44 protein-coding genes (1 of these 44 running past the window's edge) are annotated in these 49,921 nt (G+C 55.5%); 27 read left to right on the top strand and 17 right to left on the bottom strand.

The window, feature by feature from the left end:
- Positions 1–111: 111 nt before the first annotated feature.
- On the bottom strand, positions 112–870 hold the full coding sequence (locus JT718_RS08585) for a DNA repair ATPase (RefSeq protein WP_205501817.1): 759 nt from the start codon (positions 868–870) through the stop codon (positions 112–114).
- A gap of 144 nt (positions 871–1,014) precedes the next feature.
- Here JT718_RS08585 and JT718_RS08580 point away from each other — a divergent pair, with 144 nt between their 5' ends.
- The 3 genes from JT718_RS08580 to JT718_RS08570 all read left to right on the top strand — a co-directional run bounded on the left by JT718_RS08580 (position 1,015) and on the right by JT718_RS08570 (position 3,139).
- Positions 1,015–1,422, top strand: a complete 408-nt coding sequence (locus JT718_RS08580) for a 6-pyruvoyl trahydropterin synthase family protein (protein ID WP_205501816.1) — start codon at positions 1,015–1,017, stop codon at positions 1,420–1,422.
- A complete protein-coding gene (gene folE / locus JT718_RS08575; protein WP_205501815.1) occupies positions 1,415–2,080 on the top strand; it encodes a GTP cyclohydrolase I FolE in 666 nt (221 codons plus the stop codon). The genes JT718_RS08580 and folE overlap by 8 nt, the downstream gene beginning before the upstream one ends.
- 144 nt (positions 2,081–2,224) lie before the next feature.
- Positions 2,225–3,139 carry a TIGR01777 family oxidoreductase gene (locus JT718_RS08570; protein ID WP_205501814.1) on the top strand — a complete coding sequence of 305 codons (915 nt, stop codon included), beginning with the start codon at positions 2,225–2,227 and terminating at the stop codon, positions 3,137–3,139.
- A gap of 137 nt (positions 3,140–3,276) precedes the next feature.
- On the opposite strand, the gene JT718_RS08565 is transcribed toward JT718_RS08570, so the two are convergent.
- The 3 genes from JT718_RS08565 to JT718_RS08555 form a co-directional block, all read right to left on the bottom strand.
- On the bottom strand, positions 3,277–7,461 hold the full coding sequence (locus JT718_RS08565) for a T9SS type A sorting domain-containing protein (protein ID WP_205501813.1): 4,185 nt from the start codon (positions 7,459–7,461) through the stop codon (positions 3,277–3,279).
- 1,275 nt (positions 7,462–8,736) lie between these two features.
- Positions 8,737–11,061 carry a penicillin-binding protein 1A gene (locus JT718_RS08560; RefSeq protein ID WP_205501812.1) on the bottom strand — a complete coding sequence of 775 codons (2,325 nt, stop codon included), beginning with the start codon at positions 11,059–11,061 and terminating at the stop codon, positions 8,737–8,739.
- Between the two features lie 461 nt (positions 11,062–11,522).
- Positions 11,523–12,470 (bottom strand): N-acetylmuramoyl-L-alanine amidase, encoded by a 948-nt coding sequence (locus JT718_RS08555; RefSeq protein WP_205501811.1) that lies wholly within the window; start codon positions 12,468–12,470, stop codon positions 11,523–11,525.
- A 278-nt stretch (positions 12,471–12,748) separates the two neighbouring features.
- On the opposite strand from JT718_RS08555, the gene JT718_RS08550 reads away from it, so the two are divergent.
- The 4 genes from JT718_RS08550 to JT718_RS08535 all read left to right on the top strand — a co-directional run bounded on the left by JT718_RS08550 (position 12,749) and on the right by JT718_RS08535 (position 16,127).
- Positions 12,749–13,357 carry a DJ-1/PfpI family protein gene (locus tag JT718_RS08550; RefSeq protein ID WP_205501810.1) on the top strand — a complete coding sequence of 203 codons (609 nt, stop codon included), beginning with the start codon at positions 12,749–12,751 and terminating at the stop codon, positions 13,355–13,357.
- Positions 13,358–13,660: 303 nt separating this feature from the next.
- Positions 13,661–14,260 (top strand): hypothetical protein, encoded by a 600-nt coding sequence (locus JT718_RS08545; protein WP_205501809.1) that lies wholly within the window; start codon positions 13,661–13,663, stop codon positions 14,258–14,260.
- An 80-nt stretch (positions 14,261–14,340) separates the two neighbouring features.
- Positions 14,341–14,865 carry a nuclear transport factor 2 family protein gene (locus tag JT718_RS08540; protein ID WP_205501808.1) on the top strand — a complete coding sequence of 175 codons (525 nt, stop codon included), beginning with the start codon at positions 14,341–14,343 and terminating at the stop codon, positions 14,863–14,865.
- A gap of 176 nt (positions 14,866–15,041) precedes the next feature.
- Positions 15,042–16,127 (top strand): mechanosensitive ion channel family protein, encoded by a 1,086-nt coding sequence (locus JT718_RS08535; RefSeq protein WP_205501807.1) that lies wholly within the window; start codon positions 15,042–15,044, stop codon positions 16,125–16,127.
- Between the two features lie 109 nt (positions 16,128–16,236).
- On the opposite strand, the gene JT718_RS08530 is transcribed toward JT718_RS08535, so the two are convergent.
- Entirely contained in the window at positions 16,237–16,446 is a 210-nt protein-coding gene (locus JT718_RS08530) for an alkylphosphonate utilization protein (RefSeq protein ID WP_205501806.1), read from the bottom strand.
- A 158-nt stretch (positions 16,447–16,604) separates the two neighbouring features.
- Between JT718_RS08530 and JT718_RS08525 the strand changes: the two genes are divergently transcribed.
- Positions 16,605–17,255 (top strand): porin family protein, encoded by a 651-nt coding sequence (locus tag JT718_RS08525; RefSeq protein ID WP_205501805.1) that lies wholly within the window; start codon positions 16,605–16,607, stop codon positions 17,253–17,255.
- Positions 17,256–17,423: 168 nt separating this feature from the next.
- Here the strand turns inward: JT718_RS08525 and JT718_RS08520 are convergent, their stop codons facing one another.
- From JT718_RS08520 to pnuC, 5 genes are all read right to left on the bottom strand, one after another.
- The gene (locus JT718_RS08520; RefSeq protein WP_205501804.1) at positions 17,424–18,305 is read right to left on the bottom strand and encodes an aldose 1-epimerase family protein; all 882 of its coding nucleotides are present in this window, start codon (positions 18,303–18,305) and stop codon (positions 17,424–17,426) included.
- A 15-nt stretch (positions 18,306–18,320) separates the two neighbouring features.
- Positions 18,321–18,836, bottom strand: coding sequence for an AAA family ATPase (locus tag JT718_RS08515; RefSeq protein ID WP_205501803.1), 516 nt, complete (start codon positions 18,834–18,836; stop codon positions 18,321–18,323).
- Between the two features lie 99 nt (positions 18,837–18,935).
- The gene (locus JT718_RS08510) at positions 18,936–19,688 is read right to left on the bottom strand and encodes a DUF2490 domain-containing protein (RefSeq protein ID WP_205501802.1); all 753 of its coding nucleotides are present in this window, start codon (positions 19,686–19,688) and stop codon (positions 18,936–18,938) included.
- A 243-nt stretch (positions 19,689–19,931) separates the two neighbouring features.
- Entirely contained in the window at positions 19,932–20,732 is an 801-nt protein-coding gene (locus JT718_RS08505) for a phosphatase PAP2 family protein (protein WP_205501801.1), read from the bottom strand.
- Between the two features lie 359 nt (positions 20,733–21,091).
- The gene (gene pnuC, locus JT718_RS08500; protein WP_205501800.1) at positions 21,092–21,703 is read right to left on the bottom strand and encodes a nicotinamide riboside transporter PnuC; all 612 of its coding nucleotides are present in this window, start codon (positions 21,701–21,703) and stop codon (positions 21,092–21,094) included.
- Between the two features lie 155 nt (positions 21,704–21,858).
- On the opposite strand from pnuC, the gene JT718_RS08495 reads away from it, so the two are divergent.
- The 9 genes from JT718_RS08495 (at position 21,859) to JT718_RS08455 (ending at position 33,745) form a co-directional block, all read left to right on the top strand.
- On the top strand, positions 21,859–22,179 hold the full coding sequence (locus JT718_RS08495) for a rhodanese-like domain-containing protein (RefSeq protein ID WP_205501799.1): 321 nt from the start codon (positions 21,859–21,861) through the stop codon (positions 22,177–22,179).
- Positions 22,180–23,136: 957 nt separating this feature from the next.
- Positions 23,137–24,606 carry an IMP dehydrogenase gene (gene guaB / locus JT718_RS08490; protein WP_205501798.1) on the top strand — a complete coding sequence of 490 codons (1,470 nt, stop codon included), beginning with the start codon at positions 23,137–23,139 and terminating at the stop codon, positions 24,604–24,606.
- Between the two features lie 648 nt (positions 24,607–25,254).
- The gene (locus JT718_RS08485) at positions 25,255–27,321 is read left to right on the top strand and encodes a PP2C family protein-serine/threonine phosphatase (RefSeq protein WP_205501797.1); all 2,067 of its coding nucleotides are present in this window, start codon (positions 25,255–25,257) and stop codon (positions 27,319–27,321) included.
- Between the two features lie 20 nt (positions 27,322–27,341).
- Entirely contained in the window at positions 27,342–27,680 is a 339-nt protein-coding gene (locus JT718_RS08480; RefSeq protein ID WP_062544051.1) for an STAS domain-containing protein, read from the top strand.
- The gene (locus tag JT718_RS08475) at positions 27,673–28,083 is read left to right on the top strand and encodes an ATP-binding protein (RefSeq protein WP_205501796.1); all 411 of its coding nucleotides are present in this window, start codon (positions 27,673–27,675) and stop codon (positions 28,081–28,083) included. Before JT718_RS08480 ends, JT718_RS08475 begins: the two co-directional genes overlap by 8 nt.
- 214 nt (positions 28,084–28,297) lie before the next feature.
- The gene (locus tag JT718_RS08470) at positions 28,298–30,580 is read left to right on the top strand and encodes a peptidylprolyl isomerase (RefSeq protein WP_205501795.1); all 2,283 of its coding nucleotides are present in this window, start codon (positions 28,298–28,300) and stop codon (positions 30,578–30,580) included.
- Positions 30,581–30,692: 112 nt separating this feature from the next.
- On the top strand, positions 30,693–32,045 hold the full coding sequence (locus JT718_RS08465) for a peptidylprolyl isomerase (protein ID WP_205501794.1): 1,353 nt from the start codon (positions 30,693–30,695) through the stop codon (positions 32,043–32,045).
- Positions 32,046–32,056: 11 nt separating this feature from the next.
- Positions 32,057–33,022, top strand: a complete 966-nt coding sequence (locus JT718_RS08460; RefSeq protein WP_205501793.1) for an AAA family ATPase — start codon at positions 32,057–32,059, stop codon at positions 33,020–33,022.
- A 294-nt stretch (positions 33,023–33,316) separates the two neighbouring features.
- Positions 33,317–33,745, top strand: a complete 429-nt coding sequence (locus tag JT718_RS08455; RefSeq protein WP_205501792.1) for a hypothetical protein — start codon at positions 33,317–33,319, stop codon at positions 33,743–33,745.
- Positions 33,746–33,850: 105 nt separating this feature from the next.
- Here the strand turns inward: JT718_RS08455 and JT718_RS08450 are convergent, their stop codons facing one another.
- The gene (locus JT718_RS08450) at positions 33,851–34,228 is read right to left on the bottom strand and encodes a hypothetical protein (protein WP_205501791.1); all 378 of its coding nucleotides are present in this window, start codon (positions 34,226–34,228) and stop codon (positions 33,851–33,853) included.
- A gap of 12 nt (positions 34,229–34,240) precedes the next feature.
- Entirely contained in the window at positions 34,241–35,128 is an 888-nt protein-coding gene (locus JT718_RS08445) for a TIGR02587 family membrane protein (RefSeq protein ID WP_205501790.1), read from the bottom strand.
- Between the two features lie 205 nt (positions 35,129–35,333).
- Between JT718_RS08445 and JT718_RS08440 the strand changes: the two genes are divergently transcribed.
- Entirely contained in the window at positions 35,334–35,927 is a 594-nt protein-coding gene (locus JT718_RS08440; RefSeq protein ID WP_205501789.1) for a GNAT family N-acetyltransferase, read from the top strand.
- A gap of 46 nt (positions 35,928–35,973) precedes the next feature.
- Here JT718_RS08440 and JT718_RS08435 read toward each other — a convergent pair whose 3' ends face one another.
- Entirely contained in the window at positions 35,974–37,143 is a 1,170-nt protein-coding gene (locus JT718_RS08435; RefSeq protein WP_240337004.1) for a lipid A deacylase, read from the bottom strand.
- Positions 37,144–37,705: 562 nt separating this feature from the next.
- Between JT718_RS08435 and recA the strand changes: the two genes are divergently transcribed.
- From recA to tsf, 9 genes are all read left to right on the top strand, one after another.
- Entirely contained in the window at positions 37,706–38,740 is a 1,035-nt protein-coding gene (recA, locus tag JT718_RS08430; protein WP_205501788.1) for a recombinase RecA, read from the top strand.
- Positions 38,741–38,893: 153 nt separating this feature from the next.
- Complete coding sequence (locus tag JT718_RS08425) at positions 38,894–39,703, top strand: DUF3108 domain-containing protein (RefSeq protein ID WP_205501787.1); 810 nt, start codon at positions 38,894–38,896, stop codon at positions 39,701–39,703.
- 300 nt (positions 39,704–40,003) lie between these two features.
- Complete coding sequence (locus JT718_RS08420; protein WP_205501786.1) at positions 40,004–40,693, top strand: response regulator transcription factor; 690 nt, start codon at positions 40,004–40,006, stop codon at positions 40,691–40,693.
- A gap of 19 nt (positions 40,694–40,712) precedes the next feature.
- Positions 40,713–41,777, top strand: a complete 1,065-nt coding sequence (locus tag JT718_RS08415; RefSeq protein WP_240337003.1) for a sensor histidine kinase — start codon at positions 40,713–40,715, stop codon at positions 41,775–41,777.
- A 170-nt stretch (positions 41,778–41,947) separates the two neighbouring features.
- Positions 41,948–42,661, top strand: coding sequence for an RluA family pseudouridine synthase (locus JT718_RS08410; RefSeq protein ID WP_205501785.1), 714 nt, complete (start codon positions 41,948–41,950; stop codon positions 42,659–42,661).
- Between the two features lie 640 nt (positions 42,662–43,301).
- A complete protein-coding gene (gene rplM / locus JT718_RS08405; RefSeq protein ID WP_205501784.1) occupies positions 43,302–43,751 on the top strand; it encodes a 50S ribosomal protein L13 in 450 nt (149 codons plus the stop codon).
- Positions 43,752–43,764: 13 nt separating this feature from the next.
- Positions 43,765–44,151 (top strand): 30S ribosomal protein S9, encoded by a 387-nt coding sequence (gene rpsI, locus JT718_RS08400; RefSeq protein ID WP_205501783.1) that lies wholly within the window; start codon positions 43,765–43,767, stop codon positions 44,149–44,151.
- A gap of 24 nt (positions 44,152–44,175) precedes the next feature.
- Entirely contained in the window at positions 44,176–44,937 is a 762-nt protein-coding gene (gene rpsB, locus JT718_RS08395; RefSeq protein ID WP_205501782.1) for a 30S ribosomal protein S2, read from the top strand.
- A 151-nt stretch (positions 44,938–45,088) separates the two neighbouring features.
- Entirely contained in the window at positions 45,089–45,922 is an 834-nt protein-coding gene (gene tsf / locus JT718_RS08390) for a translation elongation factor Ts (protein WP_205501781.1), read from the top strand.
- A gap of 252 nt (positions 45,923–46,174) precedes the next feature.
- On the opposite strand, the gene JT718_RS08385 is transcribed toward tsf, so the two are convergent.
- The 4 genes from JT718_RS08385 to JT718_RS08370 all read right to left on the bottom strand — a co-directional run.
- Positions 46,175–46,330, bottom strand: coding sequence for a hypothetical protein (locus JT718_RS08385; protein WP_205501780.1), 156 nt, complete (start codon positions 46,328–46,330; stop codon positions 46,175–46,177).
- 731 nt (positions 46,331–47,061) lie between these two features.
- The gene (locus JT718_RS08380; protein ID WP_205501779.1) at positions 47,062–48,408 is read right to left on the bottom strand and encodes an NAD(P)/FAD-dependent oxidoreductase; all 1,347 of its coding nucleotides are present in this window, start codon (positions 48,406–48,408) and stop codon (positions 47,062–47,064) included.
- Positions 48,409–48,570: 162 nt separating this feature from the next.
- The gene (locus tag JT718_RS08375; RefSeq protein WP_205501778.1) at positions 48,571–48,849 is read right to left on the bottom strand and encodes an Rdx family protein; all 279 of its coding nucleotides are present in this window, start codon (positions 48,847–48,849) and stop codon (positions 48,571–48,573) included.
- A gap of 230 nt (positions 48,850–49,079) precedes the next feature.
- Positions 49,080–49,921, bottom strand: the 3' portion of a protein-coding gene (locus JT718_RS08370; protein ID WP_205501777.1) for a LacI family DNA-binding transcriptional regulator. It continues 229 nt past the right edge of the window; 842 of the gene's 1,071 nt are visible here — the last part of the coding sequence; its start codon lies off the right edge, out of view — the gene reads right to left on this strand; the stop codon is at positions 49,080–49,082.

Raw genomic sequence — 49,921 nt, 5'->3', positions numbered from 1 at the left:
CCCCACCAATCGGTTTTTTTTTTTTTTTTTTGTTTCAACCCTCCAATCTGGGGGGGGGGCCCCCCCCCCCCCCCCCCCCCCCCCCGCCGCGCTTATTCTGGGTAGCCGCGCTTAGTCTATCTTGTCCAGCTTGGCCTTTACGATTTCCACGGCGCGCTGCATGTTCTCAACCTCAGCCTTGGCGGCCTCCTGCTGCTTGAGGTTGTTCTCCACCTCTTTCTTGAGTGACTCAAGCTCTCTGGCGTTCTCGGCCAGGGCAGCCTCTATCTCCTGCTTTTTCTGCTGGTTGCGTACAATGCGGCTCTGGATCTCGTTGGCCTGGCGCACCACCTGGTCGGCGGCGGCCTGGCTGTTCAGCACCACTTTCTCGGCGTCTGCCACCTGCTGCGCGATGTCTTGTTTGTAGAGGTTTCGGGCAAACTGCTGCAAAAACGCCTCGCCGCGGGTCCACTCCCTGGGGGTTTCCTTCTGGCTCAGGTACGCGTTGCCCATGTCCAGTGACCACCACAGCAGGGTTCCCTCTGGGGTGCCCACTACTTTGGAGACAATGCGCAGCGGGTTGGCGCTGATGGTGTCCAGCTGGCCTTTCTCCACGGTGTAAATTCCTTTGGTGGCCTGCGCCTTGGGCGTGGGCAGCAATGAGGGTCCTTTCACCGTGCCGCCGGTCTTTTCCCTTAGGTACGCACTCCAGGCCTTCTCCACCCCTTTGTGGTCCAATTGGATCATGATCCGCTGGCCTTTGCGGGTAATGCCGTTGATCTCCTGCTCGGTCTCCTCCACCTTAGAGCGCTGGGCCCAGCCGGTAAGGGCCATTCCCCAGAACAAGAGCAGCAAAACCATTGCGCCAAGGTGCGTACGCGTACTTTTCATGTAATCTACTTCTCGGTAAAAATCTAAAAAACGCCCCAGAAACAGGGGGTGCAGAAGTTTCTGCCCCGCAAATTTAAACCAACCGGCCCTAGTATAAAAACCGCAAATGAAAACTAAATTGCCCCACCACCTGTTCAAAGCTGTATGAACGTTACCGTCTGCCGAAAAGAAAATTTCAATGCCGCGCATCGGCTCCACAACCCCGCCTGGACCAATGAGCAGAACCAGAAGGTGTTTGGGCTGTGCAACAACCCAAATTACCACGGCCATAACTATGACCTGGTGGTGAAGCTTACCGGCCCCGTTGACGCAGACACCGGCTACGTCTATGACATGAAAAAGCTGAGCCTTCTGATAAAAGCCGAAATTTTAGATAAATTTGACCACAAAAACCTGAACCTGGACACGGAGGAGTTCCAACACCTGAACCCCACCGCCGAGAATATCGCCGTTGTGATCTGGCAGCGTTTACGCCCCCACCTCCCAGAAAGCTACTCGTTATCTGTCACTTTATTTGAAACCGAACGAAACTTTGTTGAATACCATGGATAGAAGGGACTGGCAAGAGGAAGATCCCGAGGAAGGACATATGGCTGGTTCTTTAGAGACGCCCCTTCGCGCCGATGCGTTTGATCTTACCGATGAGCAGAAAATAAACGGCATTGAGCACCACTTCCGGGAAATCATGCTCCTGCTGGGTCTGGACCTGGAAGACGATAGCCTGAAAGGCACCCCGCGCCGGGTGGCCAAGATGTACGTGAAGGAGATCTTTGACGGCCTCAACCCCGAGAACCGCCCCCATGCCCGTCTGTTTGAGAACCGCTACGGCTACCGCCAGATGCTGGTAGAGCGCGACATTACCCTTTACTCCAGCTGTGAGCACCACTTTGTGCCCATCATCGGCAAGGCCCACGTGGCCTACATTCCAGAAGAGCACGTGATTGGCCTGTCTAAGCTGAACCGCATTGTGCAGTACTACGGCCGGCGCCCGCAGGTGCAGGAGCGGCTCACCCGCCAGATTGCCCAGGAGCTGCGCGACGTGCTCAAGACCGAGAACGTGGCCGTGTACATTGAGGCCGACCACCTGTGCGTGATGAGCCGCGGCGTGAACGACGTGAGCAGCAGCACCATCACGTCTGAGTACTCTGGCTTGTTTGAGCAGGAAGCCTACCGGCTAGAGTTTCTGCAGGCCATTAGGCACAACAAGTAGCAGGGCAGAGCTACCGGTAGAGATGAATTTTTCAGGCGTACGCTGTGTTTCCTTTTTCGCTGGTTTTATAAGCAAGTAGCACCCTACCCAAATCTATACGCCGCCGTATAAGCAGGTTTGGGCGTAGACCGTAGAGAACGCAACATGTCAGAAAAGATATTGATCGCCGGGGGCACCGGCCTAGTGGGCACACGTTTATCAGAAATGTTGATTGACAGTGGTTACGAGGTAGCCCACCTGAGCCGTACCCCCGACAAATACGCCCGCTACAAGACCTTTAAGTGGGATGTGCCCAAGGGAGCCATTGACGAGAACGCCATCCGCTATGCCGACTACATCATCAACCTGGCCGGCGCCAGCGTGGCCGGCGAGAAATGGTCTGCTCCCCGCAAGAAAGAAATCCTGAACAGCCGCATCCAGTCCACCAACCTGATCTGTGAGTACCTGGAGAAGACACCCCACCACGTAAAGGGCTTCATTGGCTCCTCGGCGGTGGGCATCTACGGCAACTCGGGGGAGCGGCTCATGATGGAGGAAAGCAGCTACGGCTCAGACTTCCTGGCCGAGGTGTGCAAGCAGTGGGAACAGGCCTCGTGGCAGATCCATAACCTGGGCATCAGGACCGTCATCTTCCGGATTGGTATTGTGCTGAGCAACAAAGGCGGCGCTTTGCCCCAGATTGCTAAACCCGTGAAAATGCTGGCGGGCGCCCCGCTGGGGTCTGGCAAGCAGTTCATGTCCTGGATCCACATTGACGACTTGTGCCGGCTGCTCATCAAAGCCATTGAAGACCGGCAGATGCAGGGCGTGTACAATGCCGTGGCCCCCAACCCGGCCACCAATGAGGAGTTGACCCGCACCCTGGCCAAGGTCATGCACAAGCCCATGGTGTTCCCCAACGTTCCGGCGCTGGGCCTGAAGTTAGTTCTGGGCGAACTGAGCGAAGTAGTGCTGGGCGGTTCCCGCGTGAGCGCCACCAAGGTGCTGCAAACCGGCTTTACCTTTGAGTACAACCACTTGCAGGAGGCCCTGGAATCGCTCTATGACAAGAACAGTTGATTAAATCAGGCATACCTTAAAACAAGAAAGCCCTCCTGGTCTGTACCGGGAGGGCTTCTTCGTTTATGATGGGTCTTAGCGCCTGGCTTAGCTTCCCCTGCTGAAAGACGCAGGCAGGGGAAGCAGTTATGCCGGGCTTAGTTCATTAAAATAATCTTCTGAGTGAGCACTTTCTTGCCGGTGGTTAAACGGGCAATGTACACGCCGTTGGGCAGGCCTCCTGCGTTCAGAGATACCGTTTGCGGCACCCCGCCTTCGGCCTTGCCCACAAACAGGTGTTTCACCAGTTTGCCCTGCGAATCATAGATGTCCACTACCACTTCCCCGGCTTCGGCGAGGGAGAACTCTACGGTAGCGTTCTGGCTGAAGGGGTTAGGGTACACCTTCAGTTTGGTTTCGGCCAGGGTAGGCACCACCGCGCTACTGCTGCTGGTAGAAAGCATGGCCATCGGACCGGTTGCCACCACAAAGATGGGGGTCTCGGTGAGGGTGAGGGCAAGTTTGCCGTTGTTGGTCTTCACCTTGCGTACGTCCATTACTTCGCTGCCAATGCGCAGGGAGTACACGTGCGCTGAGTCGGTGCCCAAGGCCAGGGTATAGTCTACCCGGCGGTCTTTGTCATCTGGCACCCAGCCCACGTACATGGTGGTGCCGTTAGGGTCGCGGTACTTGTCTACGCGTGGGTCTTTGCTGAGGCGCTCCACCGGAACAAAGTCCCCGAAGTGGGCACCCACCTGGGCCATGTAGTCGGCGGCGGGTCTGCGTGCCAGGGTTACCCGGTCTACGTGCCCGCTGGTGGCGTATTGGGTGGTGTTGGTGATAGAGCCAGATACATCATCGTACAACTGGTAGAAGTACAGACCAGACAAACCGGCCATGGCGTAGTCCAGGGAGCTTCTCAGGATCCAATCGCCCTGCACCATGAACTTGTCTTTGCTCCCGATCACTTTGGTGCCCTGGGTCTTGCTGTTCCAGTCGTAACCGGTCTCGGTGATGATGATGGGCAGCTCACCCACAAACTCCTTGTTGATCTGGTGGAAGTTGTTGATGTTGTTAGGCGCCAGCGACAGTTCCGGGGCCACCCCTACTCTGCCACCGTCGGCAAACTGCTCCCCGTCAAAGTTGTTGTTGTAGGCGTGGTAGTTGATCTCATCAAAGCAAAGGTTCACTTTCCCGTTGGGCAGGTAGCCTCTGTTTTTCTTGCACCAGTCTACAATGCCCTGGTAGAAGGCGGTTTTAGTGGAGGCAATACCCCCGCTCACCACAATCATGTTAGGGTCTGCCTGCTTCACGCCCACGCCCGGACCAAGGGTTCCCATGTGTCCGTCATAGAAGGCGCTCAGGTAGGCGGCATACTCGTCGCTGCTCTGGTTGCCCTGGCGGCCTTTCCAGTGGCGGTCTGGCTCGTTGTTAGCCTCAATTTTCTTGATCAGGTCCAAGCCTATTTTGGCCTGGCTGCCTACCGCTTTCACCAGTGCCGGATTCACGCTGGTATTGGAACCGTAGCGGGCGGCAAACTGGAACGCCAACCGGGCAATCTGCACGTATGATTCTGGCTTGAGCTTATCGGCGTTGTACTGCTCGTTGAAGTAGTTGGTGCCGTTGGCGGTTACCGTGGTGTAGCTGCTCTTGTACGGCATGGGCGCGTTCTCAGAAGACCTGATAGCTGATGGGTAGGTGCTCAGCATCCAGCCGGGCATGTTCTTGATACACACCAGCACTTCCTTGCCTTTGGCCTTGTGGCGGGCATAGATGTCATCCAGGCGCCAGTTTCCTTTCATGGTAGGCTGGAAGGCGTACTCTCCCTCGCGGTTGGTTTCCAGGATCTGCCAGTCTACGTAGTCGCGCACCACGTGGTAGGGCTCAATGGCGGCAATCTTCTGCTTCAGTCTTTCTGGGTCGGTGCTGGCGTTGTCTGAAGGATAGGTGTTGATCCCCAGCATCCGCTTCAGCGGATACGCCGGCTTGGTAAAGGTAGGCGGCGTGTAAGGCTTGTATTTGCCGTACAGCTTGATCTCATCGGGCAGCGTCACGCCCCTTCTCTTCCGGATGATCATGGCGCTTACTTTGATTGGGGTGGTCAGCGGGTGCTCTATCCAGGCCAGGTACTTGCTTCCGTTGTACTCAGGACCTGCAATCTCGCGGCCTGTACCGCTTTCAATGAAGAAAGTTTTTACCTCGTACCCGGCTGGCAGGGTTCCTTTGCCATCGTAGAAGCTGATTTTCTGCAGTTCCACCTCCATCTTGTCCGGGAAGTTCAGCACGATGTCTGATACCGGCAGGATCTCAGAGGTACCCATGTTCACGGTTTCCTGGATGATGCCATCAAACAGGCCGGCAATGTTCTGGTTGCTTTTGTCTTTGTGGTATCCCCAGTACGGTTTGTACGGGATCTCACCGGTGACAAACGTACCCGGAGTGGGCGCTGGCGCGGGGGCACTGCTGGCTACCACCAGGGCTCTGGTCACGCTGGCGGCGGCGGCAAAGCCGTTCCCGGCAGGCTGCGCCGCGGTGATATTGGCGGTTCCGGCTCCCACAAGGGTCACCTTCCATCCGCCGGTGGCTTTAACTACCGTGGCAACCGCCGGGTTGGAGGAAGTAAGGGTAATAGGCGTAACGGTATTGGTGCTGGTAGCCTGTACCAGGAAAGCGGCATCGCCCACTTTCTTAGACGGCAACGCAGCAAACGTGATCACCGCCGGAGAAGCCACTGCCGTGGCGGCGCCTACTACCAGGGCCCGGGTTACGCTGGGAGCAGCGCTGTACCCGTTTCCGGCCGGCTGGGCCGCGGTAATGTTGGCAGTGCCGGCCCCCACGATGGTGGCTTTCCAGCCCTCGGTGGTCTTGGCCACGGTGGCTACGGCGGTGTTAGATGAGGTAAACGTGATGGGCGTTACTGTGTTGGTGCTGGTAGCCTGCAGCAGGAAGGCAGCATCGCCTACCTTTTTAGAAGGAAGCGCCGCAAAGGTAATCGTTGCGGGCTTGGTGGTGCTGGCAGTAGCGGCACTTACCACCAGCGACCGGACAATGTTGATGGCTGCCATGTAGCCGTTGCCCGCTGGTTGGTACGCCGTAATGTTGGCGGTACCCGCGCCCACAATAGTGGCTTTCCAGCCCTCGGTAGTCTTCGCGACGGTAGCCACCGCCAGGTTAGAAGACTTGAAACTGATAGGAGTAACGGTGTTGGTACTGGTGGCCTGCAGCAGGAAAGCGGCGTTTCCTACCTGTTTTGGCGGAAGTGAGGCAAAAGTGATCACCGAGCGCACGGAGGAAATCACCAGCGTTCTGGTTACGCTGGGCGCCGCCGCGTACCCGTTGCCCGCTGCCTGTTGGGCGGTAATGTTCACTGAGCCGGCTTTCAGGATGGTGATTTTCCAGCCGGTGGTGGTTTTGGTCACCGACGCTACCCCCGCATTGGACGACTTGAACGTGATAGGTGTGACGGTGTTGGTGCTGGTGGCCGAGATGGAGAAAGGAGCATCGCCCATTTTCTTGAGCGGAAGTCCATTGAATGTAATCACCGCCGGTTTGGCGGTAGTGGAGGTGGTGGTGGAAACCATTAGGGCTCGGGTCACGCTGGTGGCGGCAGAGAAGCCATTCCCCGCCGGTTGCGAAGCCGTGATGTTGGCGGTGCCTGCTCCTACAATGGTGGCTTTCCAGCCCTCGGTAGTCTTGGCCACGGTGGCTACTGCCGGGTTGGATGAGGTGAAGGTGATGGGCGTAACGGTGTTGGTGCTGGTAGCCTTGAGCAGGAAGGCAGGGTCGCCGATGCGCTTGACGAGAAGCGAGGCAAAGGTAATGACCGCCGGGGTGGTAGCCGGCGTGATGGTATTGTTCAGGTCAGCGTCTGGGTTGCCGTACACCTTTACTTTCTGCGGAATGTTGTTCCAGATCTTGTGCACGATGATGGCATCTGCCGTGACCGGCGTACTCAAGGTGATGTTTACCCAATTTTTGTACGATGAGCCGGTAAACTTCCCTAACAGGACCTTCTGGGTTCCGTTGCGGGCATAAATGTAGGCGGGCTTGTCTGTGAAGGTTTTCTCGTGGTCGTACAAGGAAACTCTGGTCACCTTGCTTTTTGCCTCCAACGGAAGCACCACATCAAAGTATTGGTTGTTGCTGGGCAGGTAATTGGGCTGCACCAGATCATTCAGGTCATTGGTTAACCAGGGCCCAAAGTTCTGGCCCGTTTTTACGGCCGGCTGAATGGCGGTGATCTTAAGGGCTACTTCAGACGAGTTCTGGGCTGTAGAAGCAAAGGGAACAAAACAGGAAAATAAGAAAAATAAGCTAAATAGGATGGGTTTAGGTAGGTTCATGGGCGCGTAGTAATTGGGAAATTAAGCCGGAAAATCTGACCAGATTTTGGGGGCTTTTTAACTGCATTTTGGAGACTTCAACCCGCTAACACTAAGGCCATTAAGCGGCCTTGCCGGGGTTTAAAGTAGAGTGAGAGCCTTCGCATTACCTGCGTCGCAAGAAAAATGGTCGTTTACAAGAAATTGACTTATTTCATGCAAGAAAAAGGCAATAAAATCCTTTCTGGCAAGAGTGTTCTACTCACTGCCAACTTACACATTAAAAAAGTCCAAAACTTGTTTAAACAACCAGCATCCTCACATGCGCTTTAATTTCAATAACCTTGTTAAATGAAACTACAGCTGGGGTGGAATCAGATTTGCATCAGATAGTTATCGTATAAACCGCAAATATATTAGGTAAAACAAATATAAAGAGTACAATTACTTGCTGTTTTAATACGGGGTCAAAATTACAGTACAAATACAACCAGCACAACCCATTGAATTGTACTTTTAAAACAAAAAGAGAAGTTTATTAGAAGAAAATCTGTGTTAGCGCAACCCCGTCAGGCCCAGAACTTGAATATTAGGGGATTCAGGGGCCTTGTACACAGCTCCACAATTTACCCCCAAAACACTGGGTATTAATCAAATAAAACCCCACATAAACAGGCTAATCCCTGCCTGAATAAATAGTACATTTTTAACCCTTGTTAATTGCCTTAAATTTGGCCTTTTCTTATATGAATTGAATAAAGCAAATACAGCTCATTCTTATCTGCTGCTCCAAAGATCAGACACTCCTTTTTCGGGACAAAGTAGCCTGCTTTCATCTCCCTGCCTTTCAACCTCCCAATCCCTTATCACTCAGCAAACTAACATCTCCAGAAACGACTGTCCACCACAACCATCTGGAGTTTACCCATCCAGGGTTTGCATGGAATGGAGGAAGGCAGAGAACCGCATTACTTGAATGATCAGGAGGACATGACAACCCGAACCTGCCCGACGGACAAGAAAGCACAGGAGGCTAGGCGTGGCGCAACGGTTCATGCTGCTTGAGCCATTGCGCCCGGAACAAGCCCGAGAATGAGCTAACGCAGAAGCCAGGCGGTGGACCTTGGATGGGCAAGCTGTGGTTACTCCCTCAAGCAGCCCACTGATTTAGCGCTGTTTTCCCAAAAACAGGCTGAAAATACCTTGGCCAGGCATCCCACGGGCCGAGAACAAAAAAAGCCCCGTTGCCGGAGTCAGACTCCGGCAACGGGGCTTTGGGTGCAGTGCGGCAACAGCTTAGAACTGAGACGAGATGCTGTCGTTGAGCTGTTCCAGCATGGTATCTACCGCGGTGGTGTCTACCACCCGTGGCTTGCGCGGAACCACCGTAATGCAGTTGTATTGTTTGCTGATCTTGATGGTGGGTTTGGGGAACGGTCCCAGCTTGATGCCCAAGTTGGGGTCCCGGTACACTTTTTCCATAAACCGCCCGAAAATAGGGAGCGCCGTCTTGGAGCCTTCGCCCGTGCCTGAGGTCCGGAAGTGGATGCTGCGGTCCTCTCCTCCTACCCAGACTCCGGTAACCAGATCTTTGGTAACGCCCACGTACCAGCCATCTGAGTAGTTGGAGGTGGTACCGGTCTTGCCGCCAATCTGGTTGCCTTTCTTCCAGAGGTCGTACTCCCAGAGCGCCTGCGAGGTGCCGCCCGGCTCTTCCATAGTGCCTTTGAGCATGTGCACCATCAGGAAAGCGGTTTCCTCAGAGATCACGCGTTTCTGCTGGGGGTTAAACTGCTCTATCACGTTGCCGTTGCGGTCTTCCACGCGCATGACCAGAATGGGTTTGTTCAGGAACCCGTGGTTGATGAAGGTGCTGTAGGCGTTCACCATTTCGTACACGCTCACGTCTGAGGAGCCCAGCCCGATGGACGGCACCGCCTCCAGGGGACTGGTGATGCCCAGCCGACGGGCAAATTTCCGCACGGTTTCCCAGCCAATGGCCTCGGTGAGCTGCGCGGTAACGGTGTTGATGGAGCGGCCCATGGCGTGGCGCAGGGTCATCTGGCGGCCGGAGATGGAATGGTCAGCGTTGTTGGGCGTCCACTCCATCGGCTTGCCGTTCTCTACGTACTTAATGGTCACGCGCTGGTCCTGAATCTTGTCGCAGGGCGAGTAGCCCCCGTCAATGGCGGCGGCGTACACAAACGGCTTGAACGTGGAACCGGGCTGGCGACGGGCCTGCTTCACGTGGTCAAACTTGAAGTTCTCGTAGTCAATGCCGCCCACCCAGGCTTTGATGTGGCCGGTGTAGGGGTCCATGGTCATCATGCCCGCCCGCAGGAAGCGCTTGTAGTACCGCAATGAGTCCATAGAGCTCATGGTGACTTCCTTGGGGCCCTTCCAGGAGAACACGGTCATAGGCTTGGGCCGGTTCAGCTCTTGGTTAATGGCGGCAGTATCGTCTCCGTACTTGTTCTTGAGCGACTGGTACACGCCCGTGCGCTTGATGGCGTTTTCAATGAAGCCGGGTATTTCCTTGTCTCTGTCGTCTACCCAAGGGTTGCGGCCGCGCCAGTGGTTCTCAAACCGGTTCTGCAGGCTTTTCATTTTCTCCTTCATGGCTTCCTCGGCCAGGGCCTGCATGCGGGAGTCAATGGTGAGGTAAATCTTGAGGCCATCGGCGTAGATGTCCAGCTCGCGCTCCTCGGCCCACTTCCGCACAAACTCGTTCACGGTCTGGCGGTAATGCGCCGGTACCCCGTCCAGGTGCTGCTCTACGTGGTATTTCAGGTCAATGGGCAGTTGGCTCAGGGAGTCGGCCTGGGCGGCGGTGATCACCTTGTTGCGGGCCATCTGCTTGAGCACCACGTTACGGCGGGCCAGCGCGTTCTTGGGGTTGAACCTGGGGTTGTACGTGGTGGGGGCCTTGAGCACGCCTACCAGCATGGCGGCCTCCTCGGGCTTCAGCTTGTCTGGCGTGGTGCTGAAAAAGGTTTTGGAGGCCACTTTCACCCCAAAGGCGTTGCTCCCGAAGTCCACGGTGTTGAGGTACATGCCCAGGATCTCGTCTTTGGTGTACCGCTGCTCCAGCTTGATGGAAGTATTCCACTCCTTGGTCTTGGCCACAATGGTAGACACCAGCGGCACGTGGCCCAGAATGCCTTTGGTGTTTTTGGTACGCGTTTTATAGAGGTTTTTGGCCAACTGCTGCGTAAGCGTAGACGCCCCGCGCGACTCGCCCCGCAGGTTGTCTTTCACCGCCGCCAGTACCGAGATAGGGTCAATGCCCTGGTGCTCGTAGAAACGCTCGTCCTCAGTGGCCACCAGCGCTTTCACCATGATGGGGTTGATGCTGTCATACGGCACCAGGTCGCGGTTCTCGCGGAAGTAGCGGCCCAGCAACACCCCGTCTGCCGAGTAAATCTCAGAGGGCAGGTTGTTTTGGGGGTTCTCCAGGTCGTCCAGCCCCGGCGACTCTCCAAACAGGTAGAACAGGTTAAGGTCAACGGAAACGAAATAGAGAATAATGAACAGGCCCCCGAAGACAAAGGTCTTCCAGAGGGCACGAATCCATTTGTTGTATGTGGTACGCGGTGATGGGTTCTTCTTTTCTTCTGGCATGCTGCTATTGGTGGGCGCAGGGCCCAACTTCTCACAAACGTTCAAAGTTACGGGAAAGTGTTGGCTTTCGCGAAGTTGCCCTCCTGTTTAGGTCCCGATTTCTGGAAAATAGCCCCAAAACAGGGAATAAAATCGGAACGCCCTGTCGCTCAAAGGGTAAGATAACCGGCCCGGTCCCCGGCTCTGGCCCCGCGATGGCCCGGAGCAAGACCCTGGGCAGCCTTTGCCTCCACCTTTTTTACTGGAACGTTGCCCCGTTGGGGTGTTTGGTTAGAGGCTGTTCAGAGTTTTCTTGTTAGCCCCAGAGCAGGCCAACGATTTGGAGCTACTTTCCAGAAAACAGCCCGGAAACAGCAACTCACCCGCCCATAAAGCGGTAGCGGACGCTTGCGCCCGGCTCCATCTTTCTACATCAGCAACTCCCTACCCTACAAGCGCATCAGCAATCCTGGACAAGTGCTTTACTCAAGGCTCTTCTTATATAAATGGTAGAGCACCTTTTTGTCGTCATCGGTTAAGATGCCGTTCACTTCCTTCTGGATGAAGTGCAGCTTAAACGCCTTAATGGCCGCCTCCAGGTTTTTCACGTCGTACCCAATGATGCGGAGGGCGTCTTTGGGCTGGAACGAGGTAGGAATGGTGTCTACCGCCACAGTGGTGGTGGGCACCAGAACCGTGACCGGCACCGCTGCGCTGTCGGCGGTCACGGCGGCGGAGTCCTGGAACAGCGGAATGGTAGGCGCAAACACCGTGTTGCGCACGGCTTCCTCGTCGTACCAGGTGCCAAAACCGGCATCGGCCAGGCGCTTCCAGGGGAACGTGGGGTTGGGGTCCACCTTGCGGCTGGGCGCGATGTCTGAGTGCCCGATGAAGTTGGCGGCCGGAATGCCGTGCGTTTTCTTCAGCAGGGCCAAGACCTGCAGCAAGCTGGTGATCTGCGCCTCGGCGAAGGGCTCATACCCGTTGTTGTCCAGCTCAATGCCAATGGAGGAAGAGTTGAGGTCGGTGTTGTTGCCCCATTTGCCGGTGCCCCCGTGCCAGGCCCGCAGAAAGTCGCTGAGCATGTGGTACACCTTGCCGTCGCGGCCAATCACGTAATGCGCGCTCACCTGCGTGCGGGGCGTGGTAAAGGTCTTGAGGGTCTGCTCGGTGGAGTTTTGCGCCGTGTGGTGGATGACCACGTAATTGGGCTTGCGCATGTTAAAGTTAGTGGTGCCCACCCAATAGTCGCCCTGCTGCAGGCTGTCTTCGCCGGGGTTGGCGACGGGCGTCTGGCGCAGGGTTTTGGCGTAGGCCTTGGCCTTTTTCTTGTACGCGCGGTTGGTGCTGGTGTACGGATGGGTGGTGCAGGCGGCCAGCGCCAGGGCCAGGCAGAACGGCAGAAAACGCTTAGGGGTAGAGCTTTTCATAGACAAAGGGGTTAGAGGCCCAAATATGGTGAATTTTCCGGTGCGCGCGGCCTGCCCTGCCTTCTGGTGCAAGGGCCTGGCAAGCGCGCACCGGAGTTTAAGGGCCCCTTTGGCCATGCCCTCCAAACAAACGCATTCTCTCCCTTCCTTGCATAACCTATTGTCACTAAGCCTATTTATTCGCAACTTGTACCTGGCACGCACCGGGGCACCCGCGTACCGGGGGCAGCCCGGGCCTGGAATTTCACCGTTTCTTCCAATCCTAAACACTTATCCCCATGGAAAACCAAAAGAAAATCCTGTTTCTCACCGGCGACTTCGCCGAGGACTATGAAACCATGGTTCCCTTCCAGATGCTGCTGATGGTGGGGTACGAGGTGCACGCCGTCTGCCCCGGCAAGAAAAAGGGCGACACCATTAAGACCGCCATCCATGACTTTGAGGGCGACCAAACCTACACCGAGAAGCCGGGCCACAATTTCCAGCTGACCTACTCCTTCTCAGAGGTGAACCCCCAGGACTATGTGGGCCTGGTGATTGCCGGCGGCCGCGCCCCCGAGTACCTGCGCCTCAACCCTACCGTGTTGGAGCTGGTGCAGCATTTCATGGAGAAAGACAAGCCGCTGGCCGCCGTTTGCCACGGAATCCAGATTTTAACGGCTGCCCGCGTGGTGGAAGGCCGTCGGCTTACGGCGTATCCGGCGGTGGGCCCCGAGGTAAGCCTGGCTGGAGGCACCTTTGTGCCCGTTGAGGCCACCGAGGCCGTGGTAGACGGCAACCTGGTTACTTCGCCCGCCTGGCCTGGCCACCCGGCCCTCATCCGCGAGTTCCTGAAAGTGCTGGGCGTAAAGATAGAGCTCAACGCCTCCGCCGCCGTGGCTTACTAACGGTCTCGCCGGCAACAGAAACAGCCTTGGCAAATCCCTGTTTTGGACCCTTTTGCAGAAAAGCAGGCCCAAAACAGGGATTTTTCTATGCCGTGGGTTCCAGCATGGCCAAATAGAGAACGGGCTTTGGGTAGGTTTTTGGGGCTGGCGTGGCCCTTTGGTCGCTTTAGGCCCTTCGCTTTCCTTTGCCATGCAGTAGGCTTATTAGAAGAACAGCCGCAAATCAACCAATTCACCTTCAATCACATACAATTTTGTAGTACCTTTCGGGGCTCCATTTGCCTTATTTATTTCGTTACCGCTATGGACTTACCGCCCATTCATCTGGTTCATGAGTTTGAGCCCATCCCGCAGGAACTGTTTTCAGTAGAGTCGGGCCAGCCGTTTCATTCCTGCCTCACCTGTGAGGGGCACCTGCTGCAAGACGGGGTAAACTATCTGGTGGAGAAGGCCGTCAGGTTTTACCCGCAGACGGGCACCCAGGACATTATCTTTGAGTACGCCATGTGCATGAAGTGCGCCCAGCAGCTGCGCGAGGAGCTCTCTGCTGAGTCAAGGGAGCGCGTAGACGCCTACTTCTCTGAGCGGGTTGATCTGGTGGCGCGCCGCGAGGCCCTGCTCTCCCTGCCCGAGCCGCTCCGGCTGGAAAACTGGCTGTCGCATTGCCTCATCACCGGGGCGCCCCGCACCGCCTGCACTGAGTACCAGATCTACGCCCAATGCGACGGCCGGGACCTGATCTACACCTACATGCCGTACCTCATCAGCGGCGAGGCCATGGAGGAAATTCAGGAACTGATTTCGCCGCACACCCGCCAGGTGCTGGATGATTTCATGGACCAGCATTTTGGGCTTCCGCCCGAACTGCGGGCCTTGCTGCAGGAGCGCCTGGTGCTCATTTAACCCCAGTCCTTTGGTTTTGTGCCGGCCGGGGCCTTACCTTTCTCCTGTTTTTCGCCTGAATCTCTAAAAACTCCCCCAAAATGCGCCTGGTTCTTCTGCTTTCGTTCGGTTTGCTGTTCTCTTGGGGTGCCGTTGCCCAGTCTTCTAAAAAGGCCGCCAGACAGCCGCTTACCCCCGATGCCAAAGCCGTGGAGGCCGCCGTGGTGCACTTCTTTGACGGCATGCGCGCCGGCGACAGCGCCATGGCCCGGTCGGTGCTGGCGCCCAACGCCCGCCTGCTTTCGGTGGGCGCAGACAAGGCCGGCAAGGTGCTGCCCCGCGAGACGCCCCTGCCTAAATTTCTGGAGATGATCGCGCAGCCCCACCCACAGGTGCTGGATGAGCGCATCTGGGACGTGCGGGTGCACCTTGACGGCGACCTGGCCACCCTGTGGTGTGAGTACGCCTTCTACGTGGGCGACACCTTCAGCCACTGCGGGGTTGATGCTTTTCAGCTGTACCGCAGCCCCGAGGGCTGGAAGATCTTCGCCATCGCAGACACCCGCCGCAAAGAAAACTGTGACCTGAAGGCGGCTCAGGCGGCCAAAGCCAAACCAACCCCGTAAGCTCGCTTTTCCGCCCCGGCGGGTTTGCGCCCAGGTCCACTCCGGGGGCCCAATTTCCGGGCGACGCAAATAAAGTATAACTACCAGGCAAGGAAGAGCCGTACTATATGGCTGGTACAATCTTTTACTTGCTTCCGCGCCGGCGGAGGAAAGGTGACTTTATCTGCAGTAAGCCAATGAACGATTTCCTTCAGCAAACCTACTACCACAACACCGTTTCTGATTACCTTATTTCCCTGGGCATCATCATCATTGGGGTGCTCCTGCTCAAATCATTCAAGCACATCTTTTTGGCCCGCATCAGGAAATGGGCCCTGGGCACCAAAACCCACCTGGACGATTTCATTTTACAGAGCATAGACCGGTTTGTGGTGCCGGCCGTTTACTTTGGCATCATCCACGCGGGCCTCAACTATCTTACCCTTTCTGAGAAAGCCCAGAACGTGCTACGGGTAGCCACCACCATGGTGATCACGTTCTTGTTTGTGCGGCTGGTGTCCTCCACCATTCTGTTGCTGCTCAGGTCTTACGTCAGGAAACAGGAGCGCGGCGAGGAGAAGGTGAAGCAGCTGGGCGGGCTCATGCTCATCATCAACTCCGTGATCTGGATTGTGGGCCTGCTGTTCCTGTTTGACAACATGGGATACAACGTGACCACCATTGTCACGGGTCTGGGCATTGGGGGGATTGCCATTGCCCTGGCGGCCCAGAACATCCTGGGCGACGTGTTCAACTACTTTGTGATCTTCTTTGACCGCCCCTTTGAAACCGGCGACTTTATTGTGATTGACGATAAATCTGGCACGGTAGACTACATTGGCATTAAAACCACCCGCATCAAAAGCCTCTCTGGCGAGCAGCTGGTGGTGGCCAACAGCGACCTTACCAACTCGCGCATCCACAACTACAAGCAGATGATGCGCCGGCGCGTGGTCTTCAAGATTGGCGTGGTGTACCAGACGTCCCTGGAGAACGTGAAGCTCATTCCCCGGCTGCTGGAGGGCATTATCAAAGAGCAGCACCCCGTGGAGTTTGACCGGGCCCATTTCTTTTCGTACGGCGACTCCAGCCTGGACTACGAGGTGGTGTACTACGTGCTGAGCGACGACTACAACAAGTACATGGACATTCAGCAGGCCATCAACTTCCGGCTGTTTGAGGAGTTCCAGCGCCGCGGCATTGAGTTTGCTTACCCCACCCGCACGCTTTTCATGATCAACGAGGGCGTGGAAGCCGGCGAGGAAGCCATGCTGCGCAAGTAAAGCCAGGAGCCGTTTAGAGCCTGTTTTTGTGAAAGCAGGCCCCAAACAAATGAATTGCCCAGATACGAGCAGAGGCGCCGTGCGGCGCCTCTGCTCGTATTTTTAAGGGTTATACTTTCTTGAGGAAGCAGGTTTTCAGGACCATGACGGCTCTGTCTACGCGGCCCTCAATCTCTTCTTCGTCCTCGGTGAGCCTGATTTTCTTAACCACGGTTCCCCGCTTGATGGTGGTGGAAGAACCTTTTACTTTTAAATCTTTGATTACCGTTACGGAGTCTCCCTCATTGAGCAGGGTTCCGTTGCTGTCTCTTACTTCCATTCCTGGGCTTGTTGAAAATTAAAATCAGACGTATTGGCGGTGGGCCGCCCGCAAAGCTACCGCCATTTCCAGAAGAATACAATGCCGCCGCTCCCCTGGCCAGCAACCCAGAGACAGCCTGTGCAACTGGTTTGCGTGCTCCGTACGTATTTTGCCCTATGAAGCACTACGTCGCGCTATTGGTCCTCTTGCTGGTTTCGCTCAGCACCTGGGCGCAACACCCCCGCCCCCTGAAAGCGGCCCTTGGGCTGCAGGCAGGCCCTGCCTACACCCATTTACGGGGCAACCCAACCGCCAATGCCCTGGCGGCCGATCTCAGGTTTGCCGGGGGCTTGTTCTTCAGGCATAGGGTAAAAAAGGCATTTGCCAGAATTGAGGTGCTTTATGAGAACAAGGGCTCTAAGGAAGAAGGTGCCTCACTGCACTACGATGACCGCGGCGAGGTTACCGGGCAAACCGCCTACACCCTGCGGCAGCATTTCCACTATCTCACCGTTCCGGTTATGGTGGAGTTTCCGGTAGCCAAGACCGGACTGCACGTGGCCCTGGGCCCTTACCTGGGCTTTCTACTGAAGCAAGACCTAGAGGCGTATGATGAAAATCTAGAATTTACGGCTTTCTACCGCAGGTTAGACGCGGGGCTCACCGGAGGAGTTGCCTACTATCATACCCTCACGCCCACGCTGCTCATGAGGGCAGAGGTCAGGCACAATGCCGGGCTGCGGAACATTTCTGAGGATACCACCCCTGAAAGCGTTCTTAAAACCAGTTCCACCAACTTGTTCCTGGGAGTAAGCTACCGCTGGTAACTCTGTCCAGAGGCTTGCTGCACCAACCCCGGCCCAGCCAGAGCGGCGTTTCAGCCCTGTTTCTGCGAAAAAAGCCCCGAAACGGTTTTCAGGTGCCCCCCAAACCGGCAACACCCCAAGGGCCCCCGGTAGGGCAGGCGCTCTTCCTGAAACCAGGTCTCCAACAGCCTACCCGATGGTGATGGTGTAACTTGCCTCAAACGTTTCGCCGCTGCCCAAAGACTGCATGCCTTCTTTCTCGCTCAGTTCAACGGGGCCGCCCATGCTGCCGGCCACGCCGTACCAGGGCTCAATGCACAGGAACGGGGCTCCCACGCGCTTGGTCCAGATGCCCAGGTACGGGAAGTTGGGGAACGTCATCTGCACAAAGTGCGGGTGGCGGTCGGTTTTGAGGGTGACCCGTTCTGAGCGGAAGCCTTTGAACACCAGGGCATCTTTCTGGTAGTGCTCATAGCGCAGCGGCAGGCGGGCCATGTTGTCCAGCACCGGCTCGGTTTCGCCGTTCTGCAGCCCGGTGCCGTCTTCCAGCAGGTAGCGCGCCAGGGTCTCGGGCTGGGAGAACTCCAGGTAGTAGTCCTCAAAAGAGTCGTCGGGCAGCAGGGGCACGTTGAACGCGGGGTGCGCGCCAATGGAGAACAGCATCTCGCCCGGCCCGGTGTGCTCCACCTGCCACGTTACGGCCAGGGTCTGGTCCCGCAGGGTGTAGGCAATGCGCAGGGCAAACGCAAACGGGTAAATCTTTCTGGTCTGGGCAGAATCCCGCAGTTCAAACACCAGGTGGTCTTTACTCTCCTGGATCAGCTCAAATTCCTGGTCCCGTGCAAACCCGTGCTGCGGCAGTGCGTAGGTTTGCCCCTGGTGCAGGTACTGGTCTTGCGGCAAGCGCCCCACAATAGGGAACAGCACCGGGGCGTGGCGGTTCCAGAACTCGGGGTGGGCTTGCCAGAGGTACTCGCGGTTACCGTCTTTCTTCAGGAAGCTGCACAGTTCGGCGCCCGCGCTTTTCACGCCCACGCGCACGTATTCGTTTTCCAGATAGGCTGTTTTCATATGTCTGGGTTGGGGTTAAGGGTGGAGCACCTGTGCCACGGCCCCAATGGCGTGCCGAAGCCGCTCATCGGCAGAGCCGAAAATCTCTACGAAGGGCGCGCCCATCAGTTCCAGTTCGCGCTTGTACCAGTCATAGAAGAACTGCCGCAGGTGCGGGTGCTCGCGCTGCGGGTCTGGCTGCCAGGGCAGGTCTATGCCCATGAGCAGGTACAGGTCTACCTGCTGCCGGCGCAGCTGCTGCTGAATGAACGGCGCGCACTCGTCATAGGCGTGCTCTGACCAGATCTTGAGCACCAGCATCTCGGTGTCCAGGAAGAGCAGCGGCGCGCCTTTCTTTTCCTCGGCCTGCCAGAGGGCCAGCTGCCCACGGGCGATGGCCTCCAGGTCGGGGGCCTGGTAGGGGCGGCCCAGGCTTTCCAGGTAGGTGCGGGCGTACTCGGGCACCCAGGCCCCGCCGAAGTGGTGCGCCAGCTGTGCCGCCAGGGTAGATTTGCCTGTGCTCTCGGGTCCGGTAATGGCTATCTTTATCAAGGGACTTGGGGTAAAAGGCAGTTGGTTTTGGGCCTGTTTTCTAGAAAACGGACCCAAAACCAAAAAGATGGAAAGAAACGCCCGAGACCGGGCGCGGGGTTACTGCGCCGTGGTGGTTTTCTTCCTGAAGTCCAGGTTATAGGTGAGGCCCACTTGCAGGGTGTGGTTGTTCTCAAACCAAACGCCGTTACGCTGGGCCACGTGCTGGTGCAGGTACCCCACCTCCAGGCTGGCATCTGGGTGAAACCGGTAGCCCACGGCGGCATAGGCGCGGTTCTGGTCAAAAATGTTGTTGGTTACGTTGGGCCCGAAGTTCACGAACACCTCGTCATAGAGCCCCAGGTAAAATTCTTTGTCGTCTAGGGTGGTGCCCTGCAGCGGAATGTTGGCCCTGAACTGATAGCGTACCCGGTTGAGGTAGGTGTACTGGTCTGCGCCGGCAAACTTCACCCACCGCTGCTCCAGCCGGAAACGGTGCACCAGCCCGAAGATGCCCTGCTGGTCTTTCAACTGCAACTGCTGGTAAATGCGGTGCTCGGGGAAATCGTCGGCCGCGGGGTTGTCGCCGTAGGGGTAGGTGTGCACGTAGGCGTAGCCGCCCGCCACGGAGGCGCGGTCTGAGAGGTTGTACACCAGGGCCACGCGGGGCATGAACTGCTGCGGCTCTGTGAGCACTTTGTACCGGCGTAGCTGGAACTCGGTGTGGAGGCCCCATCTGTCAGAGAGCTTGTGGGTACCGAAGTACATGAACCAGCCGTTGTAATTGGTGTCATGGCGGCGGTTGTTCTGGGCAACAGCCTCTGGCAGGGAAAGTCCCAGCGCCAGCAGGCACAGCAGGAGGAGTTTTTTCATAGCACTACGCGTATTGAAGGGCAGTCCGCAGGGGAGTGCTGCCCGGGTGGAGGTGCAAATCAACGGCTAAAACAGGGTAGCCGCCAAACCAATCGGCCGTTTTTGGGCTCTTTCCCGGAAAAGTACCCCAAAACGGCCTGGTCGTTCTTTGTAAAAACAAAACCCGCAGCCTGGCTGCGGGCTTGGGATGGACAGCGGGCGCCGGGGAAAGCAGGGCAAACGACCCACCCGGCGGTAGTGCCCCTATTCGGCGTACGCCTTGGAGTACAGGGGGTTCTTTTTGCGGTTGCGGTAGTCGTCCAGGTTCATTCTCAGGGCAAAGCCCGGCACCCCGTACAGGTACGTGGGGGAAACCTGCACAATTGACGGCTTGCGGCCCCACCGGTTGCGGTGCGACAGGTAGGCCAGGTGCGAGGACAGCATGCCAATACCGGCGCCCACAAACACATCAGACTGCCAGTGCTTGTTGTTGAGCATCCGGAACGCGCCCACGCTGGTGGCTATGGTGTAGGCCCCTATGCCGTACCAGGGGCTCTTGTGCTTGAGTTCTGAGTTAAGGATGGAGGCCGCCAGGAAAGCCTGCGCCGTGTGCCCCGAGGGCATGGATTCACGGTTCTCGCCGTTGGGCCGCTCCAGGTTGGAGACTTGCTTGATCCCGAACACCGTAAGTCCGAAAATGGCCTCGGCCTTCAAAATCAGGATGGTGGTGTTCAAAAAGTCGTTGTTGGACTTCACGTTGAAGAGGTTGGCGGCCGCCAGCTCTACGTACGGCGCAATAAGCAAGGCATCGTCTACCCTGGTCCTGAAGTTGGGGAAGTGCTTCTGAATGTCGCGCTGGGCGTCATAGCTGCTGTAAATGCCGTTGTCTTTAATGGTGCTCAGGCCATACGCAATCAAGATGGAGGGGATGATGGTAGCCCTGAAGGCTTTTGATTTGAAGAAAGGAGCCTTGGGGGTACCCTGCGCCGGATCCTGATATTTTTTCAAGGTGTCGGTGACCAGCGGGTCTTGGTACTTTTTGAGGGTGTCGGCCTCCTGTGCCATCAGCTCCTGGCCTGACAAGCTTATGCAAAAGGTAAGCGCAAGCCAAATACGTACAATGTTTTTCATAGTCTGTGCTTGAGTAAGAAGGTAATCTTCTGCTTAATCGTTATAAAAAATGAAAGGGTTACCCGGGGCGCCCACTTTTTTTGCGCCTCCCCCCTCAGGCAGGCTCTTACGGCGCTCATGCCCGGTCATCCCCAAACCGCCGGCTGGCTGCCAGCCTGGTTTGGATAATACCGGTACCTGGGCGCCCCTCTCCTTCTTACTCAAACTTTCACTTACCAGTTATTCTTTTGGGGCTCTTTTCTTAAAACCTCCGCAAAAACCCCTGGGCCGGGTATTGCCGATGGCTTTACCGGTCAGGCCGCCTGTTGAACCGGCTCCTGGGGCAGGCTCTTCTTCCAGTCCAGGTAACCCCACCACGCCAGGGCCAGGTAGAGGAAGTAAAGTACCGCGGTAAGGTACAGCTCCTTGTACAGGTACATGGGCACATAGACGGCATCCACGGCAATCCAGACCAGCCAATTCTCCAGCTTTTTGCGGCTCATGAGCCACTGGGCGCCCAGGCTCACGGCGGTGGTGCCCGCGTCCCAGTAGGCCAGGTCGGCATCGGTGTGGAGGCGCAGGTAGGTTCCCAGGCCCAGGGTGAACACCGGCACAAACAAGAGTAGCCAGACCCACTGTCTGGGGGTCATCCGGGAGACGGGCCGCTCTGCCCGCTGCCTCCCTTTGTGCAGCCACATGTACCAGCCGTAAAAGTTGAGCCCGGCAAACATGACCTGCAGGCCCATGTCGGCGTAGAGGCGGGCATCGTAGAAAATGATGATGTACAAGGTCACGCTGATGAGCGCGATGGGAAAGGTCCAAATGTTCTGCTTGGCCGCCAGCCACACGCAGAGAAAGCCGGTGATGACGCCCACCACCTCAGTGACGGTGGCCAGTTCCCATTGGTTGGGGGAAAGAAAATCCATAGCAAATGCTTTCGCCTTTCCGGTTTGGGGCTGCTTTTCAGAAAACGGCCCCAAACCGGAAAGCAGGTGTAAAGGCCACAAAAATAGAGGCATCTGGCCAGGTTGTGCCCCCGTCACCCCGTTTAGGGCAAAATATTTTAGGCTATCTTTGCCCCATGCTACCCGAGATCACGCCCCAACAACTGAAAGAACGCCTGGACCAGCAGGAGCCGCTGCAACTCATTGACGTGCGCGAACCGCAGGAGTGGGCCATCTGTAACCTGGGTGGTCAGCTCATTCCGCTGGCGGAACTTCCTAAGCAAGCCTCCAACCTGGACAAAGACAAGACCACGGTGCTCATCTGCCACCACGGTTTCAGAAGCGCGCAGGCCCTGCTGTTCCTGCAGCAACGCCACGGCTTCACGAACCTGCTCAACCTCAAAGGCGGCGTGCACGCCTGGGCCCAGGAAGTAGACCCGGCCTTTCCGGTGTATTGATTCAGGCCTGTTTTAAGGCCGATTTTCTGGAAATAGGCTAGAAACGGACTTAGCGCAGACACTCGCATGTTAAAGTCCTGAGTCTTGAGTGCTGAGTCCTGAGTGGGGAATGGGTTTTTAGGTTTACTTAGGAAAAAGGGTAGAAACGTAACTGAACCCACCCCTACCCCTCCCAGGAGGGGAATTACGCCTTTGTAGAGGTAGAACTCCCAATAAGCCGCAGCAGTTACTCCCGTGTCATAGTGGGCAATGTTGCAGAGATAAGGCAGTGCCTGGTCTCTACGGGTTCTCCTTACCTCTTTTGCAACTTTCCCTTTTTCTAGTCTTCCTTGAGCGCGCCTCGCTTTTGTGCCCTGGACAGAAAGAGGCCAAGCGCAAAAGGCCGTGCAGGCTGAAAGGGCAGTGCCGAAGAAGAGGATGGGGACCCGCAGCTAGAAGCATTTACATTAAAAAGGCACGGAAGTAAATCCGCGCCATAGAGGCAGAGGAGTAGACCTCACAGGTTTTGAAAACCTGTGAGGTCTGGCGTGCTGAAACAACATCGCTGCTATGCAAGTCCACAGTTGGAAGATTCCGATTCCAGTCTTTGGCTCGAGCGCCTCGCTTGTGGCTCCTGAAGAACAGAAGCCAAGAGCAGACTACAGGCGTGGGCCGCAAGGGCAGTGCGAGGGGCAAAGGCGGGGCCCCGCGGCCGTGAGCGCTTATCAGAAAAGATAAAACAACCCAGCCCATAAGTTCATAGAAAAGCGGATCCACGCCCGCATAAAGCCAAACTAGCAACCACAAAACCGCCACCAAGCCCGCAAAACACCCCAAACGCCCCGCCGGTTTTCAGCCAGAATTCCCTAAGATATCCTCAAAACCAGATCAGCCCCAAAAGAAACTTTTCCTGCAAATACTAGGATATTCAACTTTTCCCTTAACTTTACGTGGCAAATACCATATACGCTATTTGCCATGCAGTCTCACGCTCCCAATCTGTTGTTCGAAGCGCTTACCTACGACGACGTTCTTCTCCTACCCGCTTACTCTGAGGTACTTCCCAAAGACACCAATACTTCCACCCAACTCACGCGGAACATCCGGGTGAACATTCCGCTTATCTCGGCGGCCATGGACACCGTGACCGAGGCCGACATGGCCATTGCCATGGCGCAGGAGGGCGGCATTGGGTTCATCCACAAGAACATGAGCATCCGGCAGCAAGCCGAGCAGGTGCGCAAGGTGAAACGCTCTGAGAGCGGCATGATCCTGGACCCGGTGACCCTGGACGAGCACGCCACCCTGGGCGATGCCGTGCAGATCATGAAGGAACACAAGATCGGGGGTATCCCGGTGGTCAACGACCAGAAAAAACTGGTGGGCATCATCACCAACCGCGACCTTCGGTTCGAGAAAAACTACGCCGTGAAAGTGTCTGAGATCATGACCAAAGACCGGCTGGTCACCGCCCCCAAAGGCATTGAGCTGGACAAAGCCGAAGACATCCTGCAGGAGTACAAGATTGAGAAGCTACCCGTGGTAGACGACAACGGCGTGCTGGTGGGCCTCATCACGTACAAAGACATTCTCAAGCGCAAGCACCGCCCCTACGCCTGCAAAGACGAGTTCGGGCGTTTGCGCGTGGGCGCAGCCGTGGGCGTCACCCCAGACGTGCTGGACCGCGTGGGTGCCCTGGTGGAAGCCGGCGTAGACGTGATCAGCGTAGACACCGCCCACGGACACTCTAAAGGCGTAATGGACGCGGTGCGTCGTATCAAAGACGCGTTTCCCAACGTGGACCTGATTGCCGGCAACGTGGCTACCGCCGAAGGGGCCCGTGCCCTGGCCGATGCCGGTGCCGATGCCGTGAAAGTGGGCGTGGGTCCGGGTTCTATCTGTACCACCCGCATCATTGCCGGTATTGGCGTACCGCAGCTCTCGGCCGTAATTGAAGCCGTGAAAGGCCTGGAAGGCACGGGCGTACCGGTCATTGCCGACGGCGGTATCAAATTCTCCGGTGACGTGGTGAAAGCCATTGCCGGCGGTGCCAGCACCATCATGATCGGTTCCCTTTTGGCAGGTACTGAGGAAGCCCCCGGCGACATGCAGATCTACGAAGGCCGTAAGTTCAAGACCTACCGCGGCATGGGCTCCATTGAGGCCATGGGCGAAGGCTCCAAAGACCGTTACTTCCAGGATGCCGAGGACGATGTGAAAAAGCTGGTGCCCGAAGGCATTGTGGGCCGCGTGCCGTACAAAGGCCTGGCCGGTGAGGTGCTGTACCAACTGGTGGGCGGTTTAAAAGCCGGTATGGGCTACTGCGGTGCCCCCGACATTGACACCCTGAAGAAAGCCAAAATGGTGAAAATCACCGGGGCCGGCCTGCGCGAAAGCCATCCGCACGACGTACAGATCACCCGCGAGGCCCCTAACTACAGCCGCTAACCACAACTCCGAGGGCTTGGCGCTCTTATTCTATTAACGCCGCCCGGAGTTTTCTTGTAGGCTACTGGCGCAAGCGCAGGTTGGCACCAACGGTTTAGGGCTGCTTTTCAGGAAACGGCCCTAAATCAGAAGCTTGCTTGCCTAAAAGGCACAAGCGGCCCCTTACGCCAAAGAAAAACTTCTGCCATCACGCCAGGCTAAGAAACCTGAACAGGTTATTTAAAAGCTCTGCCCAAACCAGTTTTGGGCAGAGCTTTTTAGTTGGCTGGCAGGCCGCAGACCAGAGGATTTTTCTCAACCGCGCCAATCGGTGGCTTTCTGGTTTCAGGCCCTTTTCCGGAAAAACAAGCCGAAAACTACAACGGGCGAATGACCAGATTACTTTCCTGCCCAGGAACAGAGAACAGGCATAGGTCGGGGCTGATTATTGGTTCAGGCCAGGCGCCCCGTTCGTAGCGCTTTCAGGGTCTGCGGGTTAGCAACTGGGTCACGCCGCCGCTCCGTATTTACCCTCATTCGCCGCGCAGGGAACGGGCCGCCTGATTCTGCGGCGGCGTGAAGAACATAACTTTTTTTTAGTTACTTTTAGAAAATTCTCGTATTCTCCCAAATCTGACACTTAAACCACTTCAGCAGGCAACAGCACCAATGCCCCAAGACACCACCATAAAACGGCTAACCCTTATTTCCGGAAGCGTAAGCTGGGTGCTGCTCTTGGTGAACGTGGTGCTTTTGGCCCGCCAGGGGCATACCGGCGAAGCCAACGCGGCTTTCCCGTACCTCAACAACCTGCTGTCGGTTATTTATATTCTTTCTGTTTTCCTGCACCAGCGGTGCAAGATTCCGGTGCAGCGCAACGCCGAGTTCACGGCCCCGCTCTGGAACCTCTTTGTCAAAGGGGGCATGGGCGCCTACGTGTGCATGTTGCTGTACATAGGGTACCCCGGCCTTAACCAGCAATGGGTCAACAGCCCGTACCTGCTGGACATCTTCTACCAGATCCTGTTCGGGTTTCTGGTCTATTTTCTGGGAAAAGCCTTCTATACGTGGCGGCAGTTTATCCTGTACCACAAAACCAAAGACTTACAGGCTCAGTGGAAGTGGTTTGAGCTGCTGATCTATCTTTCCTTGTTGGTGCCCCTGCTGGATGTTGCCTACATGGAGTACATTTTCCTCATTCTGGACCTGGCCCTGCTCCTGGGCTACAGCCTTTACATGAGCGTGCACCTTAGGTGGGTGGCCTACCTGAACCTGGACAAAAAGTGGGGCAGCATTTTCCTGCTTACGGCCATTCTGCTGTCGGGGGCCTTGTTTGTCTTCTTTGTGTTCCGCTACGCGGATTCGGCTGAACTGGTGGTAGACTACACAGACAACCCGTTCATCTTGCTCACCCTGGGGTTTGTGCTCTTCTATGCCTTTGCCTCGTTGCTGGTGGCCCTGTTCAGCTTGCCTACTTCCAAAGTATTTGAGCAGAAAAACGCCGATCTGCTGAGTTTCCAGCGCCTGAGCCACTCCATCCAGCAGGGGCAGAGCGAGGAAGAGGTGTACAAACTGCTGTTTGAGAGCGCCACCAAGGCCACCGGCGCCGTTGCCGGGTGGCTGGAGATTGCCGAGAAAGCGAAGCCCGTGGGAGACATTGTCCCCGAGGAGGTCGTGCAGGACATGGTCAAGGCCCTTGTGAAGGCCGTGCATGACCAGGACCAGACCACCCGTAACAACGTCTACGTCAACGGCGACCTCCACCTCAACCCAGAGTTCAGGGCTTTGGACAGCCCGTTCAACTCATTGCTGGTGGTGCCGCTCACCTCGGCCAAGCACCGGTACGGCTACCTGTACCTGCTGCTGGAAGTGGAGCAGGGCTTTGACCCAGACACCATCAGCGTGGTGCAGTCGTTTGCCAACCAGACCGTGCTCACCATTGACAACCTGCGGCTCATGCAGGAGTCTATCCAGAACGAGCGCTACAAAGAAGAGCTCAAGATTGCCAGCCTGGTGCAGGACCGGCTCAACCCCAAGACCTTCCCCACCGACACCTGGTTTGAGATCAGCACCTACTCGCAGGCGGCCAAGGAAGTGGGCGGTGACTTCTATGATTACCTGCAGCTGAGCGAGTCGCGCATTGCCATCATCATTGGTGACGTGTCGGGCAAGGGGATCTCGGCGGCCTTTCACATGGCCCAGATGAAGGGCATCTTTCACGGGCTCATGCAGCAGGACCTGCTGCCCGACGAGTTCATGGTGCAGGCCAACAGCGCCCTGAGCCGCTGCCTGGAGCGCACCTCCTTCATCACCTCGGCGCTGTACATCATTGACTACAAGATGCAGGGCGTGTCGTTTGCCCGGGCGGGCCATTGCCACACCCTCTACTACAACTCTATGATGGAAGATACGTTCTATTTCCAGACAGAGGGCCTGGGGCTGGGCATCATCAGGGACGCCTCGTACGCCAAGCGCATCCACCGGCTGCACTATGACTACAACCCCGGCGACGTGATGGTCATCTACACCGATGGCATTGTGGAGGCCCGGAACGCCCGGCAGGATGAGTACGGCGAGGAACGGCTCAAGTACATGCTCTCCCAGACCTACCACCTGGAGGCCGAGGACATCAAGAGTGCCATCATCAATGACGTGGACGCCTTCAGCAACGGCACCCTGCATGATGACCAGACCTTACTCGTGATCAAGTTCAAACACCGTCAACCTAACAATTAGATGATTCGTAAAGAAGCACGATGAAAATAAAACATACTATCACCGACAATACCATCACCATCAGCCTGGATGGTGAGCTGGATGCCAGTTCTTCTGTACTGTTAGACGAGGAGCTCTCTAACCCCAGCATCATGATGTTTGGCAAGATCTTGGTTGACTGCAAGAACCTCAACTACATTTCCTCTGCCGGCCTGGGCGTGTTCATCTCGCACCTGCAACGCTTTGAAGATGCGCAGATCAAGCTCATCTTCTTCAACATGCAGGAGAAAGTGCGCAACGTGTTTGAGATACTGGGACTGGACTTGCTCATGACCATCGTCTCTTCGTATGAAGAAGCTGTGACCATAGCCAATGACTAACAAGATCCGGGTCAGTTGTGACAGGAAGAACCTCAAAACTATCCGCGCGTTTGTGACGGATACCCTTAAGCCTGTCCATTTGTCTGAGATCACGTTAAACCAGATTATTTTGGCCGTGGACGAGATCTGCGCCAACCTGATCATCCACTCCAACCACGAAGACAGCCGCAAGAACCTTTGCCTTACCATTCACTATGACTCCAGGGAGATCATCTTTGAACTGCAGGACAACGGCACCCCGTTTGAGAAGGCCAACTACAAAGAGCCCAACATCCATGACAACATCCGGACGGGGAAGAAAGGGGGCGTGGGCGTGGCCCTGGTGAACCGTATCATGGACAAAGTAGAGTACAGCGTGAACGGCTCCACCAACATCTGCCGTTTGCACAAATACATTGGGTAACCCACCCCGTAATTTTTTGACCCTTTGCACAATAAATTCCGTTTTGGGGCTGTTTTGAGCAAAAGGTGCCAGAAACGGGGTGGGTTTTCTCCGCTCCCCCCTCCCTGGCACTATGTTTTTCAATAGTAGCCCATTCTCTCCAAAAAAATGAGTAAAATTGCGTAATGTTAGGGAAGCCCTGCGCGCCCCTTCCTGTTGCATTTTGCTGATACCTATGCGAGTTTCCTCTTTGTATGTGGGCCTAGGCGCCCTGCTCCTCTTCCAATGCACTTCTCCCAAGAAGTCTGCTGAACCTGCCCTGCTGACCATTGGCCCCGAAAGGGTCCCCGTCTCTGAGTTTGCCTACGTGTATGAGAAGAACAACGGCTCAGCAGACAGCGCGTACACCAGCGCCAACGTTAACGAGTACCTCAACCTCTACACCAACTTCAAGCTGAAGGTGGCCGAGGCCAAAAGCCGGGGGCTTGACACCACCCAGGCCTTTAAGAGCGAGCTGAACGGCTACAAAGAGCAACTGGCGCAACCCTACCTCACGGAGAAAAGCGTCACCGACCAACTGGTGCGCGAGGCTTACGAGCGCCTCAAGAAAGAGGTAAACGCCACCCACCTCCTGATCACGGTAGACCCCGAGGCAGACCCCAAAGACACCCTGGCCGCCTACCAGAAAATCACCGACCTGCGGCAGCAGGCGCTGAGCGGCACCTCGTTTGAGGCCCTGGCCCAGCGGTTCTCAGAAGACCCCTCGGCCCGCGAGAACGGCGGCAACCTGGGCTACTTCACGGCGCTGCAGATGGTGTACCCGTTTGAGAACGCCGCCTACAACACCCCGGTGGGGCAAATCTCAGAGCCGGTAAGAACGCGCTTTGGGTACCACATCATCAAGGTGAACGACGTGCGCCCGGCCCAGGGCGAGATCAAGGTGGCGCACATCATGGTGCGGGCACAACAGGGCCTGCCCAAGGCCGACTCCGTGGCCGCCAAGAAAAAGATTGACGAGATCTACAGCCGCGTGCAGCGCAAGGAAGACTGGAACAAGCTGGCCTCGCAGTTCTCTGAGGATGCCGCCTCGGCCGAGAACGGCGGCGAACTGCCGTGGTTTGGCACCGGCCGCATGATTCCTTCCTTTGAGGAGGCCGCCTTCACGCTGGCCAAGCCGGGCGCCATCTCGGCCCCCATCCAGACGCCGTATGGCTGGCACATTATCAAACTCCTGGAGCGCAAGGAACTGCCCACCTATGAAGAAATGGAGACTTCGCTGCGCAACCGCATTGCCAAAGACTCCCGCTCAGAGCTGAACAAGGCCGCGTTCCTGCGCCGCATCAAAACCGAGAACAAGTTCCAGGAAAACCAGAACATCAAGGAAGCCACCCTGCGCCTGGCCGACTCTACCCTGCTGGCCGGCAAATGGAAATTCAATGTGCCCGCTGAGCCCAAGAACCTGCCTTCTGCCACGCTTTTCAGCATTAACGGGCAGCCGTTTACCGTAGGGGCTTTTGCCACCTACATTGAGGCCAACCAGCGTCCGCGCCAGAACGCCTCTGCGACCCACGCCATGAACCTGCTCTACGACAAGTTTGTGGAGACCAGCCTGCTCAACTATGAGCGCGAACACCTGGCCGAAAAGCACCAGGATTACCGCATGCTGGTGAACGAGTATCACGACGGTATCTTGCTGTTCCAGCTGATGGAGGAGAAAGTCTGGGCGAAAGCCGTGGAAGACACCGTGGGGCTGAAAGCCTTCTTTGAGGCCAACCAGGACAAGTACATGTGGGGCGAGCGGGCGCAGGCCACCATCCTGAGCGCGGCCACTCCCGCCATTTTGGAGCAAGCCCAGGCCCAGATGGCCCAGGGCAGGTTCCTGTCACAGCGCCACAAGCAGCCAGACATCACCTTCACCGCCGGCACCGACAACCTTTCTAAAGCTGCCACGGCCCAGTTAGATCAGTTGGCCGCCACCCTGCAGGCAGACACGGCCCTGGTGCTGGAGCTCACCGGCTACGCAGACACCCGCGAGGCAGCCAACAGAAAGAACGCCAACCTGGCCACCCGCCGGGCCACCGCCGTGAAGAACTATCTGCAGCAGAAAGGGGTTGACCAGGAGGCTATTCAGCTGATACCGGCTGCGGGTCGTTCAACCTCGCGCCGGGTAGCCCTAAAGGTGTACACCTCAGACCTGCAGGCCTTGGCCGAGCAACTGAACCAGAGCAACCCACTGGCCCTGCAGGTGACTTCCCGCAAGTTCCAGCGCGGCGAGAACAAAGTGCTGGACGGCGTAACCTGGAAACCGGGCACCTACACCCTTACCCAGGATGGCCGCTCCATCTGGATCAGGATTGACCAGGTAGAGGCCCCGGCCCCCAAGAAACTGAGCGAAACCCGCGGCCTGGTAATCTCTGACTACCAGAACCACCTGGAGCAGGAGTGGATCAAGGAACTCCGCCAAAAATACCCGGTGAGCGTGAACCAGCCAGAAGTACAGAAGCTTATTAAGAACTAAGCCCGGCAGAAGTTTCCTTTAGTGCAGCGCTTTGCCTAGCTTTGTCCGTTCACCACTATACTATTTTGCAAGAGAAGCGGTTCTATAGATAGCTACCGCTATACAGAATACCATGAAAGTTAAGATTTCTTTTAATTCCTTTTTTAAAACCATTCTTGCCGTTTGCGTGCTGGCTTCCTTTGCGCAACGGGCAGAAGCCCAGCAAGCTACGTTGGTAGACAACATTGTCGCCAAAGTGGGGGGGCACATCATTCTGCGCTCAGAACTGGAGTTCCAGTACGCAAACGCCGTGGGACAGGGCTACAAGTCGCCCAACCTGCGCTGCGAGATCCTGAGGTCTTTGGTGCAGAACAAACTGTTGCTGGCCCGCGCCGAGGTAGACTCTGTGATTGTGGAGGAAAGCACCATCAACGCTGAGCTGGAAGGCCGCCTGAATCAGTTTGTAGCCCAGATTGGCAGCCCAGAGCGCCTGGAGGAGTACTACAACAAACCCATGAGCGAGATCAGGAGTGATCTGCGCCGGAGCCTTACCGAGCAGCTGACCGTGCAGAAAATGGAGCGCGAGATCTCAGGCAAGATCAAAGTTACGCCCAAAGAAGTGCAGCGGTATTTCAACCGTATTCCCAAAGACAGCCTGCCTTACTTCTCCACCGAGGTGGAAGTGGGTCAGATTGTGAAGATCGCCCAGATTGGTACCGCCCAGAAGCAAGCGGCCCGCGAGCAGCTGGAAGCCATCCGCAAGCGCATTGTGGCCGGGGAAGACTTTGCCACACTGGCCCGCCAGTACTCACAAGACCCCGGCTCCGGCTCGCAGGGCGGCGAACTGGGCTTCTTCAAGAAGCGCGAACTGGTACCCGAGTACGAGGCCGCGGCCCTGAAACTGCAGCCCGGCGAGATCTCGCCGGTAACGGAGTCCATGTTCGGGTTCCACATCATCCAGTTGATTGAGCGCCGCGGCGAGGAGTACAACACCCGCCACATCCTCATCAAGCCGGCCACCGCTCAGGTAGACGTGCAGCAGACAGCGCACCTGCTGGACAGCATCCGCACCCGTATCCTGGCCGACAGCATTTCTTTTGCCAAAGCAGCCAAGGATTTCTCAGACGACATGGCCACCAAAGGAAACGGCGGCATGATCACCCTGGCCGGCAGCCCTACCACGTACATTCCGGTAGACAAGCTGGACCCCTCGGTGTTCTTCGTGATTGACACCATGAAGGTAGGCGACATCAGCGGGCCGCTCCCGTACCGCACTGAAGACGGCAAGGAAGCCATGCGCATCCTTTACCTGAAGTCAAAGACGGCGCCGCACCAGGCCAACCTGCAAGACGACTATCAGAAGATTGCCGCCGCCGCCCTGGCCGACAAACGGAACCGGGCCATTAACGAGTGGTTTGAAAAAAACAAGGATACCGTGTTTGTAGACATTGTTCCTGATTTTAAAACCTGTAGTTTAGACGACTAATCCTCCCTGCTATGCCTCCATTTGCCTCTGACAGAGAAGCCGCAGATGCGCTTCACCATGCCTACAAACGTCTGACCGACGAGATCTCCCAGACCATCATTGGCCAGGAGGAAGTGGTTAAACTGGTGCTGACTGCTGTTTTCTGTCAGGGGCATTGTCTTTTGGTGGGGGTGCCGGGCCTGGCCAAGACCCTCCTCATCCAGACCATCTCCAACTCGCTGGACCTCTCGTTCAACCGGGTGCAGTTCACCCCAGATTTGATGCCTTCTGATATTCTAGGCTCAGAAACGCTGGACCAGAACCGCCACTTCCAGTTTGTAAAAGGCCCGGTGTTCGCCAATATTGTTTTGGCCGATGAGATCAACCGTACCCCGCCCAAAACCCAGGCGGCGCTGCTGGAGGCCATGCAGGAGTACTCGGTCACCGTGGCCGGGCACCACTACAACCTGCCCCGTCCTTTCTTCGTGCTGGCCACCCAGAACCCCATTGAGCAGGAAGGCACCTATCCCCTGCCCGAGGCGCAGCTGGACCGCTTCATGTTCCATGTGGCCCTCTCCTACCCCAGCTACGAGGCCGAGCTGCAGATTGTGAAAAACACCACCGGCGACCGCCAACACACCCCGGAGGTGATCCTGCACGCCGAGGAGATCACCGCCTTCCAGCAACTGGTTCGCCGCGTGCCCGTCACCGACAACGTGGTGGATTACGCCGTAAAGCTGGTGCACAAGACCCGCCCCAACACCCCGCTGGCGGGCACCCAGACCAACCAGTATCTGGAGTGGGGCGCCGGCCCCCGGGCTTCGCAGCACCTCATCATGGGCGCCAAGTGCAACGCGCTCATCCGGGGCAAATACTCCCCCGACATTGAAGACGTGCAGGCCGTAGCCGTTCCTATCCTGCGCCACCGTCTGGTGCGCAACTTCAAAGCCGAGGCCGAGGGCATCACGGTGGAGCAAATCATCCAGGGGCTGCTCTAATTCTATTTTAGCGCTTTTTCCAGAAAACCGGCCTAAAACGCAGGCTTGCTCCTCTGGAGGTTGTCTTACTTCCATTAAGCATTCGTGCCTTTGCAGATGCTTCTGGCTTGTGCGCCGGCAGCTTTCTGGGTGAACCAATCAGGCTGGTACCTTCTGTTTGTGCCTGTTTTAGGCCGCTTTTCTCAAAAGTAGCCCCTAAACGCCTGAAGTAGGCAGAACCCAATTGCCGTTAGTGGTGTAAAAGAGGCAGCTTTGTTTATTTTTGCCCCTGATTTATCAAATCTATACCCCAACATGGAAGCAGCAGCCCTGTACGAACGCTTTGAGAACAACCTGGAAACTATCTTTTCCTACATCAAGAGAGGCCTGGATGTACGCACCACCCCTTACCACATTTCCATGCCCCTGGAGGTGAACCTGCTGTGCGATGTCCTGACCCATGCCGGTTTTCCCTGCCGGGTCACCAGGGACGGGTTTGATGCCCTGGTGGAGTTCCATGACCTGTACATGCAGGAAGGCAAGCGCGTTTCTGAGGTGATGCACAAGATTCTGGAAGACAAACGCGCCTACATGCGCACGCCAGACGGCACCGTGCTCCTGAAAGAGCAACTGATCCGGCGGTTGGAGTACTTCAATGAGATTGCCCACTCCATGGAAGTAATTGCCCGCTTACAGCAGCTAGGCAGCCCGCTGCAGTACAACTATCCTTTCCTGAACCAATAACAAAACTGGGAAATCTGGCACCCGAGTAGAAGGGTTTCCTTGTCCGGGATTACCCGCGAAGCCCCGGGGCGGCTAGAAAGTAGCCGGCCCCGGGGCTTCGTGCTTTTACGGTTTGTTATATCCCAGGATCTGCACCTTTAGTTTCTGCCCCTCCTGCGGGGGAGTTCTGAACGTGACCCAGGCTTGCTGCATGCTCTCTTTGGGGGCCAGGGGAAACAGGGCCTCGGCTTTGTCCACCTCTTTTCCCTGCTGCTGCAGCGTAATCTCCACCGACACGTTCTCGGCGGTTTGTTCACCCAGGTTCACCAGTTCCAGGCGGTACACGTTTCGGTTGAGCTTGTCTGTTTCGGCCAGTACTTCTACGCGTAGGTCGGGTGGGGTGTGTTGGTAGTGGAACGCCTTCACGCCCAGGTACCCAATCAGACCAAGAATAAGCAACACACTGGCGCCAAAGATTACCCATTCAAGCTTATTCTTCTTCATTCTGGTTCTTTCTTATTTATACTCTTGGTCTAACAGGAACCGCCCGGCAGAGGCACCCAAGGAGGAGACCAGGGCCAGTACTACGGTGGCCTCTATGCAGACCTGCACGCCGGTGCCCTCAAACCTCCCGAAGAACCATAGCGCGCCCGCCGAAACACAGAAAGCGGTGGCGTACGTGATGCTCAGGCCCCAGAGTACTTCCAGGGCATTGGGCGGCTCGTTGGCGGGGGTTTCATACGCGCCCCTGAACCCCACGTAAAACAAGATGCCGCCGCTCAGCGCCAGCGACATCAGGAACATGAACAGCAGTTGAACCGGCGTGGCGTTAGAGGCAATGCTCATGACCTCATCGGTGGGGGCAACGTTGGCCGCAAACAGCATCCCGGCGCAGGTGGCCAGAAAAATCTGCTCTTTGGTGGAGGCCTGCCCGTTGTCTTGCTGGAGGAGCCGGCCCGCGTCCCGTTCCTTTCTGGTATCCTCTTCTTCCTCGTCTTCGCCGGAGGTACCCAACTGCGCCGTGCCCACCGACACCCCAATGGCCACCGGCATGGCTTCCACCACCGTCATGTACACAATCCGCTCCAAAGACATTTCCTCCAGGTTGGCCACGCCCAGGAGCCACAGAAACAGAAACGCCAGCACCAGCCCCAGGCCCATCTCTTCCACAGAGTCTACCACCACCTCTTTCCAGGAGGCCGTGCTGCGCAGGCCGGCATAGGTGTTGTAGCCCAGCAGCAGCACAAAAGTGACCACCACGTACAGCACCAACTGCCACGGCGACACCTCAAAGCTGGTCCACCAGACTTCCATGGTGTACAGCATGGGCAGGCTGAACAACAACCCGCCAATGATTCCGCGGCCGTATTCCTGTAATGACTGTGTGTGGCTTTTAACCCGCATGTGAACAAATTACGCCAAAGTATCCCTGCTGTTTCCGCTCAGAGAGGTGGCCTTTGTCTACGGCAATCTAGCGGGCGGTGTTCCTTTGGCCGTCTGGCCCGGCCCCGTTAAGGCGGCCTCCTCCTGCCGAGGCCACAAAAAACCCGGATTTGGGCACCTGCGCCGGAGTTGCCCCGTACAATTGGGAGGGTTATTTTCAAAGCTTATGCCGTTACCGCTCACCTCCGCCATTTCCGCCCCTGATTTTGCCACCCAAAGACTCTGGATAAGGCCCTACACGCTGGAGATGGCGCTGGACTTCTGGCGGCTGCTGCACAAGAACAGGGCCCGGCTCATGCCCGATTTCCCCGACCGCACCTCGGCCGTCAAAAGCCTGGAAGATGCCCAGAACCGGCTCAGGGTGTTCATCTCCCAACACAAGGCCGGCGACCTGTACAGTTTTGGGATCTGGCGGAAGGAAGAGGGCGATTACATTGGCGACATCACCTTGCGCCGGCTGGCGCGGGGCAAGCCTTTCTCTGAGGTGGGGTACTACCTGGGGGCGCAGGCCGAAGGCCAGGGATACGCCACCGAGGCCCTGCTGGCCATGACCCGCTACGCCTTTCAGGTGCTGCAGATGGAAAGCGTGAACCTCCGCTGCGCCGACACCAACCTCAAAAGCCAGCGCGTGGCAGAGCGGGCCGGCTTCACGCTCCTGAAGAAGTACGCTCCCGTAGCGCAGGACACCCCCACGCCCCAGCCCCGCCTCATCCATGTGTACCAGATGAAGAAAGAAGACCCCAACGCCGCCTCGCTGTAAAGAGGTGTTTCAGGGCTGTTTTCCAGAAAACGGGCCCAAAACCGTTTTACCGTTTCTTAAGCCGGGTCAGGAAGAAATCGGTGTTGAAGTTCAGGTACAGGCTGTTGGAGAACTCCAGCTTGGGCTGCTCCAGGTCATAGTAGGGCTCCAGGCGCAGGGTGAGGGAAAGCCCCTGCATGAGTTCAATGTCATGCATGAGCCGCAGGATGAAGAGCCGCCGCAGCTTGTTGGTATAGCCCGGTGACTTGAAGTTGGTAGACACCGACTGGAAGAGTTTGCCCCCCAGTTCGGCGTAGTAGCCGTTGCCCTGCCAGTAGCTCAGCATCACGTTCTGGTACTTGGTGTCAATGCCCGCGTTGAGGTAGATGCCAGTGCCCTGCCGGAAAGCCTGGTTCTTCTCATTGGAGAAATCCTTCCAGCCCACCACATATGGCTGAAAGTGCAGCGCCTTGAGCACCTTGCGGTTATAGTTCTTCCGGATCACCAAGCCCGCCGCCGCGTTGACGAAGGTCACCAGCGGCAGGTCGCTGGCGTCAATCTGGCCGCCCCGGTGCTGGGCCGTGAACTGCAGCGGCAGCCCCAGGTAAGTTTCCGTTTCGGGGCCGCTTTCCGCAGAACCCAGCTGAACCGGGGTGCGGTAGAGCGTGAGCTCCGCCGAGGCGCCGCCCGCCACTTCCTCCTGGAAAGGGTCCATGCGCCGTAGGTAGCGCTGCCAGTCAATCCAGGCGTCCAGCTTTACGCCGGGCTTGTTGAGCAGGAACTGCAGGCCGTTCTCCAGGCGGTTGGTGATGACCCGCTCAAAGTCATAGAGCGGCTCTATGTAACCGTGGTTCAGGTTCCCCTCCAGCGTACCGAAGAGCAGGGACATGCCGTTCTCCTCGTACCGGATGGTGAAGGTGGGCTGCACCAGAGAATACGCCCGGGTGCCGAAGTCTTTCTGCACCTGCACGCCGGCGTCTATGCGCACCGTGGGCGAGGCAAAATAGACCAGGCGCGGGTTAAGGTGGTACCCAAAGAGGGTGTAGCCTTCGGCGATGTCATTGAAGTACTCGTTGTTCTTCTGGTAGCCCAGCGCCTGGAGGCCCAGTTGCAGTTCTCCCGTTTGGTCGGGTTTTACCGGCTGTCTGACCTCCAGGGCCTGGTTGTTTAACTGGGCAAAGGCCGTTTGCGACGCCAGAAACGCTCCTAGCACGGTGGTAAGCCACTTTTTAGACATAGACGTACGTTTACACCCTGAGGGTAACAGAATCCTGCAACAAATGAAAAGGGCAAGACAGTACTCCAGAAACTCCCTTGCCCTAACCCGAAAGATAGATAAAAAACCAGAAGAAATGAAAGGGGCCGCCAGCCCCCACAATCACCTCAGCGGCCGGAGCCTGTGGGCCCGTTTCCGGTCCATTTCCTGTAAAACAGGCTTAAAACCTGAGGGCCAGCCTCTTCCCCCGCCGCCCGGGCCCAGGCTAAAAATACCTGCCCGGCTTGTAACTAATTGCCCCCGATGGGTGTTGTGAAAGAAGCCGGGAAAAGGCCCTGACCGCAAGTGCTTTCTCTGGTTTTCCAGGCTTTGGCCAAGCCTGATTTGCTAGTTTTAATAGCAAAACACCTAAAAAAATAACTAAAAAAACTAGTAAATCTTGGCACAAATCCGGTACTTTGGGTGTTTCCTATATACACCTCCGGAATAAGTCTGGATAGCAGCTGAAACGCCGCGGTTAGCGCTTGCAGATTGGCTCAGGAAGTCGTAAATTCATCAAAAATTAAGCAAAGAAAACACAGACATGAGTGTAAACAGCGAAAAATTGAAAGCGCTCCAACTCACTATCGACAAGCTGGACAAGACCTACGGCAAAGGTACGGTCATGAAGCTGAGCGATAACCAGGTGGAGGACGTTCCGGCCGTTTCTACGGGCTCCCTGGGCTTGGATATTGCCCTGGGTATTGGAGGTCTTCCCCGCGGCCGTGTGGTGGAGATCTACGGACCAGAATCTTCCGGTAAAACCACCCTTACCATGCACTGCATTGCGGAGGCACAGAAAGCCGGTGGCCTGGCCGCGTTCATTGACGCCGAGCACGCTTTCGACAAAACCTACGCTGAGAAACTAGGCATAGATACCGAGAACCTGCTGATTGCCCAGCCAGACAATGGTGAGCAAGCTCTGGAGATCGCGGACCACCTGATCCGCTCCGGTGCCATTGACATCATCGTGATTGACTCCGTGGCTGCCCTGGTGCCTAAAGGCGAACTGGAAGGCGACATGGGCGAGAGCAAGATGGGTCTTCAGGCCCGTTTGATGTCACAGGCCCTGCGTAAACTGACCGGTACCATCAACAAGACCAACTGCTTGTGTATCTTCATCAACCAGCTGCGTGAGAAGATTGGCGTGATGTTCGGTAACCCAGAGACCACTACCGGTGGTAACGCCCTGAAGTTCTACGCTTCGGTACGTCTGGATATCCGCCGCATTGGCCAGATCAAGGAGGGTCCGGACAGCATCACGGGTAACCGCACCAAGGTGAAAGTGGTGAAGAACAAAGTGGCGCCTCCGTTCAAAGTGGTGGAATTTGACATCATGTACGGCGAGGGCATCTCCAAAGTAGGCGAGATCCTTGACCTGGGCGTGGACCTGGGCGTGGTACAGAAATCTGGTTCCTGGTTCTCTTACAACGGCGACCGCTTAGGCCAAGGCCGCGACGCCGTGAAGCAGTTCCTGTTAGACAACGAGGAGCTGATGCAGGAGATTGAGAATAAGATTCGTGCCCTGGTGAAAGGCGAGCCTGAAAAAGTGGCCGCTGCCCTGGAAGACAACGAGTAATCTTTAGTTTTTTTCACAAAACGGCACCTTTTGGGGTGCCGTTTCTGTTTTAGGTACGTTCCATCTGAAAACCCATACATTTGCGTACCTGCCGCTGCCCGGCGTTTTGGTACGACATTTGAATAGCTTCAGGCATACTGGAAAGATTGGCTTATGCGAATAAAACATCAACTGCTGCTGGTACTCCCGCTACTGGGATTGGTGCTAAGCGGCTTTGCCCTCAATGACACCATGCGCACGGTGAAGAATGACAGCTTCGGGCCGGGCGAGGTGCTGCAATACAAAGTGCACTACGGCATCATCAACGCCGGTGAGGCCACCATCCATGTGTCTCCTAACCTGCAGCGCATCAACAACCGGCCCTGCTACCAGGCCACTGTGAGCGGCAAGACCACCGGCTCCTTTGACTTCTTCCATCGCATCAGGGACACCTGGAGCTCGTACATAGACACTTCCTCCATGCTGCCGCTGCGTTTCTACCGCAACATTGAGGAAGGCCGGTACCGCCGCAAGGAAACCACCGACTTTAACCACCAGACCAATACCGTGGTGGTGAACGACAGCCGCGATGAAAAGAAGAACCAGGTCTTTAAAGTGCCAGACAATGCCCAGGACATGGTGAGCGGCTTCTATTACCTGCGCACCCTTGACCTGGACAGGTACAAGCCGGGCCAGAGCATCAGGATGCAGGGCTTTCTGGGCGACGAGGTGTTTGACATGACCGTTACCTACAAAGGCGTGACCACGGTAGAAACCAAGGCCGGCAAGATCAGGGCGCACCGCCTAACGCCCAGAATGCCCAAGAACAAGCTGTTCAGCGGCGAAGACGCCATCTCGGTGTACTTCTCTGATGACGTGAACAAGATTCCCGTTATGTTCCAGGCTGAGATGTTTGTGGGTTCCGTGAAAGTAGACCTGTACAAGTACAGCGGCCTCAAAGGCCGGCTGAACGTAGTGAAATAAGCCATTGCCCCTCAACAGCACCGCCGCCGGAGCCCATCTCTGGCGGCGGTGCTGTTTTAGAGCCGTTTTCCCAAAAGCCGGCGTAAAACAGTGCGCCTTTCTGCCCAAGGCTAGGTAGCCCCGGCAGGGGGCTTGCTAACAATTTGTTAACATGAATTCCCTGCCGCCACCTAACATCTAGTTAAGACTTTGTCTATCTTTGGCTTGAATTTCAGGCTGCCTGGTCGCTTTTGCGCGCCTTGCCTGAGGCTACAAGAAGATTGCACAGGCAACCCTCTTTCCACCCAACCGCATACCCCTATGCAAACGCCAGCCAAATACAAGATTCTGGTAGTAGACGATGACCCAGACATCGTGGAGTTGTTACAGTACAACCTGGAGAAGGAAGGCTATGAGGTGGCCCACGCCGAGAACGGCCAGCAGGCCCTGGAGGTAGCCAAAAAAGTAGACCCAGACATTATCCTGCTGGACGTGATGATGCCCGTGATGGACGGCATCACCGCCTGCCGCCAGTTGCGCGACAACCCCAAGTTCAAGGGCACTCACATCCTGTTCCTGACCGCCCGCAGCGAGGAATTCTCTGAGGTGGCCGCCTTTGACGCCGGCGCCGATGATTTTATTGTGAAGCCCATCAAGCCCCGCGCCCTCATCAGCCGGTTGGGCGCCTACGTGCGCCGCGACAACAACCAACCCGAGCAGTCGCAGGTGATAGAGATTGGCGGGCTGCGCATTGACCGCACCAGCTTTATGGTGCACAAAGGCGACCAGAAAATCACGCTGCCCAAGAAGGAGTTTGAGCTTCTGGCTTTCCTGGCGAACACGCCCAACAAGGTGTTCAGCCGCGATGAGTTGTTGAACAACGTGTGGGGCAACGATGTGTTTGTCATTGCCCGCACCGTGGATGTGCACATCAGGAAAGTGCGCGAAAAAATAGGCGAAGATCAGATTAAGACCATTAAAGGCGTTGGCTACAAATTCAACACCGACTAAACCGGCTGCCCCTACTCCCTTGGCCGCTACTCAGAAAGACCACAAGCTGAGTTCCCAGAAGATTGCCCTCATCATCTCGCTGCTGGTGGCCCTGATCATCACCTGCTACCTGGCCGTTTCACCGTACCTGGGCTTTAAGCAGCGCGTGCTGGCCCTGGCCCTTACGTTCTCCTCCTGCTTTTTACTGGTGTATTTCTCCTACGAGGCCCTCATCTTCAGGGAGATCAACAACATTTACGGCAGCCTGGAGAAGTTCAAGCGCAAGGAGTTCAAGCGCATGAGCAGCAAGTTCCTGTTCAGGCCAGATCCGCTGCAGCGCATCAAAGACGAGATTTACCTCCTGGCCGAACGGAACCAGAAGGAGATTGAGGAGCTGAAGCGCCTGCAGGCCATGCGCCGCGAGTTCCTGGCCGACGTTTCGCACGAACTCAAGACCCCTATCTTCGCGGCCCAGGGCTTTATCCATACCCTGCTGGATGGCGCCATGGACGATGAGCGCGTGCGCGACAAGTTCCTGAAGAAAGCCGCCCGCAGCCTGGACGGCCTTGATACCCTGGTGCAGGACCTCATCACCATCTCGCAGCTGGAGAAAGGCGTGATTCAGATGAAGAAAGCACCTTTTGACCTGAATGAACTGGGCCTGGAAGTGCTGGAGCAGTTGGAGAGCAAAGCCCGCACGCGGAACATGACCATTCACCTGCTCAACGCCCCCGAGGAGAGCTTTGAGGTGCTGGGCGACCGGGGCCGCATCAAGCAAGTTCTGATCAACCTTATTGACAACGCCATCAAATACGGCTCTGAGGACGGCAACATCTGGCTCTCGTTCCAGGACGGGAAGAAGAAAACCCTGGTCACCGTGCGTGATGACGGTCCGGGCATTCCCAAAGAGCACCTGAACCGCATCTTTGAGCGCTTTTACCGCATAGACCGGAGCCGCACCCGCGATGGCTCGGGCGGGGGCTCGGGCCTGGGGCTGGCCATTTCCAAGCACATCGTGGAAGCCCATAAATCTACGATTGTGGTTGCCAGCGAAGTAGGCAAAGGCACCACCCTGCATTTCAAGCTCACCAAGGTAAAGGTCTAGCGCAGATTTAGGCCGGTTTTCTGGAAATTGGGTCCAAAACCCGCACACGCGGCAAGCCAAAAATTATAGGTACCTTTGCAGCCTAAGCCGCCTGGCTTACTGTTTTTGCTTTGTTTGCGTAAAACCAGGGCAAAAACAGTAAGCCAGGCGGCGGCTACACACCCATTTCTATGAAGGTACCCGCATTCAGCGACTTAATTATTTTTGAAAACGACGATTACATTGTAGTCAACAAACCTCCGTTTCTGGCCACCCTGGAAGACCGCGCCCTCAACGCTACCAACCTGCTGGCGCTGGCCCGCCACTACCACCCAGATGCCCAGGCCTGCCACCGCCTGGACAAGGAGACTTCCGGGTGCCTGGCCATTGCGAAGAACCCAGAGGCGTACCGGCACCTTTCCATGCAGTTTGAGAACCGCCAGGTGCAGAAGGTGTACCACGCGGTGGCCTGGGGCAGCCATGAGTTCAAAGACCTGTTGGTAGACCGCGCCATTCAGCCGGGCCTGAAGGGAGTGGCCAAACTGGCCTTCAAAGGCAAACCCGCGCAGACCTATTTCACCACTCTGGAGAAGTTTGGCCGCCACACGCTGGTGGAGTGCAAACCCATCACTGGCCGCATGCACCAGATTCGCCTGCACCTGGCTTACCTGAAAGCCCCTATTGTGCAGGACGAGATGTACGGCGGCGAACCGCTTTTCCTCTCCAGCCTGAAACGCAAGTTCAACTTGGCCAAAAACACCGAGGAACAGCCCCTCATCAAGCGCTTCGCCCTCCACTCCTACCAACTAGGCTTTACGTTACTGAACGGTGAACCCATCCTGGTCACCGCCGAGTACCCCAAAGACTTTGACGTACTTTTAAAGCTACTCCGCAAAAACGGCTAAGAATCTGGTTGATGGTTGTTGATGGTTTTCATTGAGAGATTCCTTCTTTCGCTGGCGCGAGTCTCTGACTCGTGCCTCTGGATGCCGGGTAGTCTCTGACTACCCTCGCTGCCCCGCAGCGAAACCAGGTTTGCAGAACCACTTTCCCCGGTTTACATCCTAAACAGACCTTTCCATTTAAGGTACGAAGCCCGTTCCTGCGCTCCCCTGAACTAATTTATTTAACCACAGCACGGAGGTTCCTTTTACAGGAAACGAACAAACCAACTCGTATTTCCCGCCGAGTCTGTAGCTTTCGCGTCATCCCAAGTCACAAGACTTCAGTATCGAGCCAGGTAAATGCCAGCATCACAGAAGAGAGCTAAGCTGATTTGCTCTCAACGTTTGTCCTTTCCAATCCCTTGAGCCCACGCGGTTTTCGGCTTGTTTTCAGAAAAAGGAGCAAGAAACGCCTAACCGCTTAGGCCTAACTTCTTCATTCTAAGCCTGTCATCAGAATCTATTTACCCTTGCATTGGGTAAATTCCCTTGATTTTCAGGGGAATAAATGCCGTTACTGTTGCATGCCAAAAAGAAAGCGCGTATCTTTGTGACCATTTTCAAGAAAAAGCATACATTTTTCACCTGTTAACCATTTACAATGGACCATTTAAGTTATAAGACGCTATCAGTTAATAAGGCGGCCGCAAACAAAGGCTGGGTAGTGATAGACGCCGGAGACTCAACCCTTGGCCGTGTGGCCTCTCAGATCGCGATGATTCTTCGCGGCAAAAACAAGCCTTCTTTCACGCCTAACGCTGACTGCGGAGACAACGTGATTGTCATCAACGCTGACAAAGTAAGAATGACCGGCAAGAAGTGGGATAAGAAGACGTTTGTGACGCACACTGGCTATCCAGGTGGTCAGAAGACCTTCACTCCCCGTGAGCTGAAAGCCAAGTCTTCTACCCTGTTGGTAGAGCGTGCGGTGAAAGGTATGTTGCCTAAGACTCGTTTGGGCCGTGAGCAATTCCGTAACCTGTACGTGTATGCTGCTGCTGAGCATCCGCATGAGGCACAACAGCCTGTTCAAGTAAAACTTACAAAATAACTAGACATATTTAATGGAAGTTCTCAATACATCTGGTAGAAGAAAAACCTCGGTGGCGCGCATCTACATGACGTCAGGGCAAGGGAATATCACTATTAACGATAGAGATATCAAGGAATACTTCCCTAGTGAAGTATTGCAAACCATTGTGCAGCAGCCTCTGGTGCTGATTGACGCGGTTGGCAAATACGACATTAAGGCGAACATCAAAGGCGGTGGCGTAGCCGGTCAGGCAGAAGCCCTGCGTTTGGCGATCACCAAGGCTTTGGTGGAAGAAAACGCGGAAACCCGTCCAGCCCTGAAAAAAGAAGGATTCTTAACCCGCGACCCACGCATGGTGGAGCGTAAGAAATTCGGTAAGCGCAAAGCCCGTCGTTCCTTCCAGTTCTCTAAACGTTAATATATCATCAGCTGTATCACTATCATGGCTAATACCACTTATAAAGATTTACTGGACGCCGGTGTGCACTTTGGCCACCTTACCAGAAAATGGGATCCTAAAATGGCTCCGTACATTTTCATGGAGAAAAACGGTATCCACATCATTGACCTGAACAAAACCCTTGCTTCCCTGGACGAGGCTACCTCTGCCATCAAGCAGATTGCCAAGTCAGGCCGTAAGATTTTGTTTGTTGCCACCAAGAAACAAGCGCAGGACATTGTGGCCGAAGAGGCAAAACGCCTGAAGATGCCGTATGTGACTGACCGTTGGTTGGGTGGTATGTTGACTAACTTCCAGACGGTACGCAAGTCTTTGAAGAAAATGTCAACCATTGACAAAATGGTGAAAGACAACACCGCTTACGCTGCTATGGCAAAACGTGAGCGTCTGATGTTGAACCGTGAGCGTGAGAAACTGGAGCGTGTGTTGGGCGGTATCGCTGACCTGTCTCGTCTCCCAGCTGCTCTGTTCGTAGTGGACGTGAAGCGTGAGGCTATCGCCATCAAAGAAGCCCAGAAACTGAACCTGCCTGTATTCGCGATTGTGGATACTAACTCTAACCCAGAGACCGTAGACTTCCCAATCCCGGCTAACGATGACGCTTCTAAGTCAATCGCCCTGATCACTTCTTTGATTGGCCGCGCCATTGAAGAAGGTCTGTCTGAGCGCAAGGTAGACAAAGAAGACTCTGACAGAAAACGCTCAGAGGAAGAAGGCATCCAGGAGAAAATTGACGCTGAATAAGCTTCTGCCTCTTTAGATAAAGAATTGAAACTGAACATTAGGAAGCCTGGCGCCACTAGTGTTCAGTTTCTTTTTAACCAAACCGGTGCCGCCCCACAGCGGGCCACCCTCCTAGTAAAACTTATTAACCGTACTTCTTAATAAAAGAACAATGGCTATTACAGCACAAGATGTAAACAGACTTCGCCAGGAAACTGGCGCTGGTATGATGGACTGCAAAAAAGCCCTGACCGAAGCCAACGGCGACTTTGAGGCAGCCAAAGATATCCTTCGTAAGCAAGGTCAGAAAATTGCCAGCAAGCGCGCTGACAACGCTACTTCTGAGGGAGTGGTGTTGACGCAGGTAAACGCTGAAGGTACTGTAGGGAAAGTAATCGCGCTGGCTTGCGAGACTGAGCCGGTATCTAAAGTAGAAGACTTCAAAAACCTGGCCCAGGCCGTATTGAGCGCAGCCGTTTCTACCAACGCTCCTTCTAAAGAAGAGTTGTTGGCTACGCCACAGACCGATGGCCGCTCGCTGCAAGACCACATCACGGACCTGATGGGTAAGATTGGCGAGAAAATTGACGTGGTTTCTTACGAGACAGTTTCTGCCGAGAAAGTAGTAGCCTACAACCACTCTAATGGTAAACTGGGTGTATTGGTGGGCTTGACTAACACCGGTGACAAAGACGTTACTGAGGTTGGAAAAGACGTGGCCATGCAAATTGCCGCCATGCGTCCTATCGCGGTGGACAAAGACGGCGTTGATGCCGCTACCATCCAGCGCGAGATTGAGATTGGCAAAGAGCAAGCCCGTCAGGAAGGCAAGCCAGAGGAAATGCTGGAGAAAATTGCCCAAGGCAAACTGAACAAGTTCTACAAAGAAAGCACCCTGTTGAACCAGGAGTTTGTGAAAGACTCTTCTTTGACCATTGCCAAACTGCTGGACAACACCAACAAAGGCATGACCGTTACTGAGTTCAAGAGAGTTGCAATTGGCTAAGCGCTTGCCGTAGCAGATTCTTTGAAAATAATAAAGCCCCACTGCGTTTGCGGTGGGGCTTTTGCTTTCTTGTATTTAATATTTAATACTAAATATTAGATAAAATGAGGCATAGCGTACTTATAGAGTACATTTTGGTGTATTACATAAGTACCGTACCTGCTGTAGTAAATAGTTTTTCTATATAGATTCTTTAATGGGTTGTGTTCTGGTAGATGATGTCAGGATGGTACGCGTGGGCTCTCTCTAGAATTAGTTGCTAGAAACCAATGATCCTCTCTTGTCAAGCTGGATGGCTTGCTCAACGTTGTTCGCAGCATTCTTAGCAGCGTTTTTCAACTTAGATTGTTCTTTTCTCAATCTTTTTTCTGCTGAGATATAACTCAGGAAGGTAGCTTTAGCTTTCATGGTGTAGATGTTACTGATTAAACAAATAGATAACTTTATACTTGATAGTTACATTATATATAAGCTAAGTTCTACATCTTAGGCTACTGAGCAATAGAATCCAGGTTTTACAGCTAGCATCTTACTTGTTTGAACTTAACCAACAAAAAACATAATTATCAGACCTAGCAACAGCAACACTCTGCCAACAAGTTCAATCGGCTATAAACTTCCACGGGGAATTGTTTAGGCTGTGCAACTGGTCTGTATAACTTTGTTGATCTAATTTATAGGTTATTCTATAAACTGCAAAATTTTTTGTTATTAATGTTACATTATTTCAGATTATACCTAAAAGTGGGTAGCACATTCATGGAAATATTGCTACTAACGCTCCCTCCAACACCAGCCACATAGTACTTATACTACAATATTTTTAACTAGCATTACTCCTGCTGCTACTGCAAAAGAGGCTTTAAACTCTTGAATCATGCTTTCATTAATGTATTTACATGAAGGATAAGCAGATACCAAATACCGCATCAGTATTTACCCATCCTACACCATGACATGGAAAAGGAATTATACAATTATTAAAAAGTCAGACACAAGCCCGTAAACTTTTGTTCATATAACAGCACCAGGCGGCAGCCCTGTTGTGAAAAGCAGTCATCCATCAAAAAAGCCCGCTTTGGGCGGGCCTTTTTAGATGCTAAAAACAAGAAGAAGCAAGAACCTTACTGAACCCTGGATCAGTCCAGGTCAGCCTGCCTCCTTACAAATTCCTGTCCCGCAACATCATCTTTTCTCAGGAAAGGACGAATGATCAGGCGGTTGCCGTTCTCGCGGGTAAAGAACTTGTAGATCCAGTTGGCCAGCACCACCAGCTTGTTCCGGAACCCAATGAGGTAGTAAATGTGTACAAAGAGCCAGGCCGCCCAGGCAATGAACCCTTTCAGGTGCAGGTCCTTAGGCAGATCGGCTACCGCACGGTTCCGGCCGATGATGGCCAGGGAGCCTTTGTCAAAGTACTCAAAGGGCTGCAGGGGCTCGTTCCTGATGAGGCGTTGCAGGTTCTTGGCCAGGTGCTGCCCCTGCTGAATGGCCGGTTGCGCCACCCCCGGGTGTCCCCGGGGCCATTTCTCGGTCTTCATGGCCGCCACATCGCCAATGGCGAAGATATCCGGGAAGCCGATGACCTGGTTAAAGGTATTCACCAGGTAGCGTCCCCGTTCGCTCGCCTCGGGCGGGAGGCCGGCAATCTGGGCCCCAGAGACCCCGGCCGCCCAGATAAGCGTCTGGGTCCTGATGGTCTCCCCGCCCTTGAAGGTCACCAACTCGCCGTCGTACGACTCTACCAGGGTGTTGAGCTTTACAACAACCCCGGCACTCTCCAGGTACTCCTTGGTGGTCTGGCTAGACTTGGGAGACATGGGCGGTAAAACGCGGTCAAGGCCCTCCACCAGAATAATGTTCATCTGGCTGAAGTCCAGCCCGGGGTAATCGCCCGGCAGAATATACTTGCGCATCTCGGCCAGGGCGCCGGCCAGTTCTACGCCCGTGGGCCCTCCCCCCACGATCACGAAGTTGAGCAGGCTTTGCCGCACATCGGGATCTTTGATCATGTTGGCCTGCTCAAAAGCCTGCAACATCTGGCTCCTGAGGTTCAGGGCATCGGGGATCTGCTTGAGGGGAAAGGAATAGCGCTTGATCTGCTCGTTCCCGAAGTAGTTGGATTTGGTGCCCGTGGCGATGACCAGGTAGTCATACCTGAGCTCGCCTACCAGGGTGGTCACGGTTTTGGCGGCCGGGTTCACTCCCGTTACCTTCACCTGCCGGAAGTGGAAGTCCTCGTAGTCCTCGTCAAACATTTTCCGGAGGGGCTCGGCAATTGCATCGGGCTCCAGGCCGGCCGTGGCTACCTGGTACAGCAGGGGCCAGAACCCATGGTAGTTTTGCCGGTCAAACATCACTACCTGAAACTCTTTTCCGGGCAGTTTCTTCACCAGGTTCACGCCCCCAAACCCACCGCCGATGATAACCACCCGGGGCTTGGTAGTTTCCGGAATGTTGAGGGAAAGCTCGTTTATATGCAGCATAGTTAATCAGTGGTAAGTCACAAAGGCCCTACGCTTGCAGGGCCGTCTTTTCTCATTAGCCTTATACTGATATTCCTGTATATAAGATATAGCGTATTTACTACCTCCCACGGCGACCCGGCAGGGGGAAGCACTAAAAAGCCCTGGGCCTAAGCACAACGCCTACTTCCGGTCTGAGTGCCCCAGGCTTTTGCCAGGGTTCACCCTGTCCCGCACCAGCTGCTTCAGCTCCTTTACGTCGGGAAAGCGGCCAGCGGCTCTGCGGTCGAAGATCACCTGGTCATTAAGGCGGATGAGGTAGGTGCCGCTGGTCTCGCTGGGTTCCAGGAGCACACCTTTTACATCGTCGGTGAAGGTGGTGAGCAGTTCCTGGGCCATGTAGGCGGCGCGCAACATCCAGCCGCATTTGGGGCAGTACTCTATGCTGACAATTGGTTTCATGCTGGGTTCTACGGCTGACGGCCAAACAGGGCAACAAGTTCACGCTACAAATAGGGCCCCATTGCCAGCTTCCCGTTCCGCACTCCGCGGGTACTCCTAGAGCACCTTTCCTACTTCTATCCTCTAATTAGAAAATATGCCTGAAGTACGGTGAAGGATTTTCGTCTATCGGGTATAGTTTTGGGGTGATTTTCCGGAAAATAGCCCTGAAACAGTAGCTATGCCGGCCCTTACAGATCTGCTTCTATATAATAGTGTAGATTCTCTTTGGTGATGATGTCCAGCGGCAGGTACTTAATGGGGTTGACCTTCTTTTTGAACACCAGCTTATCGGCCAGGCCGTAGATGCCCCAGTAGCCCTGCCCCTTGGGATTTTGGTTGATTAGGAACTCAATCAAGCCCTTCTTAAGAAAGTGGAGGTTTCTTTCCATGAGGTCATAGCCAATCAACTTGATGTGGGAAACGCCCCTCAGCTGCAGGTAATGGGCCACGGTATGGGCTTTGGAGTTGGTCACGAAGATGCCCCTGACCTTAGGGTTATCCTGCAGCAACTGGTCTAGCTGCTCATGAAACGCGGCCGAGGAGGAGTTGTGCAGATCGGCCTGCAGCAGCGGATACTGCGTTTCTGAGCCGATTTGGGAAAAATAGTCGAAAAACCCTTGCTCTTTGTTAATCAGGTGGGAGGAGTTGGACAGGTCCACGTCTATGTGGGCCACCAGAAAAGCGGCTCCCTGCGGATGCCCGTAGTGCAGCAGTTTCGCCGCCAGATACCCGCTCTGGTAAGAATCCTGCCCAATGTAAATGAGGGGCTCGTAATCCGGAATGTGCGTGTTGAACAGCGCGAACGGAATCTCCAGCTCTTTCCATTTTTTGAAAAAAGGGAGCGACTCGCGGTAGAAAATGGGAGCCACCAGAATGGCGTCGGGGCTCATGGCAATGACTTCGTTCGCTTTCTGCCGGTAAGAGGCAGCCTCATAGGGATCAAAAATAAACTGCGTCACCCTTACCCCATACTGCGCCAGTTCGGCCTGCGCTTTCTCCACTCCGGTTTTGGGGGCCTGCCAGTACACAT

This window comes from Rufibacter psychrotolerans, assembly GCF_016924645.1.
GTDB classification, from domain to species: domain Bacteria; phylum Bacteroidota; class Bacteroidia; order Cytophagales; family Hymenobacteraceae; genus Nibribacter; species Nibribacter psychrotolerans.
The sequence above is the reverse complement of the archived record's forward strand: the minus strand, read 5'-3'. Positions and strand labels throughout refer to the sequence as shown.

Excerpts from the sequence above, each read along its gene's own strand:
- JT718_RS08585 (WP_205501817.1), bottom strand. The coding sequence starts at position 870 with ATGAAAAGTACGCGTACGCACCTTGGCGCAATGGTTTTGCTGCTCTTG.
- JT718_RS08580 (WP_205501816.1), top strand. The coding sequence starts at position 1,015 with ATGAACGTTACCGTCTGCCGAAAAGAAAATTTCAATGCCGCGCATCGG.
- folE (WP_205501815.1), top strand. The coding sequence starts at position 1,415 with ATGGATAGAAGGGACTGGCAAGAGGAAGATCCCGAGGAAGGACATATG.
- JT718_RS08570 (WP_205501814.1), top strand. The coding sequence starts at position 2,225 with ATGTCAGAAAAGATATTGATCGCCGGGGGCACCGGCCTAGTGGGCACA.
- JT718_RS08565 (WP_205501813.1), bottom strand. The coding sequence starts at position 7,461 with ATGAACCTACCTAAACCCATCCTATTTAGCTTATTTTTCTTATTTTCC.
- JT718_RS08560 (WP_205501812.1), bottom strand. The coding sequence starts at position 11,061 with ATGCCAGAAGAAAAGAAGAACCCATCACCGCGTACCACATACAACAAA.
- JT718_RS08555 (WP_205501811.1), bottom strand. The coding sequence starts at position 12,470 with ATGAAAAGCTCTACCCCTAAGCGTTTTCTGCCGTTCTGCCTGGCCCTG.
- JT718_RS08550 (WP_205501810.1), top strand. The coding sequence starts at position 12,749 with ATGGAAAACCAAAAGAAAATCCTGTTTCTCACCGGCGACTTCGCCGAG.
- JT718_RS08545 (WP_205501809.1), top strand. The coding sequence starts at position 13,661 with ATGGACTTACCGCCCATTCATCTGGTTCATGAGTTTGAGCCCATCCCG.
- JT718_RS08540 (WP_205501808.1), top strand. The coding sequence starts at position 14,341 with ATGCGCCTGGTTCTTCTGCTTTCGTTCGGTTTGCTGTTCTCTTGGGGT.
- JT718_RS08535 (WP_205501807.1), top strand. The coding sequence starts at position 15,042 with ATGAACGATTTCCTTCAGCAAACCTACTACCACAACACCGTTTCTGAT.
- JT718_RS08530 (WP_205501806.1), bottom strand. The coding sequence starts at position 16,446 with ATGGAAGTAAGAGACAGCAACGGAACCCTGCTCAATGAGGGAGACTCC.
- JT718_RS08525 (WP_205501805.1), top strand. The coding sequence starts at position 16,605 with ATGAAGCACTACGTCGCGCTATTGGTCCTCTTGCTGGTTTCGCTCAGC.
- JT718_RS08520 (WP_205501804.1), bottom strand. The coding sequence starts at position 18,305 with ATGAAAACAGCCTATCTGGAAAACGAATACGTGCGCGTGGGCGTGAAA.
- JT718_RS08510 (WP_205501802.1), bottom strand. The coding sequence starts at position 19,688 with ATGAAAAAACTCCTCCTGCTGTGCCTGCTGGCGCTGGGACTTTCCCTG.
- JT718_RS08505 (WP_205501801.1), bottom strand. The coding sequence starts at position 20,732 with ATGGCACAGGAGGCCGACACCCTCAAAAAGTACCAAGACCCGCTGGTC.
- pnuC (WP_205501800.1), bottom strand. The coding sequence starts at position 21,703 with ATGGATTTTCTTTCCCCCAACCAATGGGAACTGGCCACCGTCACTGAG.
- JT718_RS08495 (WP_205501799.1), top strand. The coding sequence starts at position 21,859 with ATGCTACCCGAGATCACGCCCCAACAACTGAAAGAACGCCTGGACCAG.
- guaB (WP_205501798.1), top strand. The coding sequence starts at position 23,137 with ATGCAGTCTCACGCTCCCAATCTGTTGTTCGAAGCGCTTACCTACGAC.
- JT718_RS08485 (WP_205501797.1), top strand. The coding sequence starts at position 25,255 with ATGCCCCAAGACACCACCATAAAACGGCTAACCCTTATTTCCGGAAGC.
- JT718_RS08480 (WP_062544051.1), top strand. The coding sequence starts at position 27,342 with ATGAAAATAAAACATACTATCACCGACAATACCATCACCATCAGCCTG.
- JT718_RS08475 (WP_205501796.1), top strand. The coding sequence starts at position 27,673 with ATGACTAACAAGATCCGGGTCAGTTGTGACAGGAAGAACCTCAAAACT.
- JT718_RS08470 (WP_205501795.1), top strand. The coding sequence starts at position 28,298 with ATGCGAGTTTCCTCTTTGTATGTGGGCCTAGGCGCCCTGCTCCTCTTC.
- JT718_RS08465 (WP_205501794.1), top strand. The coding sequence starts at position 30,693 with ATGAAAGTTAAGATTTCTTTTAATTCCTTTTTTAAAACCATTCTTGCC.
- JT718_RS08460 (WP_205501793.1), top strand. The coding sequence starts at position 32,057 with ATGCCTCCATTTGCCTCTGACAGAGAAGCCGCAGATGCGCTTCACCAT.
- JT718_RS08455 (WP_205501792.1), top strand. The coding sequence starts at position 33,317 with ATGGAAGCAGCAGCCCTGTACGAACGCTTTGAGAACAACCTGGAAACT.
- JT718_RS08450 (WP_205501791.1), bottom strand. The coding sequence starts at position 34,228 with ATGAAGAAGAATAAGCTTGAATGGGTAATCTTTGGCGCCAGTGTGTTG.
- JT718_RS08445 (WP_205501790.1), bottom strand. The coding sequence starts at position 35,128 with ATGCGGGTTAAAAGCCACACACAGTCATTACAGGAATACGGCCGCGGA.
- JT718_RS08440 (WP_205501789.1), top strand. The coding sequence starts at position 35,334 with ATGCCGTTACCGCTCACCTCCGCCATTTCCGCCCCTGATTTTGCCACC.
- JT718_RS08435 (WP_240337004.1), bottom strand. The coding sequence starts at position 37,143 with ATGTCTAAAAAGTGGCTTACCACCGTGCTAGGAGCGTTTCTGGCGTCG.
- recA (WP_205501788.1), top strand. The coding sequence starts at position 37,706 with ATGAGTGTAAACAGCGAAAAATTGAAAGCGCTCCAACTCACTATCGAC.
- JT718_RS08425 (WP_205501787.1), top strand. The coding sequence starts at position 38,894 with ATGCGAATAAAACATCAACTGCTGCTGGTACTCCCGCTACTGGGATTG.
- JT718_RS08420 (WP_205501786.1), top strand. The coding sequence starts at position 40,004 with ATGCAAACGCCAGCCAAATACAAGATTCTGGTAGTAGACGATGACCCA.
- JT718_RS08410 (WP_205501785.1), top strand. The coding sequence starts at position 41,948 with ATGAAGGTACCCGCATTCAGCGACTTAATTATTTTTGAAAACGACGAT.
- rplM (WP_205501784.1), top strand. The coding sequence starts at position 43,302 with ATGGACCATTTAAGTTATAAGACGCTATCAGTTAATAAGGCGGCCGCA.
- rpsI (WP_205501783.1), top strand. The coding sequence starts at position 43,765 with ATGGAAGTTCTCAATACATCTGGTAGAAGAAAAACCTCGGTGGCGCGC.
- rpsB (WP_205501782.1), top strand. The coding sequence starts at position 44,176 with ATGGCTAATACCACTTATAAAGATTTACTGGACGCCGGTGTGCACTTT.
- tsf (WP_205501781.1), top strand. The coding sequence starts at position 45,089 with ATGGCTATTACAGCACAAGATGTAAACAGACTTCGCCAGGAAACTGGC.
- JT718_RS08385 (WP_205501780.1), bottom strand. The coding sequence starts at position 46,330 with ATGAAAGCTAAAGCTACCTTCCTGAGTTATATCTCAGCAGAAAAAAGA.
- JT718_RS08380 (WP_205501779.1), bottom strand. The coding sequence starts at position 48,408 with ATGCTGCATATAAACGAGCTTTCCCTCAACATTCCGGAAACTACCAAG.
- JT718_RS08375 (WP_205501778.1), bottom strand. The coding sequence starts at position 48,849 with ATGAAACCAATTGTCAGCATAGAGTACTGCCCCAAATGCGGCTGGATG.